The sequence below is a fragment of the Zoogloea sp. genome (assembly GCF_030157465.1).
Taxonomy (GTDB): domain Bacteria; phylum Pseudomonadota; class Gammaproteobacteria; order Burkholderiales; family Rhodocyclaceae; genus Zoogloea.
Window position 1 is genome coordinate 1 of record NZ_JAOAUU010000022.1, and the last position, 55899, is coordinate 55899.

54 protein-coding genes and 2 tRNA genes (1 of these 56 only partly in view) are annotated in these 55899 nt (G+C 62.0%); 44 read left to right on the plus strand and 12 right to left on the minus strand.

The annotated features are described in order from the left end of the window. Positions 1–99 precede the first annotated feature (99 nt). Both Q1W26_RS03020 and hda read right to left on the minus strand, forming a co-directional pair. The gene (locus Q1W26_RS03020) at positions 100–762 is read right to left on the minus strand and encodes an HAD family hydrolase (protein WP_300435696.1); all 663 of its coding nucleotides are present in this window, start codon (positions 760–762) and stop codon (positions 100–102) included. 16 nt (positions 763–778) lie between these two features. Next, complete coding sequence (hda, locus tag Q1W26_RS03025) at positions 779–1459, minus strand: DnaA regulatory inactivator Hda (protein WP_300435699.1); 681 nt, start codon at positions 1457–1459, stop codon at positions 779–781. A gap of 194 nt (positions 1460–1653) precedes the next feature. Between hda and purM the strand changes: the two genes are divergently transcribed. Beyond that, entirely contained in the window at positions 1654–2688 is a 1035-nt protein-coding gene (gene purM, locus Q1W26_RS03030) for a phosphoribosylformylglycinamidine cyclo-ligase (RefSeq protein WP_300435701.1), read from the plus strand. A gap of 152 nt (positions 2689–2840) precedes the next feature. On the opposite strand, the gene Q1W26_RS03035 is transcribed toward purM, so the two are convergent. Together Q1W26_RS03035 and xseA are read right to left on the minus strand one after the other, a co-directional pair. Continuing rightward, the gene (locus Q1W26_RS03035; protein ID WP_300435704.1) at positions 2841–3428 is read right to left on the minus strand and encodes a Fe-Mn family superoxide dismutase; all 588 of its coding nucleotides are present in this window, start codon (positions 3426–3428) and stop codon (positions 2841–2843) included. 111 nt (positions 3429–3539) lie between these two features. After that, positions 3540–4919 (minus strand): exodeoxyribonuclease VII large subunit, encoded by a 1380-nt coding sequence (gene xseA, locus Q1W26_RS03040; RefSeq protein WP_300435706.1) that lies wholly within the window; start codon positions 4917–4919, stop codon positions 3540–3542. A gap of 298 nt (positions 4920–5217) precedes the next feature. Here xseA and Q1W26_RS03045 point away from each other — a divergent pair, with 298 nt between their 5' ends. The 7 genes from Q1W26_RS03045 (at position 5218) to Q1W26_RS03075 (ending at position 10265) form a co-directional block, all read left to right on the plus strand. Then, on the plus strand, positions 5218–5823 hold the full coding sequence (locus tag Q1W26_RS03045; RefSeq protein WP_300435709.1) for a MotA/TolQ/ExbB proton channel family protein: 606 nt from the start codon (positions 5218–5220) through the stop codon (positions 5821–5823). A 9-nt stretch (positions 5824–5832) separates the two neighbouring features. Beyond that, positions 5833–6255 carry a biopolymer transporter ExbD gene (locus tag Q1W26_RS03050; RefSeq protein ID WP_300435712.1) on the plus strand — a complete coding sequence of 141 codons (423 nt, stop codon included), beginning with the start codon at positions 5833–5835 and terminating at the stop codon, positions 6253–6255. A gap of 22 nt (positions 6256–6277) precedes the next feature. Next, positions 6278–7288, plus strand: a complete 1011-nt coding sequence (lpxK, locus tag Q1W26_RS03055) for a tetraacyldisaccharide 4'-kinase (protein ID WP_300435714.1) — start codon at positions 6278–6280, stop codon at positions 7286–7288. Then, positions 7269–7457, plus strand: coding sequence for a Trm112 family protein (locus Q1W26_RS03060; protein WP_300435716.1), 189 nt, complete (start codon positions 7269–7271; stop codon positions 7455–7457). Before lpxK ends, Q1W26_RS03060 begins: the two co-directional genes overlap by 20 nt. Before the next feature lie 2 nt (positions 7458–7459). After that, a complete protein-coding gene (gene kdsB / locus Q1W26_RS03065; protein WP_300435718.1) occupies positions 7460–8221 on the plus strand; it encodes a 3-deoxy-manno-octulosonate cytidylyltransferase in 762 nt (253 codons plus the stop codon). Positions 8222–8279: 58 nt separating this feature from the next. Continuing rightward, on the plus strand, positions 8280–8933 hold the full coding sequence (gene adk / locus Q1W26_RS03070; protein ID WP_300435721.1) for an adenylate kinase: 654 nt from the start codon (positions 8280–8282) through the stop codon (positions 8931–8933). An 81-nt stretch (positions 8934–9014) separates the two neighbouring features. Continuing rightward, on the plus strand, positions 9015–10265 hold the full coding sequence (locus Q1W26_RS03075; protein WP_300435723.1) for a 6-phosphofructokinase: 1251 nt from the start codon (positions 9015–9017) through the stop codon (positions 10263–10265). Between the two features lie 97 nt (positions 10266–10362). On the opposite strand, the gene Q1W26_RS03080 is transcribed toward Q1W26_RS03075, so the two are convergent. After that, positions 10363–10992: a YbhB/YbcL family Raf kinase inhibitor-like protein gene (locus Q1W26_RS03080; RefSeq protein WP_300435726.1), complete on the minus strand. Its 630-nt coding sequence runs from the start codon at positions 10990–10992 to the stop codon at positions 10363–10365. Positions 10993–11043: 51 nt separating this feature from the next. Next, the gene (gene murJ, locus Q1W26_RS03085; RefSeq protein WP_300435729.1) at positions 11044–12582 is read right to left on the minus strand and encodes a murein biosynthesis integral membrane protein MurJ; all 1539 of its coding nucleotides are present in this window, start codon (positions 12580–12582) and stop codon (positions 11044–11046) included. A 172-nt stretch (positions 12583–12754) separates the two neighbouring features. Here murJ and Q1W26_RS03090 point away from each other — a divergent pair, with 172 nt between their 5' ends. Both Q1W26_RS03090 and tilS read left to right on the plus strand, forming a co-directional pair. Then, the gene (locus tag Q1W26_RS03090) at positions 12755–13723 is read left to right on the plus strand and encodes an acetyl-CoA carboxylase carboxyltransferase subunit alpha (RefSeq protein WP_300435732.1); all 969 of its coding nucleotides are present in this window, start codon (positions 12755–12757) and stop codon (positions 13721–13723) included. 55 nt (positions 13724–13778) lie between these two features. Further along, positions 13779–15035: a tRNA lysidine(34) synthetase TilS gene (gene tilS / locus Q1W26_RS03095; RefSeq protein WP_300435855.1), complete on the plus strand. Its 1257-nt coding sequence runs from the start codon at positions 13779–13781 to the stop codon at positions 15033–15035. Between the two features lie 5 nt (positions 15036–15040). Here tilS and Q1W26_RS03100 read toward each other — a convergent pair whose 3' ends face one another. Both Q1W26_RS03100 and Q1W26_RS03105 read right to left on the minus strand, forming a co-directional pair. Then, a complete protein-coding gene (locus tag Q1W26_RS03100) occupies positions 15041–15658 on the minus strand; it encodes a response regulator (RefSeq protein ID WP_300435735.1) in 618 nt (205 codons plus the stop codon). After that, on the minus strand, positions 15655–17685 hold the full coding sequence (locus Q1W26_RS03105) for a PAS domain S-box protein (protein WP_300435737.1): 2031 nt from the start codon (positions 17683–17685) through the stop codon (positions 15655–15657). The genes Q1W26_RS03100 and Q1W26_RS03105 overlap by 4 nt, the downstream gene beginning before the upstream one ends. Before the next feature lie 126 nt (positions 17686–17811). On the opposite strand from Q1W26_RS03105, the gene Q1W26_RS03110 reads away from it, so the two are divergent. The 5 genes from Q1W26_RS03110 to ccoS all read left to right on the plus strand — a co-directional run bounded on the left by Q1W26_RS03110 (position 17812) and on the right by ccoS (position 23690). Beyond that, a complete protein-coding gene (locus Q1W26_RS03110; protein WP_300435740.1) occupies positions 17812–18816 on the plus strand; it encodes a TRAP transporter substrate-binding protein in 1005 nt (334 codons plus the stop codon). 85 nt (positions 18817–18901) lie between these two features. Continuing rightward, entirely contained in the window at positions 18902–19591 is a 690-nt protein-coding gene (locus tag Q1W26_RS03115; RefSeq protein ID WP_300435857.1) for a TRAP transporter small permease, read from the plus strand. Then, positions 19588–20871 carry a TRAP transporter large permease subunit gene (locus Q1W26_RS03120; protein WP_300435743.1) on the plus strand — a complete coding sequence of 428 codons (1284 nt, stop codon included), beginning with the start codon at positions 19588–19590 and terminating at the stop codon, positions 20869–20871. Before Q1W26_RS03115 ends, Q1W26_RS03120 begins: the two co-directional genes overlap by 4 nt. A gap of 149 nt (positions 20872–21020) precedes the next feature. Then, positions 21021–23492: a heavy metal translocating P-type ATPase gene (locus Q1W26_RS03125; protein ID WP_300435746.1), complete on the plus strand. Its 2472-nt coding sequence runs from the start codon at positions 21021–21023 to the stop codon at positions 23490–23492. 9 nt (positions 23493–23501) lie between these two features. Then, on the plus strand, positions 23502–23690 hold the full coding sequence (gene ccoS, locus Q1W26_RS03130; protein WP_300435749.1) for a cbb3-type cytochrome oxidase assembly protein CcoS: 189 nt from the start codon (positions 23502–23504) through the stop codon (positions 23688–23690). 9 nt (positions 23691–23699) lie between these two features. Here the strand turns inward: ccoS and Q1W26_RS03135 are convergent, their stop codons facing one another. Next, positions 23700–23981: a hypothetical protein gene (locus tag Q1W26_RS03135; protein WP_300435751.1), complete on the minus strand. Its 282-nt coding sequence runs from the start codon at positions 23979–23981 to the stop codon at positions 23700–23702. 118 nt (positions 23982–24099) lie between these two features. Here Q1W26_RS03135 and ndk point away from each other — a divergent pair, with 118 nt between their 5' ends. From ndk to Q1W26_RS03215, 16 genes are all read left to right on the plus strand, one after another. Beyond that, a complete protein-coding gene (ndk, locus tag Q1W26_RS03140) occupies positions 24100–24525 on the plus strand; it encodes a nucleoside-diphosphate kinase (protein WP_300435754.1) in 426 nt (141 codons plus the stop codon). A gap of 45 nt (positions 24526–24570) precedes the next feature. Further along, on the plus strand, positions 24571–25665 hold the full coding sequence (gene rlmN, locus Q1W26_RS03145) for a 23S rRNA (adenine(2503)-C(2))-methyltransferase RlmN (protein WP_300435757.1): 1095 nt from the start codon (positions 24571–24573) through the stop codon (positions 25663–25665). Between the two features lie 2 nt (positions 25666–25667). Then, a complete protein-coding gene (pilW, locus tag Q1W26_RS03150) occupies positions 25668–26459 on the plus strand; it encodes a type IV pilus biogenesis/stability protein PilW (RefSeq protein ID WP_300435759.1) in 792 nt (263 codons plus the stop codon). After that, positions 26456–27340 carry a RodZ domain-containing protein gene (locus tag Q1W26_RS03155; protein ID WP_300435761.1) on the plus strand — a complete coding sequence of 295 codons (885 nt, stop codon included), beginning with the start codon at positions 26456–26458 and terminating at the stop codon, positions 27338–27340. Before pilW ends, Q1W26_RS03155 begins: the two co-directional genes overlap by 4 nt. An 11-nt stretch (positions 27341–27351) precedes the next feature. After that, positions 27352–28602: a flavodoxin-dependent (E)-4-hydroxy-3-methylbut-2-enyl-diphosphate synthase gene (gene ispG, locus Q1W26_RS03160; RefSeq protein WP_300435764.1), complete on the plus strand. Its 1251-nt coding sequence runs from the start codon at positions 27352–27354 to the stop codon at positions 28600–28602. A 33-nt stretch (positions 28603–28635) separates the two neighbouring features. After that, positions 28636–29931: a histidine--tRNA ligase gene (hisS, locus tag Q1W26_RS03165; RefSeq protein WP_300435767.1), complete on the plus strand. Its 1296-nt coding sequence runs from the start codon at positions 28636–28638 to the stop codon at positions 29929–29931. Beyond that, entirely contained in the window at positions 29918–30571 is a 654-nt protein-coding gene (locus Q1W26_RS03170) for a tetratricopeptide repeat protein (protein WP_300435770.1), read from the plus strand. The genes hisS and Q1W26_RS03170 overlap by 14 nt, the downstream gene beginning before the upstream one ends. Then, on the plus strand, positions 30568–31704 hold the full coding sequence (gene bamB / locus Q1W26_RS03175) for an outer membrane protein assembly factor BamB (protein WP_300435772.1): 1137 nt from the start codon (positions 30568–30570) through the stop codon (positions 31702–31704). The genes Q1W26_RS03170 and bamB overlap by 4 nt, the downstream gene beginning before the upstream one ends. 15 nt (positions 31705–31719) lie before the next feature. Continuing rightward, positions 31720–33048, plus strand: a complete 1329-nt coding sequence (gene der, locus Q1W26_RS03180) for a ribosome biogenesis GTPase Der (protein WP_300435775.1) — start codon at positions 31720–31722, stop codon at positions 33046–33048. 100 nt (positions 33049–33148) lie between these two features. Continuing rightward, positions 33149–33391, plus strand: a complete 243-nt coding sequence (gene hfq, locus Q1W26_RS03185; protein WP_079434940.1) for an RNA chaperone Hfq — start codon at positions 33149–33151, stop codon at positions 33389–33391. A 51-nt stretch (positions 33392–33442) separates the two neighbouring features. Then, positions 33443–34576, plus strand: a complete 1134-nt coding sequence (gene hflX, locus Q1W26_RS03190) for a GTPase HflX (RefSeq protein ID WP_300435860.1) — start codon at positions 33443–33445, stop codon at positions 34574–34576. Positions 34577–34634: 58 nt separating this feature from the next. Then, positions 34635–35894, plus strand: a complete 1260-nt coding sequence (gene hflK / locus Q1W26_RS03195; RefSeq protein ID WP_300435778.1) for an FtsH protease activity modulator HflK — start codon at positions 34635–34637, stop codon at positions 35892–35894. Then, a complete protein-coding gene (gene hflC, locus Q1W26_RS03200) occupies positions 35894–36811 on the plus strand; it encodes a protease modulator HflC (protein WP_300435781.1) in 918 nt (305 codons plus the stop codon). The genes hflK and hflC overlap by 1 nt, the downstream gene beginning before the upstream one ends. Beyond that, entirely contained in the window at positions 36811–36996 is a 186-nt protein-coding gene (locus tag Q1W26_RS03205) for a DUF2065 domain-containing protein (protein ID WP_300435783.1), read from the plus strand. Before hflC ends, Q1W26_RS03205 begins: the two co-directional genes overlap by 1 nt. A 12-nt stretch (positions 36997–37008) precedes the next feature. Beyond that, complete coding sequence (locus Q1W26_RS03210; RefSeq protein WP_366143629.1) at positions 37009–38166, plus strand: ATP phosphoribosyltransferase regulatory subunit; 1158 nt, start codon at positions 37009–37011, stop codon at positions 38164–38166. A 4-nt stretch (positions 38167–38170) separates the two neighbouring features. Beyond that, positions 38171–39481, plus strand: a complete 1311-nt coding sequence (locus tag Q1W26_RS03215) for an adenylosuccinate synthase (protein WP_300435866.1) — start codon at positions 38171–38173, stop codon at positions 39479–39481. Positions 39482–39634: 153 nt separating this feature from the next. Here Q1W26_RS03215 and Q1W26_RS03220 read toward each other — a convergent pair. After that, a tRNA-Leu gene (locus Q1W26_RS03220) sits at positions 39635–39719 on the minus strand. 182 nt (positions 39720–39901) lie between these two features. Next, positions 39902–39986, minus strand: a tRNA-Leu gene (locus Q1W26_RS03225). Positions 39987–40018: 32 nt separating this feature from the next. Between Q1W26_RS03225 and rnr the strand changes: the two genes are divergently transcribed. The 3 genes from rnr to Q1W26_RS03240 are packed head-to-tail and all read left to right on the plus strand — an operon-like array spanning position 40019 to position 43961. Then, the gene (gene rnr / locus Q1W26_RS03230) at positions 40019–42535 is read left to right on the plus strand and encodes a ribonuclease R (RefSeq protein ID WP_300435785.1); all 2517 of its coding nucleotides are present in this window, start codon (positions 40019–40021) and stop codon (positions 42533–42535) included. Then, a complete protein-coding gene (gene rlmB, locus Q1W26_RS03235; protein WP_300435787.1) occupies positions 42528–43274 on the plus strand; it encodes a 23S rRNA (guanosine(2251)-2'-O)-methyltransferase RlmB in 747 nt (248 codons plus the stop codon). Before rnr ends, rlmB begins: the two co-directional genes overlap by 8 nt. A 6-nt stretch (positions 43275–43280) precedes the next feature. Further along, positions 43281–43961, plus strand: a complete 681-nt coding sequence (locus Q1W26_RS03240) for a pyridoxamine 5'-phosphate oxidase family protein (protein WP_300435788.1) — start codon at positions 43281–43283, stop codon at positions 43959–43961. Between the two features lie 2 nt (positions 43962–43963). Here Q1W26_RS03240 and Q1W26_RS03245 read toward each other — a convergent pair whose 3' ends face one another. Then, positions 43964–44770: an outer membrane lipoprotein-sorting protein gene (locus Q1W26_RS03245; RefSeq protein ID WP_300435791.1), complete on the minus strand. Its 807-nt coding sequence runs from the start codon at positions 44768–44770 to the stop codon at positions 43964–43966. A gap of 21 nt (positions 44771–44791) precedes the next feature. Between Q1W26_RS03245 and Q1W26_RS03250 the strand changes: the two genes are divergently transcribed. The 10 genes from Q1W26_RS03250 to Q1W26_RS03295 all read left to right on the plus strand — a co-directional run. Further along, positions 44792–45592 (plus strand): ABC transporter ATP-binding protein, encoded by an 801-nt coding sequence (locus Q1W26_RS03250; RefSeq protein WP_300435794.1) that lies wholly within the window; start codon positions 44792–44794, stop codon positions 45590–45592. 42 nt (positions 45593–45634) lie between these two features. Next, positions 45635–46939: a DUF1302 family protein gene (locus Q1W26_RS03255; protein WP_300435798.1), complete on the plus strand. Its 1305-nt coding sequence runs from the start codon at positions 45635–45637 to the stop codon at positions 46937–46939. Positions 46940–47133: 194 nt separating this feature from the next. After that, positions 47134–47739, plus strand: a complete 606-nt coding sequence (locus Q1W26_RS03260; protein WP_300435801.1) for an XrtA/PEP-CTERM system exopolysaccharide export protein — start codon at positions 47134–47136, stop codon at positions 47737–47739. Positions 47740–47792: 53 nt separating this feature from the next. Next, the gene (locus tag Q1W26_RS03265) at positions 47793–49373 is read left to right on the plus strand and encodes an XrtA system polysaccharide chain length determinant (RefSeq protein ID WP_300435804.1); all 1581 of its coding nucleotides are present in this window, start codon (positions 47793–47795) and stop codon (positions 49371–49373) included. A 9-nt stretch (positions 49374–49382) separates the two neighbouring features. Beyond that, positions 49383–50390, plus strand: a complete 1008-nt coding sequence (locus tag Q1W26_RS03270; protein WP_300435806.1) for an XrtA-associated tyrosine autokinase — start codon at positions 49383–49385, stop codon at positions 50388–50390. Beyond that, positions 50387–51925, plus strand: a complete 1539-nt coding sequence (locus tag Q1W26_RS03275) for a TIGR03016 family PEP-CTERM system-associated outer membrane protein (protein WP_300435808.1) — start codon at positions 50387–50389, stop codon at positions 51923–51925. The genes Q1W26_RS03270 and Q1W26_RS03275 overlap by 4 nt, the downstream gene beginning before the upstream one ends. Positions 51926–51932: 7 nt before the next feature. Then, positions 51933–53012, plus strand: a complete 1080-nt coding sequence (locus tag Q1W26_RS03280; protein WP_300435810.1) for an XrtA/PEP-CTERM system-associated ATPase — start codon at positions 51933–51935, stop codon at positions 53010–53012. Next, the gene (locus Q1W26_RS03285; RefSeq protein ID WP_300435814.1) at positions 53009–53878 is read left to right on the plus strand and encodes an XrtA system polysaccharide deacetylase; all 870 of its coding nucleotides are present in this window, start codon (positions 53009–53011) and stop codon (positions 53876–53878) included. The genes Q1W26_RS03280 and Q1W26_RS03285 overlap by 4 nt, the downstream gene beginning before the upstream one ends. 10 nt (positions 53879–53888) lie before the next feature. Continuing rightward, complete coding sequence (locus tag Q1W26_RS03290) at positions 53889–54926, plus strand: FemAB family XrtA/PEP-CTERM system-associated protein (protein WP_300435816.1); 1038 nt, start codon at positions 53889–53891, stop codon at positions 54924–54926. A 6-nt stretch (positions 54927–54932) separates the two neighbouring features. Beyond that, on the plus strand, positions 54933–55899 hold the 5' portion of the coding sequence (locus Q1W26_RS03295; protein ID WP_300435818.1) for a TIGR03087 family PEP-CTERM/XrtA system glycosyltransferase. The gene runs 269 nt beyond the window's last position; 967 of the gene's 1236 nt are visible here — the first part of the coding sequence; the start codon lies at positions 54933–54935; its stop codon lies beyond the right edge, outside the window.

Here is a 55899-nt window from a genome sequence, read left to right on the forward strand (position 1 = left end):
GGCAGCCTCAAACCGCACGGATTCTCCGGGGGCTGCAACGCCGCCAGCCGGGAGTCTGGCTGCCGTGAAAAAGGCCCCGCGGGGCCTTTTTTCGAACTTTCAGCGCAATGAAATTACCGGCCAGCCGTGAGCGCTGGCGTGGGCGCGAAGGGTGTCGTCGGGGTCGACGGCAACCGGGTTTGCCACCTTGTTCATCAGCGGAAGATCGTTGTGGGAGTCGCTGTAAAAGCTGCTCTTCCCGAAGCTCTCCCAGCACAGGCCGAGGCTTTCTAGCCAGGCCTCGACGCGTTCGATCTTGCCGGCCTTGAAGGCCGGGGTGCCGCGGGGCTTGCCGGTGAAAGCGCCGTTTTCCTGGGCCGGAATGGTGGCGACCAGATGCGGAATGCCGAAGGCACGGGCAATCGGGCCGGTGACGAAGCTGTTGGTGGCGGTGACCACGGCGACCACTGCGCCGGATTCCAGCTGCGCCCTGACCAGAGCCTGCGACTTTGCGGTCATCATCGGGTGGATGCGGGTTTCCATGAACTCCCGGTGCCAGGCGTCGAGTTGGGCGCGACTATGGCGGGCCAGCGGCTTGAGCTGAAAATCGAGGAACTCGAAGATGTCGAGGGTGCCGGCCTTGTACTGATCGTAAAAGATCTGGTTGCGGGCTTCATGGACTTCCTTGTCGAGCACGCCCTTGGAAATCAGGAATTGGGCCCACTCGAAGTCCGAGTCGCCGGCGAGCAAGGTGTTGTCCAGGTCGAAGAGTACGAGATCCATCGTTCGTGTTTGCGGCTTATAGGGTGGGGTCGCGCTGCAGGACTTCCCGCAGCAGGGGCAGGGTGATCGGACGCTTGCGCTCGAGGGAAGCCGCATCCAGGGCGTCGAGCGTGCGCAGCAGGCTGGCGAGGTCGCGGCGGCCGTGGCGCAGCAGGTACTGGATGATTTCCGGTTCGAGGCGCAGGCCGCGGGTGCCCGCCTGGGCCTGCAGGATCGCCTCGCAGTCGTCGTCGGTGAGCGATTTGACCTCGAAGATCAGGCTTTGCCCGATGCGCGTGCGCAAATCCTCGCGCAGGGCCAGATGCAGCGGGGCTGCGCCGCCGCTGGTAATCAGCGTCATGCGCTGGCTGCGGGCCGCGTTGAAGGCACGAAAGAGCGCGATCTGGGCGTCGGGGCCGAGGGCTTCCACGTCATCGACTGCAAGCAGCAGGCCGGGCGCTTCGGGGAGGCGGTCGCCCACGTCGGCGGCCTGCAGGTAGCAGGCAGGCCGGCCGGCCTGGGCGGCGGCGGTGACGACGCTTCTCAGCAGGTGGCTGCGGCCGCTGCCCGCGTCACCCCACAGAAAAAGATGCTGCGGCACATCCGCCAGCGGCACCGCCTCGTAGAGGGCTGCGAGGAGGTCGGCGTTGGCGGCTGCGACGAAATTTTCCAGCTTTGGCGGCGCGTCAGCGCGCAGATCGAGGGTGAGTTGCTTCACGCGGTGGTCTGGATGGCACACCCGGCAGGGCGGGCCGTCGACATTTCGGCTAAAATTCGGGTTTGTTTGCACGCAGCTGGCTATAAGCCCCTGCTGCTGCAAGGCCCGTTAATGTAGCCGGTCCCGGCGGGGCGCTCAACCCGATGAGTGCATTCCGGTGGCGGTCGGACGCTTCAAAAGAGATCACAGAACCCATGAGCTCCCTTACTTATCGCGATGCCGGTGTTGATATTGATGCCGGCGATGCACTGGTCGACCGTATCAAGCCCTTTGCCAAGCGCACCATGCGCCCGGAGGTGATGGGCGGCATCGGCGGCTTTGGCGCGCTGTTCGAGATCTCGAAAAAATTCAAGGAGCCGGTGCTTGTATCGGGCACCGACGGCGTGGGCACCAAGCTCAAGCTGGCTTTCCAGCTCAACAAGCACGACACCGTCGGCCAGGATCTGGTGGCGATGAGCGTCAATGACATCCTGGTGCAGGGTGCCGAGCCGCTGTTCTTCCTCGATTACTTCGCCTGCGGCAAGCTCCACGTGGATACCGCCGCCACCGTGGTCGAGGGCATCGCCCGCGGCTGCGAGCTGTCCGGCTGTGCGCTGATCGGCGGCGAAACTGCTGAAATGCCTAGCATGTACCCGGATGGCGAATACGATCTGGCCGGTTTCGCGGTGGGTGCAGTTGAAAAATCGCAGATCATCGACGGCTCCACCATCCGTCCGGGCGACGTGGTGCTCGGCCTGGCTTCCAGCGGCGCGCACTCCAACGGCTACTCGCTGATCCGCAAGGTCATCGAAATCGCCAAGCCCAACCTTGAAGGCGACTTCCACGGCCGCACGCTCAAGGACGTGATCATGGAGCCGACCCGCATCTACGTGAAGTCACTGCTCGCGCTGATGGAAAAGCGCGCCGGCCTGGTCAAGGGCATGGCCCACATCACCGGCGGCGGCCTGCTCGAGAACGTGCCCCGCGTGCTGGCCGACAACCTGACCGCCGTGCTCAAGAAGGACGCGTGGGAAATGCCTTACCTGTTCCAGTGGCTGCAGCACGCCGGCAACGTGGAAGCCCAGGAAATGTACCGCGTCTTCAACTGCGGCATCGGCATGGTGGTGATCGTCGCGAAGGAAGATGCCGAGCTGGCGGCCGAACAACTGCGTGGCACCGGCGAAACCGTGTTCCACCTGGGCACCATCGAGGCCCGTGCCGAAGGTCAGGCGCAGACTGTCGTGGTGTGATGGCCGCCGGGCTCTGCGGCCCCGGCCGTTGATGCAGGTTTGATCAAGGCGGGCCCGTGTGGCCCGCTTTGAATTTTTGCGTCATGAATGAAAAACCCCAGCCAACAGCGAGAACGCCGCTGGCTGGGGTTTTTTAATGCAGGCTCAGGCGATCAGGCGAAATTCGCGGAAGCGAAATCCCAGTTGGCCAGGCTGCTCAGGAAGGTCTCGACGAACTTCGGACGGGCATTGCGGTAGTCGATGTAGTAGGCATGTTCCCACACGTCGATGGTCAGCAGGGGCTTGCCTTCGCCGCTCTTCAGCGGGTTGCCGGCAGCGCCGGTGTTGGCGATGTCGACGGAACCATCGGCCTTCTTCACCAGCCAGGTCCAGCCGGAACCGAAGTTGCCGACAGCGGAGGCCTGGAAGGCCTTCTTGAACTCTTCGAAGGAACCCCACTTGGCGTTGATGGCGTCAGCCAGGGCGCCAGTCGGAGCGCCGCCGCCGTTCGGCTTGAGGCAGCTCCAGAAGAAGGTGTGGTTCCAGACTTGGGCGGCATTGTTGTATACGCCGCCGGCCGGGGCCTTCAGGAAGGTTTCTTCCACGGACAGGTTTTCGTACTCGGTGCCCGGGATGAGGTTGTTCAGGTTGGTGACGTAGGCCTGGTGGTGCTTGCCGTAGTGGTATTCGAAGGTTTCTTCGGAAATGTGCGGAACGAGTGCGTTCTTGGCGTAGGGCAGTTCGGGCAGGGTGTGAGCCATATGTTCTCTCCGTGGGGTTAGGGATTGAAAATTGCCCGACGATTCTAGTCGGGAATAGGTTTTCTATACAACCGGGCGCAGCGCTTTATCCCGCTGCTGCGGCACAGTTTTCTATTCTGCACCGCGTTTAGCCGTTTTGCTCGGCTTGTCTACGGTGGCCTCGATGTGGCCGTTCTGGAATTCGACCTGGATGCGCGCGCCGGCGTCGAGGCTTGCCGCGTCGCGCACGATGCTGCCGCCGGCATTGCGGGTGATGCTGTAGCCGCGCGCCAGCACGCCGCGGGGGTCGAGGTGCGCAAGGTGTTGCCCGATGGCGTCGAGCCGGCTTTGCTGGCGCTGGACAATGCCGTGGGCGGCACGTTCGAGGCGTCCGGCGAGGGTTTCGAGCTGGCCGCGGCGGGCGGAGATGTCCGGACGCCGGGCGGCCAGCCGCAGGCCGAGGGTGAGGGTGCGCGCCTGGCCGGCGGCGAGCTGCTGGTGCGCCCGCGACTGGAGGCGCTGGGCAAGGTTGGTCAGTCGCAGGTAGGCCTGCTCGATGCGTTGCCTGGGGTGGATCAGTCGGGTGGCTGAGCGGTCGAGGCGCTGGGCGGCTGTTTCGAGGCGCCGGTGCATGCCCCGGGCGAGGCGGGCCGAAAGCGCTTGAAGCCGGTCATGCAGGTCGGCGAAGCCGGCGCTGGCGAGTTCGGCCGCTGCGGTGGGTGTGGCGGCCCGCAGGTCGGCGGCGAAATCGGCAATGCTCACGTCGGTTTCGTGGCCGACGCCGACCACCACCGGCAGCAGGCAGGCACGGATGGCGCGGGCGACGGCTTCGTCGTTGAAGGCTGCGAGGTCTTCCAGGCTGCCTCCACCCCGAATCAGGAGCAGCACGTCGTTGCCGTCGGCGAGGGCACGCCGGCTCGCGGTGGCGATGGCGGCCGCGATGCGGGCTGGTGCGCCGTCACCTTGTACCGGGGTTGGATAGAGCGTGATCGGGAGGTGCGGCGCACGTCGGGCGAAGGCTGCGGTGACATCGCGCCAAGCTGCCGCTTGCGGGGACGTGACGACGGCGACGCCGCGCGGGAAGCGGGGCAGGGGGCGTTTGACGGCCGGGTCGAACAGGCCTTCGGCTTCGAGCCGTGACTTGAGGCGTAGGAAGGCTTCGTAGAGGTTGCCGATGCCGGCCTGGCGCACGGCCTCGACACTGAGCTGGTAGTCGCCACGGGGCTCGAAAAGGGTGACGAGGGCACGTACCTCCACCCGCATGCCATGCTCGAGCCGAAAGGGCAGCAGTTGGGCGCGATTACGCCACATGGTGCACCGCACCTGGGCGTCTTCATCCTTGAGCGTGAAGTAAACATGGCCCGAGGCGGCGCGGGTGAGGGTCGAGACCTCGCCGCCGATCCACATGAGCGGAAAGCTGCCCTCCAGCGCCTCGCGGGCTGCGCGGTTGAGCCAGGACACGGAAACGACTTCGCCGGGCTTGACTTCGGCGTTAAAACGGGGGGCATTCATGGGGCTGGATTGTACCGGAATCCACATCCGGGCCTGATCCGCCTCAAAAAATCCCGCGACCGGGCTTGACTTGGGTGAAAAGTTGTAAGTAATTGATTTTAAATGAAAGTAACCTTAGCTTAATTTTTGACCCGAGTAGAAAAAAGCCTTACAGGCTCTGGGTTTAGCGCCCCTGTTTGGCTTTAATCCACAAAGTTATCCACAGATTTTGTGGATTGTCTGGGCTCGCACTTGTGTTGCTCTGAGCCCTGCTCCGGGTTACATTCTTGGGCTTCGTTCGATTCGCAGGAGTTCTCGCGTGTTCGCCATTCTTCAGGCTGCCGGCTGGCCAATCTGGCCTTTGTTGTTTGCTTCAATCGTTGCAGTGGCGCTGATCATCGAGCGACTCATTACACTGCGCCGCAGCAAGATCCTGCCCGAGGGTCTTCTCGAAAAAGTCGTCGGCGAACTTCGCCAGACCGGCGCCACTCCGGAGATGATCAACCGGGTCGCCCTCAGCTCGCCGCTGGGCCGGATCTTCGCTGCCGGCCTGCGCAATGTGCGCAGCCCCCGCGAGGTGATGAAGGAGTCCATCGAGGAAACCGGCCGTGCGGTCAGCCACGACCTGGAGCGTTTTCTGACCACGCTCGGCACCATCGCCTCGATCAGCCCCCTGATGGGCCTGTTCGGCACCGTGGTCGGCATGATCGAAATCTTCGGTTCCCAGACGCCCGGTGGCTCCAACCCGCAGCAGCTCGCTCACGGTATTTCCATTGCGCTCTACAACACCGGTTTTGGTCTTGTGATCGCCATTCCGAGCATGATCTTCTGGCGCCACTTCCGCTCGACCGTGGATGGCCTGATCGTCGAGATGGAGCAGCAGGCGATCCGTCTGGTCGAAGTGGTCCACGGCGACCGTCGCTGAGGCACAACCATGAATTTCGGCCGTGGCCGCTCCCGCGAGGAGCCGGAGATCAACCTGATCCCGATGATCGACGTGTTGCTGGTGATCATCATCTTCCTGATGCTCACCACGACGTATTCCCGCTTTGCCGGGCTTGAAATCAATCTGCCGACGGCGGATGCCACGGCGAGCAACGACAAGCTTGTCGAAGTGAATGTGGCGGTTACGGCAACCGGTGAAGTCGTGATCAACAAGCGCCCGGTTAACGGGGCCGGCATTCCGGCCATTGCCGCAGCCATGCAGGCGGTGGTTCCGGCGGGCGCCAAGGATCCCGTGGTGATCATCAACGCCGACGCCAAGGCCGCCCATCAGCGCGTCATCGACGTGATGCAGGCGGCCCAGCAGGCCGGGCTGGTGCACATTTCCTTCGCCACCCAGGCGGCCCAGCGCTAGTCCTTCTCCCTTTCGAGACGCCATGCCACGTAGCGCCCCCGGGTTCTGGCAGCACCGCGGGGTGGTGGCCTGGAGCCTTTTCCCGCTTTCTCTTGTTTTTGCGTTTCTTGCCGGCCTGCGTCGCCGGCTTTTTGCGCTTGGCTGGCTGAAGTCCGAGCGCCTGCCCGTGCCGGTCATCGTGGTGGGCAACATTGCCGTGGGCGGCAGCGGAAAGACGCCGGTCGCGCTGTGGCTGGCGGCCGAACTGCGCACCTCCGGTCGTCGGCCGGGCATCGTAAGCCGGGGTTACGGCGGATCGATCGAAGGCGTGGCGGGTGTGCCGGCCGGCGGCGATCCGGCCCGCTTTGGTGACGAGCCGGTGTTGATGGCGTCGGTTTCGGGCTGCCCGGTGTTTGTCGGGCGGGATCGTCCTGCGGCCGGTCGGGCCTTGCTGGCCGCCCATCCCGACGTGGACGTTCTGATCGCCGACGACGGCCTGCAGCATTACCGTCTGGCGCGTGACGTGGAACTGGTGGTGGTGGACGAAGCCACGCTGGGCAACCGCCTGCGTCTGCCCGCCGGGCCGCTCAGGGAGGGCGTCGGGCGGCTCGCCGATGCGACGCTGATTTTCGCTCACGGTGAATTTTCCCCGGCGCTGCTGGGTGCGGTCCGGCCGGTGCCGGTGTTCAGTTTCAAGCTTGCAGGCGCTGCCTTCGAGCGCGTCGCAAACCGCTCCGAGCGCTGTGTTGCCGCCGATCTGCGCGGGCGACGCATCCACGCGATGGCCGGTATCGGGCGTCCGGAGCGATTTTTTGCCCAGCTCGAAAGCATGGGGCTTGTCATCGAGCGCCGGCCTTTTGCCGATCATCACGCCTTTACGCCGGCCGATGTGGCGGTGCCGGATGGCGATGTACTTCTGATGACCGAGAAGGATGCGGTAAAATGCGCGCCTTTCGCCCCGGCCGACAGCTGGGTGTGGCCGGTTCGGGCGCAGCTTGCGCCGGGGGCGGCAGAACTGATTGTGGAGAAGATCGATGGACCCCCGACTGCTTGAAATCCTGGTGTGCCCGATTACCAAGGGGCCGCTCGACTTCCACAAAGACAAGCAGGAGCTGTGGAGCGTGAGCGCCCGCCTGGCGTATCCCATTCGTGACGGCATTCCCGTCATGCTCGAAGACGAAGCCCGCGCGCTGACCGACGAAGAAGTCGCCCAGGCGCGCTGAACATGCCTTTCAAGATCGTCATTCCGGCCCGTCATGCGTCGAGCCGACTGCCCGGCAAGCCGCTTCTCGACATCGCCGGCAAGCCGATGATCTTGCGCGTGCTGGAGCGTGCCCTTGATGCGGGTGCAGACGAGGTCTGGGTCGCCACCGATCACCCGGGAATCGCCGGAGTGGTCGAAAAGGCAGGCGGCAAGGTGATCGTTACCTCCGCTGAACATCCTTCCGGCACCGATCGCCTCGCCGAAGTGGCGACGCGTCTGGGCTGGTCCGATGACACCATCGTGGTGAATGTGCAGGGCGACGAGCCGCTGATTCCGCCGCAGCTGATCGACGATGTCGCCGCCAAGCTTGCCGCGGATACCGAGGCGGCGATTGCCACGGCCTGTCATCCGCTCGAATCCGCGGAAGAATTTTTCAATCCGAACGTCGTCAAGCTGGTGATGGACGCCCGCGGCCGGGCGCTGTATTTCTCCCGCGCGGCCATTCCCTGGGCGCGGGACGCCTTCGCCACTGATCGCAGCGCGCTGCCGGCAAACCTGCCGGCTTATCGCCACATCGGCCTTTATGCGTACCGGGCGGGTTTTCTCAAGCGTTATTCCAGTTTGGCGCCCTCACCGCTGGAGCAGTGGGAAGCGCTCGAACAATTGCGGGCCATGGCCCACGGCTATCCGATCCAGGTCATGGTCCTCGACCACGCTCCGCCAGCCGGTGTGGATACGGCGGAGGATCTCGAACGGGTTCGCCGCGTGTTTGACCTGCTGTAAGTTTCACGTTAATTTCATCGTTCATCATTGCAGCCACAATAACCAGAGGAGGGGAAGCATGCGTCTGATTCTGTTGGGACCGCCGGGGGCCGGCAAGGGCACCCAAGCCAATTACATCAAGGAAAAATTTGGGATTCCGCAGATTTCCACCGGCGACATGCTGCGTGCTGCCGTCAAGGCCGGCACTCCGCTGGGGATCGAAGCCAAAAAGGTGATGGATGCCGGTGGCCTCGTTTCCGACGAGATCATCATCGGGCTGGTCAAGGATCGCCTGAAGGATGCCGACTGTCAGTCCGGCTACATGTTCGACGGCTTTCCGCGCACCATTCCGCAAGCCGAAGCCATGAAGGCGGCGGGCGTGCCCATCGATTTCGTGCTTGAAATCGATGTGCCCGACGAAGAAATCATCGGTCGCATGTCCGGTCGCCGTGTGCATGTGGCGTCCGGCCGTACCTACCATGTCAAGTTCAACCCGCCCAAGGTCGAGGGTAAGGACGACGAAACCGGCGAAGCGCTGATCCAGCGCGACGACGACAAGGAAGAGACCGTCAAGAAGCGTCTCGACGTCTACCATTCCCAGACCAAGCCGCTGGTGGCCTACTATTCCGACTGGGCCGCAAACGGCGAGGCGAACGCGCCGAAGTACCGCAAGATTGCGGGCCTTGGCAAGGTCGACGAGATCCGCGACCGGGCGTTCGGCGCGCTGAAGTAAGCGCAGTACGCAAGGCACCGAGGGCCGGCCGTCAAAGCCGGCCCTAATTTTTTGTCGAAGCGTTTTGGATGGGAGCCCGCGATGACAGGAAATCTTCTTTACGCCCAGTCGGGTGGTGTCACGGCCGTCATCAACGCTTCGGCGGCCGGTGTGATCAGCGAGGCGCGGCTGCAGCCCGAGCGCATCGAGCGCGTGCTCGCGGCACGCAACGGCATTCTCGGCGTACTGCGCGAAACCCTCGTCGATACGGCCGCCTTGTCTGGCGCCGATCTTGCACGCCTGCGCACGACCCCGGGCGGTGCCTTCGGTTCATGTCGATTCGATCTCGATCCGGCCGAGAATAATCCGCTCCAGTACGACCGACTCTTCGACGTGCTGGCCGCCCACGATATCCGCTTCTTTCTCTACAACGGCGGCAACGGCTCGATGGAAACCTGCCGCCAGATCCAGAGCGCAGCCGATGCGCGTGGCTATCCGCTTACCGTTGTCGGCGTACCCAAAACTGTGGACAACGACATCGTCGGCACCGATTGTTGTCCGGGTTTTGGCTCTGCGGCCAAGTACCTGGCCACGTCGGTCCGCGAAGTGGGGCTGGACCTTGCCGCCATGACCACCAATGCGGGGCGTGCCTTCGTGCTTGAGGTGATGGGGCGCAACGCCGGCTGGCTGGCGGCGGCCTGCGCGCTGGCCGCCGAGGACGCCGATGCGGCGCCGCACATCATCCTGATGCCCGAAGTGGTTTTCGATGAAACGCGCTTTCTGGCCCGTGTGCAGGCGGTGGTGGAGCGTGTGGGCGCCTGCGCCGTGGTCGTGGCCGAAGGCATTCGCGGGCCGGACGGGCATATCCTCGCCATGCAGGATCGTAACCAGAAAGGTTACGTCCAGCTGGGCGGCGCGGGCGAGGTGGTGGCCGAGCGGATTCACGCCTGCCTTGGCTACAAGGTTCATTACGCGCTGGCGGATTATCTCCAGCGCTCGGCCCGCCACATTGCCTCCAGAACCGACACGGCCCAGGCCTTCGCGGTCGGCAAGGCTGCCGTGCGCCGGGCTGTTGCCGGCCAGCGTGGCGTTGTGGGCATCGAGCGTCTGACAGACGAAGCTTACGTCTGGCGCACCAATCTTTTGCCCTTCGAGCAGGTTGCCAACCTGGAGCGCAGGTTGCCGGCGGAGTTCATCGCCGCCGATGGCTTTGGGGTGACGGAGGCTTTCCGGTGCTGGTGCCGGCCGCTGATTGCCGGCGAAGACTGGCCGCTCTTCAAGGATGGCCTGCCTGATTATCTGCGCCTGCAACTCCCGCTGCTGCCGCCCCGACTGCCGAGCCATTTCCCCTGAGTGGTTTTGCCTTCGCCGTTGCGTATCCCGCAAGGGGCGGTGGCGCAAACAAAAAACCGGGCACTTTACGTTCCCGGTTTTCGGTGGGCTTGCGTGCTCAGGCCGGGACGGAAGGATTCAGGCTGTAGGTGCCGGTGATGCTGGCCTGGGCCAGGATGTGTCCGGCAATGGCTTCGCGGACCTGCTGGCCCGTGAAGTGGCCTTCCACGGCAACGCTCGGCACATCCAGCGCAAAAACGGTGAACACGTAGCGGTGGCGGATCGAGTCGTTCCACGGGGGGCAGGGGCCGTCATAGCCGAAGTAGTCGCCCTTCATCTGCCCGTCGCCTGCGAACCAGCCGGTGTAGTCGTTGATGCCGTGGCGGCTGCCGTCTGCGCGCGCCGGGCCGGGTTTGCCGTTGGCGGTGACGGTTTCGGAGTGCGAGCCGGCGGCAATGTTGTTCGCGTCGGCCGGCAGGTCGACCAGAACCCAGTGGAAGAAGTCCACCCGTGGCAGATCGGCCGGCACGCTGCGGCCTTCCTGGTTGACGTCGTCGCCGCGACTGGGCACGTCAGGGTCATGGCAGATCAGGGCGAAGGACTGCGTGCCGGCGGGCGCGCCGGTCCAGGCGAGCTGGGGATTGCGATTGCTGCCGAGCGCCACGTGGCCCTCGGCCGCCGGGATGCAGAAGGCGAACTCGCCCGGAATCGGGCTGCCGTCGGAAAAGCTCTGGCTGGTCAGTTGCATGCTGGTGTCTCCGCTGGGATGTCCGGAGATTCTAGCTAAATTCGGGCGGGCTCAGCTGGCGCCGCGGCGGCGGAAGTCGGTGACCCGGAAACCGAGAACAAACAGCGTTGCGAAATAGATGGCCATGCCACCGACCACCAGCAGGCACAGGCGGATAACCCGTTCGGCGCCGGACGCGTGAAGCCACAGGCTGTCGGCGCCCGCCGAGAACCAGACGGCCACGCCAAGCACCGCCATCGCGACCAGCAGCTTGCCGGTGAACAGCGCCCAGCCCGGCTGGGGCTGGTAGATGCCGCGCTTGCGCAGGCCGAAGTAGAGCATGCCCGCATTGACGCAGGAGGCAAGGCCGATGGAAAGGGCCAGGCCGGCGTGCTGCAGCGGGCCGATGAAGACGAGGTTCATCAGCTGGGTGACCGTCAGGGTGATCAGCGCAAATTTGACCGGCGTGCGAATGTCCTGACGGGCGTAGAACGCCGGGGCCAGCACCTTGACCAGAATCAGCCCGGCAAGGCCGATGCTGTAGGCAATCAGCGCGGTGCGGGTCTGGTAAACATCGCTGACGCCGAAGGCGCCGTGGTGGAAGAGGGTGGTGACCAGCGGAACCGCCAGCAGGGCCAGGCCGAGGGCGGCCGGCAGGGTCAGCATCAGCGTGAGGCGCAGGCCCCAGTCGAGCAGGCTGGAGAATTCGACCGGGTTTTTGTCGGCGTGCATCTTGGAGAGGCTCGGCAGCAGGATCGTGCCAAGAGCTACGCCGAGCATGCCGGCCGGAAACTCCATGAGACGGTCGGCGTAGTACAGCCACGACACGCTGCCGCTGGGCAAAAACGATGCGAAGACAGTGTTGATCAGGAGCGAAATCTGGCCCACCGATACGCCCAGGATGGCCGGCGCCATGAGCTTGAGGATGCGCCGTACGCCGGGATCGGAAAAATCGAGGGAGAAGCGCGGCAGCATGCCGATATTCGCAAGCGGGCGCAGCTGCAACGCGAGCTGGGCCAGCCCGCCGATGAACACCGCCCAGCCGAGGGCCAGCACTGGCGGATCGAAATACGGGGCGGCCAGTAGCGCCATGCCGATGAACGAGAGGTTCAGCAGCACGGGCGTGAAGGCCGGAATCGCAAAGCGGCTCCAGGTATTGAGCACGCCGCCGGCCAGGGCTACCAGCGACATGAAGAAAATGTAGGGGAAGGTGATGCGGGTGAGCTGGACGGTAAGCTCGAACTTGCTGGCGTCGGCGGAAAAGCCCGGTGCGGTGGCGTAGATGATCAGCGGGGAGGCGATGGTGCCGAGAATGGAAACCAGCAGCACGGCCAGACCGAGGGCACTGGCCACGTGGTTGACCAGGCGGTGGGTTTCTTCCTCACCGCGTTTGTTCTTGTACTCGGCCAGAATGGGCACGAACGCCTGCGAAAATGCGCCTTCGGCAAACATCCGGCGCAGCAGGTTGGGCAGGCGGAAGGCGACGAAGAACGCGTCGGTTTCCACGCCGGCTCCGAAGGCGCGGGCAACCACGAAGTCGCGCACGAAACCGAGTATTCGCGACAGCAGGGTCATGCCGCTGACGGTGGCGAGGGCGCGCAGAAGATTCATCGAAGCCATAGGGAAGCCGGTAGGAAGAACGCAAAAAGGGTCCACTTTAGCGGCTTGTTGCGCGATGCAGCAATGCGATTTGCCTGCCGGATGTGCGCCATTGCCTGCCCGTCGGGCGAGTTTTGAAGCGATGGGGTAAAATGGCGCAAATTTTTTTGAGTCTTGACCCCCAATGAAAACGACGTTCCTGGATTTTGAGCAGCCCATCGCGGAGCTCGAGGCAAAGATCGAAGAACTGCGCTTTGTGCAGGATGACTCGGCGGTGGACATCTCCGAGGAGATTGCCCGTCTGGAACAGAAGAACTACGGGCTGACCAAGGACATCTACGCCAAGCTCTCGCCCTGGCAGTGCGCTCTGGTGGCGCGCCACCCGCAGCGGCCCTACACGCTCGATTACGTGGAGCACATCTTCACCGACTTCGAGGAGCTGCACGGAGACCGCAGCTTTGCCGACGACAAGGCCATCGTTGGCGGTCTGGCCCGCTTCAACGGCCAGCCGTGCATGGTCATCGGCCACCAGAAGGGGCGTGACACCAAGGAAAAGATCTTCCGCAACTTCGGCATGCCGCGCCCCGAGGGCTATCGCAAGGCGCTGCGCATGATGCGCCTGGCCGAGAAGTTCGGCCTGCCGGTGTTTACCTTTGTGGATACGCCGGGTGCCTATCCGGGCATCGATGCCGAAGAGCGCGGCCAGTCCGAGGCCATCGGCCACAACCTGTTCGAAATGACCGAACTGAAGGTGCCGCTGATCTGCACCATCATCGGTGAAGGCGGCTCGGGTGGTGCGCTGGCGATTGCCGTCGGCGACCAGTTGCTGATGCTCCAGTATTCCACTTACTCGGTGATTTCGCCGGAAGGTTGTGCGTCCATCCTCTGGAAGAGCGCCGACCGGGCTCCCGACGCGGCCGAGACGATGGGCATCACGGCCGGCCGTCTGAAGTCGCTGGGCCTTGTGGACAAAGTGATCAGCGAACCCGTGGGTGGCGCCCACCGGGATCATCGCGCAATGGCCCAGAGCCTCAAGCGCGCACTGCAGGACGCCCTTCGCCAGGTCAGCGACCTGTCGACTTCCGAGCTGCTTGAACGGCGTTTCGAGCGCCTCATGAGCTACGGAAAATTCAAGGAAATTGCGGTCGACTGACCTGCTTTTGCACGTAGCGCGGAGCTGGCGGCAACTGCCGTCGCCCGCCCGGCGTGTGCGGGCCGGCCTTTCCGGCGGGCTCGATTCCACGGTTCTACTCCATGTGCTGGCCTGTTTGCGACCCCTGTTGGGGTTTGAACTGGCGGCATGTCATGTGCGCCACGGCCTCGTTTCCGGTTCGGAAGCCTGGGCCGACGTCTGCCGCGCGCTGTGCGATCAACTCGAAGTGCCACTTGCCGTCTGCGATGTGCAGGTCGACCGCCGCCATTCCGGTGGCCTGGAGGCCGCAGCGCGGGAAGCGCGACGTGCGGCGCTGCTGGGTTTTGGCGACGACTGGCTAGCGCTGGCCCATCATCGGGACGACCAGGCCGAAACCGTGTTGTTCCGGGCGATTCGCGGCACCGGCGTGCGCGGTGCCGGCGGCATGCGCGCGGCAGTGCCGGGACGGGGTGCCGCCGGCGTGTGGCGCCCCTTGCTGGACGTGTCGCGGCACGAACTCCTGGCCTATGCGAAGGCCCGCGGGCTGGCGTGGATAGAAGATCCGAGCAACGCTGACAGTCGTTTTTCCCGCAATTTCCTGCGTAAGGACATCATGCCTGCCATCGAGGAGCGCTTTCCCGGTGCCTCCGCGGGGCTGGCGCGGCTTGGTCGCTTGTGCGATGAGGCCTCCGTGCTGCTCGACGATCTGGCAGCCGGCGATCTGGCCGCGCTGGCCCTGCCCGGATCGGCCCGCTTCCGGCGGACTGCCGCCCTGCAGCTTTCGTCTCCCCGCCTGCGCAATGCGATGCGCCACCTGCTGGCCGGCTCCGGCGAGCCGATGCCCGATGAGGACCGCCTGCGCGAGACCGAACGACAGTTTCGCCTTGATGACGCGGGCGCCGGTTTGCGCCTGCCATTTGGCAGGGTGGCCCTGTGCGTTTATCGGGATGCCTGGTGGCTGGAGCCGCTGAGCGCCGAGGGCGCACCGGATTGTGTCGCGTGGAGCGGCGAGTCGTCGGTAGGCTGGGCCGGCGGGACGGTCGCGTTCGGGGAGGCGACGGGAGAAGGGCTTGCGGCAAGGCTGATCGCCGGCCAGCCTTGCGAACTGCGCTGCCGCAGAGGGGGCGAGCGCCTGCGTCTCCATGCGCGCGGCACCTCACGGACGCTCAAGAACCTTCTTCAGGAAGCCGGCGTGCCGCCCTGGTTGCGCAGCCACCTGCCGCTGCTGTGGATTGGCGGGCGGCTGGCGTGGGTTGGCGGTGTGGGGGTGGCAGACGAGTTCCGTTGCCCGCCGGGCGAGGCGGGCGTGATGCCGGTCTGGTCCTGTTTTTAGGCGCGTCAGTCGCGACCCGGCGCGAGTAGCTGCGCCAGTTCGACCGCCGAGCGCACGCCCATTTTCTCGAACACCCGCGAACGGTGCACTTCCACGGTGCGCATCGAGATGTTCAGTTCGTCGGCGATGACCTTGTTGAACTTGCCGACCAGCACCAGTTGCATCACTTCCTGCTCGCGGGGGGTGAGCTGGGCGAGGAGGCCGGCGACGTTGGCCTGGGTTTCCTGGTTGGCCTGGCGGCGTGCGTTGGATTCCAGCGCCCGGATCACCACATCGACCAGCGCGTTGTCGTCGAAGGGTTTTTCGAGGAAGTCGAACGCACCTTTCTTGAGCGCACCGACGGCCATCGGCACGTCACCGTGGCCGGTCAGGAAGATGACCGGCAGGGTGTTGCCCCGTTCGAGCAGGGCGTCGAAGCATTCAAGGCCGCTCATCTCGCGCATGCGGATGTCCAGCACGATGCAGCCGCGCCAGTCGGGCTGCCATGCAGCGAGAAAATCCTCGGCCGACGGCCAGGCCCGGGATTCGACCTTGCGGGTGCGGAACAGCCAGCTGAGGGCGTCGCGGATGGCTTCGTCGTCATCGACAATGTGGGCAAATGGCGTGGCGAGGGACGGGCTCATGATTGGGTGACGGGCAGCGAGAAGTTGAAAATCGTACCACCGCCCGGCCGGGCTTCGAAGGCGAGGCGGCCGCGGTGGAGTTCGGCGATGGAGCGGCAGATGTTGAGGCCCATGCCCATGCCTTCTTCCTTGGTGGTGAAGAAGGGCGCAAAGAGCTTTTCGGCCACTTCGGGCGGGATGCCCTGGCCTCGGTCGGCAACCGTGAAGATCAGCATGCCTTCGTGCTCGCGGGTGGTCAGCTGCAGCCGGCGCTCGCTGCGGGGCGTGCTGGACATGGCGTCCATGCCGTTCCTGATCAGGTTGACGGCCACCTGCTCGATCATCACCGGATCGGCGAGGATGGGCGGCAGGGCTTCGGCGAGATCGAGATCGATGGCCACGCCGCGGCGCTCGGCGTCGGGCTCCACCAGCCCGACCGATTCGCGGATGATGGCGTCGAGATCCACCGTTTCGAACTTGGGTTCGCTGCGCCGCACAAAGGCGTGCACCCGGCGGATGATCTGGCCGGTGCGCTGGGCCTGCTTGCCGATCTTGTGGAGCACGCCGGTGAGCTCGGTTTGCGACAGGTCGCCGTGCTCGATCATGTTGAGGCAGCCGGTGTTGTAGCTGGAAATTGCGGCCAGCGGCTGGTTGAGTTCGTGGGCGAGGGTCGAGGCCATTTCGCCCATCGTGACCAGGCGCGCGGTGGCCTGCAGGCGCTCTTGCTGCTGGCGGGCGAGTTCCTGGGTGCGCTTCTGTTCGGAGACATCCACCATCGAGCCCATCCATCCGATCTGGCGGCCGTTGGCGTCGATCAGCGGCGCCTCGATCAGCAGCGCGTCGAAGCGCTCGCCGTCACGGCGCATCAGGCGGATTTCCACGCCCTGCGACGGGGCGTTGCCGCCGAGGATCATCGAGTGCACTTCGTAGGTACGGTCGAGCGCTTCGGGCGCCCAGTAGGGCATGGGCGGCATCAGGCCGACGAGTTCCTCGGCGCTCCAGCCGACCATGCGGCAGAAGGCCGGGTTGACGTAGGTGATGCGGCCCTGCATGTCGCGGGCGCGCATGCCGGTGTTGAGCGAATCCTCCATCGCCTTTCGAAAGGCGTGTTCGCTGCCCAGCGCCTGTTCGGCAGCCTGCCGGCGCTGCATGTGCCGGCGCAGTTGCCACAGGCTCCAGACAATCGCAGCGGCAAGCACGCCGAGGGAGCTCATCAGCAGCAGCGAAATCCAGCGCACTTCGCTTTTGTAGGCGGTGATGACCAGGTTGAGCCCGTGGCCGGGCGGCTCGAAGGGGATTTCGTAAGCCAGCGTCGATACCGGCGAAACCTTCGACCTGGCGGCGATCTCGGTGCCCAGGTTGTTGGTGACCGATACCCGGTAGCGCTCCGAAAACCACCACGGAACCTGCCTCGCCAGCATCTCGTTGACGGAATACACGCCGACTACCGAGCCCACGTAACGCCCGCCTTCGAAGATCGGCACGTGCACCTCGAACTGGGTCTGGTTGTCGATGACCGCGTAGGCATCGCTATAAACCGGCCGGCCAAGAGACCGGGACAGGCGGTAGGCGGCGCTGGACGGAAAGACGCCGGTGGCTTCGCCGACCAGGTGGCTGTCGGTGTAGGGCGGTTCGGCCCCCTTGACCTTGCCGCCCGCGTCGAGCCACAGGATGCGGATCAGCCCGCTTTCCGGGTCGAGGGCGCGCTTGAGGCGGGCCTGGGTGGTGCCCTCGTTGGGGGCGTGGGCGCCGTTGCCAGCCAGCAGGTTCGGGCCCAGCTGGCTGAGCTGCGCGTCGTTGCGCTCGAACTGGAAGGAGAGGTTCTGCTCCATCCACAGCACGTCGTTGATCAGCGTGGCGCGCTGCTCTTCGGCGTCTTGGCGGTGGGTGAGCCACAGCAGGGCCGCCATCGTGGCGATGAACAGCGTCACGGCAGCGTAGGGCAGGCTCCAGTACCAGCGTGGTGGTGCTGCGGTCGGGGTAGGCAAAGGGTTGAGGATCACGGGTTGGGGGACTTCCTTATCGCTGCTCTGGAGCGGTGCGACCATCCGCTCTTTCCACACTGCGGATAACCACAATTGAAGACCATCTTGCGACTTTCGATACTGCAAGCGCAATCTGTTAAGTGATCGCCCGATAAAAAAATTCAATGAGTTCCTGTTGAGGAGACAAAAATGAAAATTCGCACCGCATTGTTCAGCCTTGCCGCCCTGGGTTTGTGCAGCACCGCATTGGCCCAGGCGCCGATCGTCATCAAGTTCAGCCACGTGGTGGCGGCCGACACGCCCAAGGGCAAGGCCTCGGAGTTTTTCAAGAAACGCGCCGAAGAGCTGACCAAGGGGAAGGTCAAGGTCGAGGTCTACGCCAACAGCGCACTCTACAAGGACAAGGAAGAACTGGAGGCCCTGCAGTTGGGCGCCGTGCAGATGCTGGCCCCGTCGCTGGCCAAGTTCGGCCCGCTGGGGGTGAAGGAGTTCGAGGTTTTCGATCTGCCCTACATTTTTGACGATTACACCGAACTGCACCGCATCACCCAGGGGCCGGTCGGCGCCAGCATTCTGAAGAAGCTGGAGCCCAAGGGCATTGTCGGGCTTTCGTACTGGGACAACGGCTTCAAGTCATTCTCGGCCAACACCCCGATCCGCACCCCTGCCGATCTGAAAGCCAAGAAGCTGCGCATCCAGTCCTCCAAGGTACTGGAAGAGGAAATCCGTGGCCTCGGCGGCATGCCGCAGGTGATGGCCTTCTCGGAGGTTTACCAGGCGCTGCAGACGGGCGTTGTGGATGGCACCGAAAACCCGCACTCCAACATGTACACCCAGAAAATGCATGAGGTGCAGAAGCATCTGACGGTGACCGATCACGGCTACCTGGGTTACGCGGTCATCGCCAACAAGAAGTTCTGGGACGGCCTGCCCGGCGAGGTGCGCGGTCAGCTCGAACAGGCGATGAAGGAGTCCACGGTTTTCGCCAACAAGATTGCCCAGGAAGAAAACGACAAGTCCCTCGAGGCCATCAAGAAGAGTGGCAAGACCCAGGTCTATGTGCCGACAAAGGATGAAAAGCTGGCCTTCAAGAAGGCGATGCTGCCGGTTCATCAGAAGATGGAAGGCCGTATCGGCAAGGATCTGATCCAGTCCATCTACAAGGAAACCGGCTTCGATCCCGCGAAGCTGTAAATCCCGCCCGGTTTTCTCTGCCCATCGTGTCCGCCGTTGCGCCATGCGCTGCGGTGCGACCGGTCGCAACCTTTTGCGAGGCTGAATCATGAAAATACTCGATCACCTGGAGGAGTGGATCATCACCCTCCTGATGGGCGGCGCCACGGCCATCATCTTTTTGTCCGTGATGCACCGCTACCTGGCCGGCGTCAGCATTCCCGGCCTTCAGGACTGGCTGCTGTCCCTCAATTTCAGCTGGGCCCAGGAGCTCTGCATCATCATGTTCGTATGGATGGCCAAGTTCGGCGCTGCCTATGGCGTGCGTACCGGTATCCACGTGGGCGTCGATGTGCTCATCAACCGCCTCTCCGACCGTAGCCGGGCGAAGTTCATCATTTTCGGCCTGCTGGCCGGCGCGTTGTTTACTGGCGTTGTCGCCACCCTTGGCGCCCATTTTGTCTGGGAGAACGGTGCCCACTACGCCTTTCTGCAGATGACCGGTGCCGAGATCGGAGAGGTGCCCGAAGGCCCGACCACGCCGGACCTCGAATGGCCGACCTGGATGGTTTACAGCGCCATTCCGCTGGGCTCCAGCCTGATGTGCTTCCGCTTCCTGCAGGTGGCGCTGAATTTCGTCCGCACCGGCGAACTTCCGCACCATGATCACGGACACGTGGATGGCCTTGACGAAGTGCTGCCGGTGGATGCGGACGTTTACGGCATGGACGACAACCTGCACATGCACGACCTCAAGCACACCCCGCTGGGTGGCAAGAAGGGAGGCCGCAAATGAACGCCGCAATCATCTTCGGCATCCTCCTGTTGCTGATGCTGACAGGCATGCCGATATCCATCTCGCTCGGCCTCACCGTGCTGAGCTTCCTGTTCACCATGACCGAGGTGCCCCTCGAATCGGTAGCGCTCAAGCTGTTCACCGGCATCGAGAAGTTCGAAATCATGGCGATTCCGTTCTTCATCCTGGCCGGCAATTTCCTCACCCACGGCGGGGTGGCCAAGCGGATGATCAACTTTGCCACCAGCATGGTCGGACACTGGTACGGCGGCCTGGGCCTTGCGGGTGTGATGGCCTGTGCGCTGTTCGCCGCGGTGTCCGGCTCGTCGCCGGCAACGGTGGTGGCGATCGGTTCGATCCTGCTGCCGGCGATGGTGCGGGCGGGTTTTCCGAACAAATTCGGCGCCGGCATCATCACCACGGCAGGTGCGCTGGGCATCCTGATCCCGCCCTCCATCGTCATGGTGATGTATTCGGTGGCCACCAATACATCGGTGGGCGCGCTGTTCATGGCCGGCGTGGTGCCCGGTCTGGCGCTGGCGGCAACGCTGGGTGGCGTGACCTGGTATCGCGCCCGCAAGTTCGACTACCCGCGCCAGCCGAAGGCAAGCACCGCCGAGCGGCTCAAGGCCTTCCGGGAGTCGGTGTGGGGTTTGCTGCTGATCGTCGTGGTGATGGGCGGGATTTACACCGGCATGTTCACCCCGACCGAAGCGGCCGCGATGAGTGCGATGTATGCCTTCTTCGTCGCGGTGTTCGTGTATCGCGACATGCCACTGCGTGACGTGCCGAAGGTGCTGCTCAACTCCGCCAACATGTCGGCGATGTTGCTCTACATCATCACCAATGCGGTGCTGTTCTCTTTCATCATGACCAACGAGAACATCCCGCAGGCGCTGGCCGAATGGATGCTGGGCAACGGCCTGGGGGTGATCGCCTTCCTGCTGGCGGTGAACGTGCTGCTGCTTCTGGCGGGCAACTTCATGGAGCCGTCCAGCATCGTGCTGATCTTCGCGCCGATCCTGTTCCCGGTGGCGATGAAGCTGGGCATCGACCCGGTGCACTTCGGCATCATCATGGTGGTGAATATGGAGGTCGGCATGTGCCATCCGCCGGTGGGCCTCAACCTTTACGTGGCCTCGGGCATCACCAAGATGGGCATTACCGAGCTTACCGTGGCGGTGTGGCCGTGGCTGCTGTCGATGCTGGTTTTCCTGGGCCTTGTCACCTATTGGCCGGGTCTGTCCTTGTGGTTCCCGCGCATGCTCGGGATGTTGTAAGGGTCTTTCAAGGTCCGATCCAGAAGCGCGCCCTGCGGGGCGCGTTTTTTTTCGGGGCTACGCCGGTTTGGACGGCCTGCGCAGTTGTGATAAAAGGGCGTGTTTCCCGCGGCCATCCCCGACCGCGCGCATTGTCTGCGAGGCTCTCGTTGTCCCAGTCGTTGCCCCAAAATTCCCCCGCACCCGAACACGATTGCTACCACTGCGGCTTGCCGATTCCCGCCGGCGTTGATCTTCCCGTCGACGTCGACGGCGCCCGGCATCAGATGTGCTGCACCGGCTGCCAGGCGGTGGCCGAGTCCATCGTCAGCAGCGGGCTCATCGATTATTACCGCCGCCGCGACGCCATGCCCGAGCAGGCCCGCGAAGCCATGCCCGACGAGCTGAAGGATCTCGGCCTTTTTGATCACCCGGATTTTCAGCAGGGCTTCGTCAAACCGGTGGGGGAGCACGAGCGCGAAGCGGCGCTGATCCTCGAAGGCATCACCTGCGCCGCCTGCATCTGGCTCAACGAGCAGCACGTCGCGCATCAGCCCGGCGTCACGGCCATTGACATCAACTACGCCACCCGTCGCGCCCGGGTGCGCTGGGACGAGCGGCGCATCAAGCTGTCCGACATCCTGGCCGCGATCCAGGCCATCGGCTACCGGGCCTATCCCTACGACGCGGCCCGTTCCGAACAGATTTCCCAGCGTGAGCGCCGGTCTGCCCTGTGGCGCCTGTTCGTGGCCGGCTTCGGCATGATGCAGGTGATGATGTATGCCTTCCCGGCCTACATCGCCGAGGACGGCGACATCACTGCCGACATCGAGAGCCTGATGCGCTGGGCCAGTCTGATTCTCACCGCACCGGTGGTGCTGTATTCGGCCGCGCCTTTCTTCAGCCACGCCTGGCGTGATGTACGCCTGCGCCGGCTGGGCATGGACGTGCCGGTGGCGCTCGGCATCGGCGCGGCATTTGTCGCCAGTTGCTGGGCAACCTTCATCGGCCACGGCGAGGTGTATTTCGACTCGGTGACGATGTTCGTGTTCTTTCTGTTGTGCGGCCGCTACGTCGAGATGCTGGCCCGCCAGAAGGCCGTGCGCGGCGTTGAGGAGCTGGGCAAGGCCCTGCCGGCCTTCGCCGAGCGCCTGGCCGCCTGGCCCGGGCCGGATGGCGAGAAAGTCCCGGTTTCCCAGCTTCTGGCCGGCGACGTGATCCGCGTCAAGCCCGGTGAAGCGCTGCCCGCTGACGGTGTCGTCGTCGACGGCGAGAGCGATGCCAACGAGGCCCTTCTGACGGGCGAAAGTCGCCCGGTGCCCAAGCGGCCGGGCTCGGCAGTCACTGGCGGCAGCGTGAATATCGGCAGCCCGCTGTGCGTCCGCGTGACGCGCACCGGCGAGCACACGCGCCTCGCGGCAATTCGTCAGCTGATGGAACGGGCCTCGGCCGAAAAGCCCCGCGTCGTCCAGCAGGCCGACAGGTTCGCTGCTTACTTCATCGTTGCGCTGCTGGTGCTGGCCGCGGTAACCGCCGCCTGGTGGTACTGGCACGACCCCGACCGGGCCCTGTGGGTCTTTGTCTCGGTGCTGGTCGTGAGCTGCCCCTGTGCGCTGTCGCTGGCAACGCCGGTGGCGCTGACGGTGGCCACCGATGCGCTGGCGCGTATGGGGGTGCTTGTCACCCGCGGCCACGCCATCGAGGCCCTGGCGCGGGCCGACCACTTCGTTTTCGACAAGACCGGCACGCTGACCTACGGCGAGATGCGGGTCGAGCAGGTGCGCCTGCTGGGTGCCATTGATGACGCCCGGGTGCGGCAGCTCGCGGCCGGCCTCGAACAGGGCTCGGAGCACGCCATTGCGGCTGCGCTGCGTCTCGGTGGCGGCGACGCTCCGCTGCCGGCCTTTGCCGGGTTGGCGGCAACGACGGGGCAGGGCGTGGCCGGCGTTCTTGACGGCACACCTTACCGGATCGGTCGCCCGGCCTTCGTCGCCGAACTCGTCGGCACCCCCGTGCCAGACGTGCTGCTGGACGATGAACGCTCTGGCCGCACGGTGATCGCGCTCGCATCCAGCGCTGGCTGGCTGGCCGGCTTTGCGCTCTCCGACGGTTTGCGCGAAGACTGCCCGGCGGCGTTCGAATCGCTGCGCGGCAAAGGCATCGAACTGTCGATCTTCAGCGGTGACACACCCTCCACCGTCGAGGCGCTCGCCGGCCGGCTGGGTGTGCAGCACGCCCTCGGTGGAATGACCCCCGAGGGCAAGCATGCGGCCCTCATTGCGCTGCAAAAGGGCGATGCAGTCATTGCGATGGTCGGCGACGGCGTCAATGACGCGCCGGTGCTGGCCCAGGCCCAGGTTTCGGTTGCCATGGGCGGCGGTACCGACCTGGCCCGCAACCAGGCCGACATCGTGCTTCTGTCCGGACGCCTCGGCTCGCTGGCGGAGGGCGTCACCCTGTCGCGGCGTGCGCTGGCCATCATCCGCCAGAACCTGTGGTGGTCCTTTGCCTACAATTTCACCGCTGTGCCGCTCGCCATGTCCGGGCTCGTCACGCCCTGGATGGCCGGTATCGGCATGTCGGCGAGCTCACTTCTCGTTGTTCTCAACGCCTTGCGCCTGCAGCGCAAGCGCCCTCGCTGAGTCGCCATCATGGAAAGTCTTTACCTTCTCATCCCGCTTTCGATTGTCCTGGTTTTCGTGATCGGGCTGATTTTCTGGTGGTCTGTACGCAGTGGCCAGTTCGACGATCTGGAGGGGCCGGGCTACCGAGTGGTGAGCGACGACGACGATCCGCCCACCGAGGGTGGCCCGGCACGGCGCCCGAAAGCCAAGCCCTGACACCGCAGTTCAGATCATTTCCCCTTCACTTGAAAGGGTTTTGATTAAGATCAAGTCGGCCCCCTGAACACTTCTGCATACTTCGCGCCAGGTTGAAGACGCAAACACGAGCAACAAAAAAGCCGTCTTCCTGGCACGCGGTGCCAAAAGCTGAAGTCTCTCTGTTGGGGTTGGGGGTGCGCGATGCGCACCCTTTTTTTTGCTTGTCGCCCACAGATATCCGCCCGTTTCTTCCGGTTTGTTCCCCGCATCCCTCTCGTGCTCGGCCCTGTCGGCCAGGGCGCGCAGCATCCTGTTTACGCGTCACCGTTTACCATCGAGCCGAAAAACGCCGATGCGACGCATCAACCTGTTAAAATTCCAAGCTTTCGGTTTTTCGACCATCCTTTGAATCACGGAGTCCAGTCTCATGGCTATTGAACGCACCCTTTCCATCATCAAGCCCGATGCCGTCGCCAAGAACGTAATCGGTCAGATCTACGCCCGTTTCGAAGGCGCCGGCCTCAAGGTCATCGCTTCCAAGATGGCTTACCTGTCCGAGCGTGAAGCCGGCGAGTTCTACGGCGTGCACAAAGAGCGTCCCTTCTTCAAGGATCTGGTCTCCTTCATGACTTCCGGCCCGGTGATGATCCAGTGTCTGGAAGGCGAAGGCGCGATCGCCAAGAACCGTGACCTGATGGGCGCCACCGACCCGAAGAAGGCCGCTCCCGGCACCATTCGCGCCGATTTCGCCGAATCCATCGACGCCAATGCCGTTCATGGCTCCGATGCTCCGGAAACCGCAGCCGTGGAAATCGCTTTCTTCTTCCCCGGCATGAACGTTTACAGCCGTTAATGATCTCTACCGGCGGGATGAAATTTCTTCTTCCCGCCGGTCTGGATGGATACATACGTGGTCAATCTCCTCGATTTCGACGCAGCAGCCCTCACCGACTGGTTTCTCCAGCAGGGTGAGAAACCCTTTCGTGCCAAGCAGGTGCTCCGCTGGGTGCATCGTTTCGGCGCGACCGATTTCGAACAGATGACCGACGTCGCCAAGTCGCTGCGGGCAAAGCTCGCGACGACGGCCAGCATCACGCCTCCCGTGCCGGTGCGTGACAGCATCTCCACGGATGGAACCCGCAAGTGGCTTCTCGACGTGGGCAACGCCAACGCGGTCGAAACGGTGTTCATTCCCGAAACCAACCGCGGCACCCTGTGCATTTCGTCGCAGGCCGGCTGCGCCCTCGACTGCGCCTTCTGCTCGACGGGCAAGCAGGGCTTCAACCGCAATCTCACCGCGGCCGAAATCATCGGCCAGCTGTGGCTGGCAAACCGCATGCTTGGCGCCAACGGCGACGGCGAGCGTGTCATCAGCAACGTGGTGATGATGGGCATGGGCGAACCCCTGGCCAACTTCGAGAATGTCGTCTCGGCGCTCAACCTGATGCTCGACGACAACGCCTACGGCCTGTCCCGGCGCCGCGTCACGGTGTCCACCTCCGGTATCGTCCCGGCCATGGACCGCTTGCGTGATGCGTGCCCGACAGCACTGGCCGTTTCGTTGCACGCCTCCAACGATGCGCTGCGCGACAAGCTGGTGCCGATCAACCAGAAGTATCCCCTGCGCGAACTGATGGCCGCCTGCCTGCGCTATCTTCAACGTGCCCCGCGGGATTTCATCACTTTCGAATACGTCATGCTCGACGGAATCAACGATTCCGACGCCCATGCCCGCGAACTCGTCGCACTCGTGCGCGACGTGCCGTGCAAGTTCAACCTGATTCCGTTCAATCCTTTCCCGAACTCCGGTTTCGATCGTTCGCCGGCACCGCGCATCAAGCGCTTCGCCGAAATCCTGATCGATGCCGGCATCGTCACCACCACCCGCAAGACCCGTGGCGACGACGTGGACGCCGCCTGTGGCCAGCTGGCCGGGCAGGTCACGGACAAAACCCGCCGCACCACCCGCATCATTCCGGTCGGCGGAGCGTGAGCATGAAACGCGCCCTGTCTGCCGTCGCGTTGCTGCTCGCCCTTGGCGGCTGTGCAGCTCCCCAGTTCGGCGGGCCGATGGCCAGCGTCGAGCGGCCCGTGTCCGAGCAGCCGGTGACCACTGAAGCGCGCCGCAAGGCCAAGGTGCACGTGGAACTCGGGCAGGCTTATTTTCAGGTTGGCCGTTTTGGTGTCGCCCTTGACGAAGCCAAGGCCGCTGCCACCTACGATCCCGGCTACGCGCCGGCTTTCCAGCTGATGGGGCTGGTGCACATGTTCCTCGAAGAAAATGCGGTGGCTGTCGCCAACTTCGAACATGCCCTGAAACTCGCCCCCGGCGACCCCGAAATCCAGAACAGCTACGGCTGGTTCCTGTGCTCCACAGGCAAGGAAACCGCAGGGCTCGAGCAGCTCTCGGCGGCGGCCCGTAACCCGTATTACCAGAGTTCGACGCGGGCCTTTGCCAACGCCGGGCTGTGCCAGCTGCGGCTCAAGAACGATACCGCGGCAGAAGTGCTTTTCCAGCGCGCAATCGACGCCGACAACGGTAACCTGCAGGCGCTATACCACCTGGCTGCAATCAAGTACCGGCGCGGCGCCTATGATCTGGCGAAGCGTTATCTTGCTGCGTTGCATCAGGGCGGCGATCCAACGGCCGAAAGCCTGTGGCTCGCCATCCGCGTCGAGCGCAAGCTCGGCGACCGCAGCGCCGAGGCTGCTTTCGTTCAGCAACTGCGACGCCGCTTCGCCGGCTCCCCCGAATACCAGGCTTTCTTGCAAGGGCAGTATCAGTGACAGATCCTCAAGCTTTGCCGCTTCCCCAGCAAACTTCATCCCAGGAGTTTTCCACCGGCGACACCTTGCGGCGCGCCCGTGAGGCCCAGGGGCTCAGCGTCGCCGAAGTGGCGAATTCCCTGAAGCTCAATCCGCGCCAGATCGAGGCGCTCGAATCCGGGCGTTTCGATCAGTTGCCGGGCTACGCCTTCACGCGGGGTTTCCTGCGCAACTATGCCCGTCTGCTCAAGGTCGACGCCGCTCCGCTGCTGGCCGGACTGCAGGCTCCGGGCAGCAACGATGCGATGGAGCTCTCGCCGGCCTCGAACGCCCAGGGGGACATGCCGCAGGTTGGAAGAGGGCGTTTCCGGCGCTCCGTGATTCCTGGCGTGCTTGCAGCGCTCGCGCTGTTCGGCATCGTCGTCGCCGGCTGGTACTACGACGCCCAGCGCAAAAAGCCTGCCGATGAATTGATCGCCAGCCTTCCGGCGCCGGCCGAGCTTCAGACTCCGCAGGCCGAGCCGGTGGCTGTGCAGCCGGCCGTTTCGGCCGAAGCCCCGGCTCAGCCCGCCGATTCGCAGCCGGTTGCGGTGCTGCCGTCGCCTGTCGTGGTGGCCCCTGAGGCTGCGCCGGCAAGGGTCGAGGCGCCCAAGCCCGAAGCCGGCAGCGATCGCCTGGTTTTCCAGTTCGAGCAGGACGCCTGGGTCGAAGTGAAGGACAAGAGCGGCAAGATCATCTTTTCCCAGCTGGGCAAGGCCGGCTCCCGCCAGGAAGTCCAGGCGGCCGCTCCCATGTCCCTCGTGGTCGGCAATGCCCGTTACGTGAAGCTCGAGCGCAACGGCAGTCCTGTCGATCTCGGAGCCTCCACCAAGGTGCCGGTTGCCCGCATCAAGCTTGATTGAATAGACGTACTATGGATCTCCTTATTTCCGGGCGTGCAGGCGCCCGCCGCTTGAGTCGCCAGGTGCGTGTCGGCCATGTACTGATCGGTTCCGACGCTCCGGTGGTCGTCCAGTCGATGACCAACACCGATACCGCCGACGATTTCGCCACGACGATGCAGATCGCCCAGCTGGCGCGGGCTGGCTCTGAACTTGTGCGGATCACCGTCAATAATGACGAAGCCGCCAAGGCCGTACCGAAGATCCGCGAAAAGCTGTTGTCGATGAATCTCGATGTGCCGCTGGTGGGTGATTTCCACTACAACGGTCACAAGCTGCTGATGGACAACCCGGCCTGTGCCGAGGCCCTCGACAAGCTGCGCATCAATCCCGGCAACGTCGGTCAGGGTGTCAAGCGTGATACCCAGTTTGCATCCATCGTCGAAATGGCCTGCCGCTACGACAAGCCAGTGCGCATCGGCGTCAACTGGGGCAGTCTCGACCAGTCCGTGCTGGCGCGGATCATGGACGAAAACGCTACCCGCGCGGTTCCCCGTGATGCCGGCGCCGTGATGCGCGAGGCGCTGGTCACCTCGGCGCTGGAATCGGCCCTCAAAGCCGAAGAATATGGTCTCGCCGGTAACAAGATCATCCTGTCGGCCAAGGTCAGCAGCGTGCAGGATCTGATCGCCGTGTATCGCGATCTGGCTGCCCGCTGCGATTACCCGCTGCACCTCGGGCTCACCGAGGCCGGCATGGGCTCGAAGGGCATCGTCGGCTCCACCGCGGCGCTGGCCGTGTTGCTGCAGGAAGGTATCGGCGACACCATTCGTGTTTCTCTCACGCCCGAGCCCAACGGCAGCCGTACCCAGGAAGTCATCGTTGCCCAGGAAATCCTGCAGACGATGGGCCTGCGCGCCTTTACGCCGATGGTTACGGCCTGCCCGGGTTGCGGCCGTACCACCAGTACGCTGTTCCAGGAAATGGCTTCCGACGTTCAGAGCTTCGTCCGCGACAACATGCCCTTGTGGCGCGACAAGTTCGACGGTGTCGAAAACATGACGCTGGCCGTGATGGGCTGCATCGTGAACGGCCCCGGCGAGAGCAAGCACGCCAACATCGGCATCTCGCTGCCCGGCACCGGTGAAACGCCGGCTGCCCCTGTGTTCGAGGATGGCGTCAAGACGCTGACGCTTCGCGGCGACAATATTACCAACGAGTTCAAGGCCATCATCGAACGCTATGTGGCCCGCACTTATCCCAAAAAGGGCGTGTCGGCCTGAGTGCCCGCGCCAACCAGAAAAACAAAGGGAATCATGAGCAAGACCCTCCAGGCCGTGCGCGGGATGAATGACATCCTGCCCGACGACGCTGAAGTCTGGGAGCAATTCGAGGACATCGTCCGCGACTGGCTGCACAGCTACGGCTACCGCCCGATCCGCATGCCGATCGTCGAACCGACGCCGCTTTTCAAGCGTGCCATCGGCGAGGTGACCGATATTGTCGAGAAGGAAATGTATTCTTTCGAGGACGCCCTCAACGGCGAACACCTCACGCTGCGTCCGGAAGGCACGGCTTCCTGCGTGCGGGCGGTCATCCAGCACAACCTGTTGTTCGGCAATCCCCGCCGGCTGTACTACCACGGCCCGATGTTCCGTCATGAGCGTCCCCAGAAGGGCCGCTACCGCCAGTTTCACCAGGTTGGTGTCGAGGCACTGGGTTTCGACGGACCGGATATCGATGCCGAGCACATCCTGATGTGCGCCCGCCTGTGGGATGACCTCGGTCTCGAAGACGTCAAGCTGGAGATCAATTCCCTCGGCAGCAGCGAGGAGCGGGCCGCCCACCGGGCCGCCCTGATCACTTACCTCGAAGCCCACCAGGACAGTCTCGACGAGGATGGAAAGCGGCGCTTGTACACCAACCCGCTGCGCATTCTCGACACCAAGAACCCGGACTTGCAGGCCATCGTCGAAGCCGCACCGAAGCTGGCAGATTTTCTTGGCGAGGAGTCGCTGAAGCACTTCGAAGGCGTGCAGACCATCCTCAAGGATGCCGGCCTGCCTTACCGCATCAACCATCGGCTGGTGCGCGGTCTCGACTACTACAACCGCACTGTCTTCGAGTGGGTTACCACCCGTCTTGGCGCCCAGGGCACCATCTGCGCCGGTGGACGCTTCGACGGACTTGTCGCCCAGCTCGGCGGCAAGCCGGCTCCGGCCTGTGGGTTTGCAATGGGCATCGAACGCCTGTTGTCCCTCTGGCAGGAGTGCGGCGGGCAGGCGGAACGCGTCGTACCCGATGTCTATGTCGTTCACTCCGGCGAAGCCGCGCTGCGGGCCGCTTTTCGTGTCTCCGAGGCGCTGCGAGGAACCGGTTTCGCGGTTACCCAGCATTGCGGCGGTGGCGGCTTCAAGTCGCAGATGAAACGTGCCGACGCTTCCGGCGCTCCCTTCGCCGTGGTTATCGGCGAGGACGAGGCTGCGGCTGGCGAAGTGAGCCTCAAACCCCTGCGCGACGGCGGCGAACAGATTCGCGTGCCGATGGATGCGCTCCCCGAAACCCTGGCAGATCGCCTACTTGAATCGGAAGAAGACGATGGCAGCATTTGACCTCGAAGAGCAGGAACAGATTTCCCAGATCAAGGGCTGGTGGGAGCAATACGGCAAGCTCGTGACCTCGGTCGCGGTGGCCGCTGCGCTGGCGTCCGTCGGCTGGCAGGGCTGGAACTGGTACAAAGGCAAGCAGACGCTGGAAGCGTCCGCCCTCTACGACCAGCTCCAGAAAGCTGCCGGCGAGCGCAATGCGCCGAAGGCCCGCGAGGCTGCCGGCGTCCTGATCGACAAATACAGCGGGACCGCCTACGCCGGTCTGGCTGCATTGTTGTCGGCCAAGGTTCAGCTCGAGGCTGGCGATGCCAAGAATGCCCGCGTGCCTCTCGCCTGGGCTGCCGAGAAGGCCGGTGATGCGGCTTTGCGCGATCTGGCCAGGCTGCGTCTGGCTACCGTGATGTTCGACGACAAGGCTTACGACGAGGCGCTCGCCCAACTCCAGGCGCCGTCGGATGAGGGTTTCGTTGCCCGTTTCGCCGATCTTAAAGGCGACGTTCTCCTGGCCCAGGGCAAGAAGGAAGAAGCCCGCACGGCCTACAAGGCCGCGGTGACCTCTCTTGAAAAGGCAACCAAGGCCGAAGCGGTGACGCTGCGTGAAATTGCCCAGGCCAAGCTGGATGCCGTCGGAGGTGCTCAATGAAGGCCCGACAGCTGGCTCTTGTCATGGCCGCTGCGCTGAGTCTCGGCGCGTGCAGTTCGCTCAACCCCTTTGCGTCCGGCGATTCAAAGAGCAAGGCGCTCAAGCCGCTGACCAATCCCGTCGCCATCACCGAAACCTGGAATGTGCGCCTGGGGAACGCAGGTGTTTTTGTCCTGCAGCCGGCACAGGTTAATGGCGCGGTTTTTGCCGCTGACAGCGAGGGCGACGTGGTGCGCGTCGAAAGTGGCCGCACGGTCTGGAAAACGCGTCTCAAGACGACGGTTTCGGGCGGTGTCGGTGCAAGCGCTGACCTGGTTGTGGTCGGTACGCCCAAGGGCGAGGTGATTGCCCTCGATGCTGCGTCGGGCGAGATCAAATGGCGGGTTGCGATCAGTGCCGAGGTGCTGGCGCCGCCGGCCGTGTCCGACGGCATCATCGTGGTGCGCGGTGCCGACAGCCGCCTGTTCGGGCTTGATCCGGCCGACGGCAAGCGCCGCTGGATGTATCAGCGGGCTACGCCATCTCTTTCGCTGCGCAGCGCTGCGGGCGTGGTGCTTGACCGCAATGCCATCCTCGCAGGCTTTCCGGGGGGCAAGCTGGCTGCGATCAGTCCGGCCAATGGCAGCCTGATGTGGGAAGGCACGGTTGCGGTTCCGCGCGGGGCGACCGAGCTTGAGCGCATGGCCGACATCACCAGCCTGCCGGTGGTCGGTTCCCGTGCAACCTGCGCCGTTGCCTATCAGGGCCGGGTTGCCTGCTTCGACATGTCGAATGGTTCAACCCTCTGGACGCGGGATTTGTCCAGCTCGAGGGGGCTTGATCTCGATGAAAAACATGTTTTCGTCACCGACGACAAGGGCGCCGTGCACGCACTCGACATTTCCAGTGGTGCAAGCGCCTGGAAACAGGACCTGCTTGCAGGCCGTGGCACCGGGCGTCCGCTGGCGTCGGGTGAGCACGTGGTGGTTGGCGATAGCGAAGGCTATGTCCACCTTCTCCGGAAGGACGATGGATCCCTCGTCGGGCGCCAGCGCGCTGCTTCCAGTCCGATTCTTGCCGACCTGCAGCGTGCAGCCGGCGACATCATCGTCCAGACGCGCGACGGCAATATCGCCGCCGTCAACGTCAAATAACGGAGTCGCCACCGCGTGAAACCCACCCTCGTCCTGGTTGGACGCCCCAATGTGGGCAAATCTACCTTGTTCAACCGTCTCACCAAGACCCGTGATGCCCTTGTGGCCGATTTTCCGGGCCTGACCCGTGACCGCCGCTATGGCCTCGGGCGTGTCGCCGAGCGCGAGTTCCTGGTGGTCGATACCGCCGGTTTCGACCCGGTTGCCAAGGAAGGCATCGTTCATGAAATGGCCAAGCAGGCGGAGCAGGCGATTGCCGAAGCTGACGCGCTGCTGTTCATGGTCGATGCACGTAGCGGCCTGACACCCCACGACGAGCAGATCGCCACCCGGCTGCGTCGCGCCGGCCGTCCGACCTTCCTGGTCGTGAACAAGGCCGAAGGCATGAACCGCTCGATGATCGCCGCCGAGTTCCATGAACTTGGCCTCGGTGATCCCCTGTGCATCTCGTCGGCCCACGGTGACAACGTCACCGCGCTGATGGAGCTGGTGCTTGAAACCTTCCCGGTCGATCCCGAAGACGAAGAGCCCGAAGGGCGCGGTCCGCGGGTCGCGATTGTCGGACGCCCCAACGTGGGTAAGTCGACACTCGTGAATACCCTGATCGGCGAAGAGCGCGTCATTGCCTTCGACATGCCGGGCACCACGCGGGATGCCATCGAGGTGCCCTTCGAGCGTAACGGCCAGCACTACACGCTGATCGACACCGCCGGCCTGCGCAAGCGTGGCAAGGTCTTCGAGGCCGTCGAGAAGTTTTCTGTCATCAAGACCCTGCAATCGGTCGAGCAGTCCAACGTGGTCGTGCTCGTGCTGGATGCCAGCCAGGAAATTTCCGACCAGGACGCCCACATCGCCGGCTTTGTCGTCGAGGCCGGCCGGGCGCTGGTTGTGGCGGTGAACAAATGGGATAGCGTCGATGATTACCGTCGTCAGCGCATCAAGGAAGACATCGAGCGCAAGCTGCCCTTCCTGGCATTTGCACGCTTCCTCTATGTTTCGGCGCTGAAGGGGCAGGGCATCGTGCCGATGCTCAAGGCCGTGGATGGCGCTTACGCTGCCGCCATGACCAAGCTGTCGACGCCAAAGCTGACCCGTCTGCTCCTCGATGCCGTTGCACGTCAGCAACCGCCGCGTCACAGCGGTTTCCGCCCCAAGATGCGTTATGCCCACCAGGGCGGCATGAACCCGCCGGTGATCGTCGTGCACGGCAGCGCCCTTGATCACGTTTCCGCGTCTTACACCCGCTACCTGGAACGAACCTTCCAGGAGGCGTTCAAATTGCAGGGCACGCCGCTGCGCATACAATTCAAATCCGGCCACAACCCCTTTGCCACCAAGGATTGAAGAATCGCTGTCCACACCAGCGATCGGCTTGCTGCGTCGATGTGGCAACGCAGCAAACCACACTATAATTATTTCAAACTAAAACCAAAGAGGTTCTACCATGAGCAACAAGGGGCAACTCCTTCAAGATCCCTTTCTTAACGCCCTGCGGCGCGAGCACGTGCCGGTTTCGATTTATCTTGTGAACGGGATCAAGCTGCAGGGCCAGGTCGAGTCTTTCGACCAGTACGTCGTCCTGCTGAAGAACACGGTAACCCAGATGGTCTATAAGCACGCCATCTCTACCGTCGTTCCGGCTCGCCCCGTGAATATCCAGCAGGAACAGAACGAGGCAGCAAGCTGACCTCCCTGATCAACTGGCCCGTCTGCGGCCATTGCAAATCCGGGGGTGGAGGTGTTTGACAGGCCGGCCTCTGGAACGCGTGCGGTGTTGGTCCAGGTCGATTTTGGCCAGGGCGGCATCGAGGAGCGCCTCGCCGAGGTTGCGCTATTGGCCGAAAGTGCCGGTGCGACGATCGTCGATGTTGTTCAGGGCCGGCGACAGGCACCCGACCCCGCGCATTTTGTCGGCAAGGGCAAGGCCGAGGAAATCGGGACGGTCGCCCAGGCCAACGAAGCCGATATCGTCATATTCAATCACGACATCACGGCTGCGCAGCAGCGCAACCTCGAGCGCAAGCTCAATTGCCGGGTTGTTGATCGCTCGGCTCTCATCCTCGATATTTTCGCGCTGCGGGCCAAGAGTCACGAAGGCAAGCTGCAGGTCGAACTCGCCCAGTTGCAGCATATGTCCACCCGCCTTGTGCGGGGCTGGACGCACCTGGAACGCCAGAAGGGCGGTATCGGCTTGCGCGGTCCGGGTGAAAAGCAGCTCGAGACCGACCGCCGCTTGCTGGGCGAGCGTGTCAAGCTGTTGAAGGATCGTCTCGCCAAACTCGAGCGCCAGCGTGCCGTGCGTCGCCGTGCCCGCGAGCGCAGTGACGTGCTGACGATCTCGCTGGTCGGCTACACCAATGCCGGCAAGTCGACGCTATTCAATGCGCTGACCAAAGCCGGCGCCTACGCGGCTGACCAGTTGTTCGCAACGCTGGACACCACGTCTCGACGGCTTTTTCTTGGAGATGCGGGGAACATCGTCATCTCCGACACTGTCGGATTCATTCGTGATCTGCCTCACTCGCTGGTGGCCGCCTTTCACGCCACGCTGGAGGAAACCGTTTCGGCCGATCTCCTGCTGCACGTGGTCGATTCCGCCAGCGAAGACAGGGAAGGGCAGATCGCAGCAGTCAACGGTGTTCTCGAGGAGATCGGAGCCGGTCATCTTCGACAAATCCAGATATGGAACAAGATTGACGCTACCCTGGCGAGTCCGGAGGTTCAGAGGGATGCGTATGGTAATATCTCGCGCGTTTTGCTCAGCGCCCTTACGGGCGAAGGGCTTGATCTGCTCAGGCAGATCCTCACCGACGTGGCTCTGACACACAAGGCGGCATTGGCCGCCGCTTCGCAAACACCGGATTCGGATTGACGAAGCACCGGTAGCATTTACCACGGAGCAAACTTTCACTGTGATCTCAGGCATCCTTATGTCTCTAAACGATCCCAAATGGGGTAATCGCGGCGGTGGCGACAACCGTGGTGGCGATGGCAATCAAGGGCCTCCCGACCTCGAGGAGTTGTGGCGTGATTTCAATCGTCGCCTCTCCGGCATGTTCGGTCGGGGTGGTGGCTCGGGTGGTGGTGACGGCGGGAATAAAATGCCTGACCTGAACTTCCGCCAGTTCGGCGGTGGTATCGGACTCATCGCCGCTTTTGCTGCCGTAATCTGGCTGGCGAGTGGCTTCTATATTGTTGACGCCAGCCAGCGGGGCATCGTCCTGCAGTTTGGCCGCTTCGTCGAATCGACCGAGCCGGGGCTGCGCTGGCGCCTGCCTTATCCGGTCCAGACGCATGAACTGGTGAACCTGACCGGCGTGCGTACCGTCGAGATCGGCTACCGTGGTTCCGAGCGCAACAAGGTGCTTAAAGAAGCCCTGATGCTGACGGACGACGAGAACATCGTGAACATCCAGTTCGCGGTCCAGTACGTTCTCAAGGATCCGCAGCAGTATCTCTTCAACAACCGCAACGCTGACGATTCCGTGATCCAGGCCGCTGAAACCGCGGTGCGCGAAATTGTTGGCAAGAGCAAGATGGACTTCGTTCTCTACGAAGGCCGTGAGCAGGTGGCGGCAAACGCCCAGAAGCTGACCCAGGAAATTCTCGATCGTTATTCGACGGGTATCCAGGTCAGCAAGGTGACGATGCAGAACGCCCAGCCGCCTGAGCAGGTTCAGTCGGCCTTTGATGATGCAGTGAAAGCAGGTCAGGACAGGGAGCGTCAGAAGAACGAAGGTCAGGCCTACGCCAATGACGTGATTCCGCGTGCCCGTGGTGCAGCATCACGTCTGTTCGAGGAGGCCGAAGCCTACAAGGGGCGTGTGGTGGCTCAGGCAGAAGGCGATGCGTCGCGCTTCAAGCAGGTCTACACCGAGTACGCCAAGGCTCCTGAAGTGACCCGTCAGCGACTCTACCTCGATACGATGCAGCAGGTTTTCTCGAACACTTCAAAGGTAATGGTCGATTCGCGCAGCAACAGCAACTTGCTTTACCTGCCTCTGGACAAGCTGATTCAGGCTACCGCTGCACCGGCGACGGCTCCGGTGGTCGAACAGGCTCAGGGTAGTCGTCCCGCATCCGTGCCGGGGGTTGCCGAAAGCAATATCTCACCGCCGAGAGTCGATGCGCTCTCAGGGGAAGCGCGAACCCGTGAATCGACGCGCAGCCGTGAGCGGGGAGAGCGCTGATGCGTGAACGTTTGCCGTTATTTGCAGGGATTTGCCTCTTTGTTTTTGCGATCCTGTCGATGAGCCTATTTACCGTGGATCAGCGTCAGCACGCGCTGGTTTTCCAGCTCGGCGAGGTCAAGGGGCAGATCAGTGAGCCCGGTCTGTATGGCAAGATTCCGCTCATCCAGAACGTCCGCTATTTTGACAAACGCATCCTGACCCTCGACACGACGGAGCCGGAACGTTTCATCACTTCGGAAAAGAAAAACGTCCTCGTTGATCTTTTCGTCAAGTGGCGCATCGTCGATCCCAAGCTTTATTACATTTCCGTTGGTGGTGACGAAGCACGCGCAAAGACCCGCCTTGAGCAGACCGTGAACGCGGGCTTGCGTGAGGAGTTCGGCAAGCGCACCGTGCACGAAGTCGTCTCCGGCGAGCGTGACAAGATCATGGACGATATGCGGGACAAGGCCGACCAGGATGCCCGCAAGATCGGTGTTCAGATTGTCGATGTTCGACTGAAACGGGTCGATCTTCCTGCCGAAGTGTCCGAGTCGGTCTATCGACGCATGGAGGCCGAGCGCAAGCGCGTGGCCAACGAGCTGCGCTCTCAGGGCGGCGCCGAAGCCGAAAAGATCAAGGCCGATGCCGACAAGCAGCGTGAAGTGATCGTTGCCGAAGCGTACCGGGATGCCCAGAAGGTCAAGGGCGACGGGGATGCCAAGGCTTCCGCGATCTATGCCCAGGCTTTCGGCCAGAGCCCGGAGTTCTATGCTTTTTATCGTAGTCTCGAAGCCTACCGGAGCAGTTTCAAGAGCAAGTCCGACGTTCTGGTAGTCGAGCCGAATTCCGAATTCTTCAAGTATCTGAAAGGGCCCGGTGGGCGCTCGGCGCCTGCGCCGGAATCCGCCAAGAGCAGCAAGAACGGGAAATAATGGGGCGTACCCTGATCCTGGCGTTCGCACTGATGCTGGTGCTCGAAGGGCTTATACCCTTTGTTGCACCGGCCACGTGGCGCGAGACCTTTGCCCGTCTGATCCGCATGGCGGATGGGCAAATCCGCTTCGTGGGGCTCGGATCGATGGTTCTCGGCCTCGTCATTCTGATTGTTTTTTCCTGAGGCGCTTTACCCATGTTGCGTTGGGTTCTACCCGAATATATCCAGGACGCGCTGCCCGCCGAGGCAGCCAAGCTGGAAGATCTGCGCCGTCGATTGCTCGATGCATTCAGGCTGAACGGTTATCAACTCGTTTCGCCGCCACTTCTTGAATACCTCGAGTCGCTGCTGACCGGGGCTGGCCAGGACCTCCATCTGAAAACGCTGAAGCTCGTTGATCAGCTTTCCGGCCGGACGATGGGTGTGCGCGCAGACATCACACCCCAAGTGGCACGTATCGACGCCCACCTGCTCAACCGCAAAGGCGTTGCACGGCTGTGCTACTGCGGCAGTGTCGCCCATGCTGTGCCGTCTTCGCTTACGGCTACGCGTGAGCCCCTGCAACTCGGCGCCGAAATTTATGGTCACGCCGGCATCGAGGCGGACGCGGAGGTCATTCGCCTGCTCGCGGAAGCTTTGCAGATCGCCGGTGTCGGCACCTCGCGCATTGATCTTGGCCACGTGGGACTTTTCAAGGCCCTGGCCCAGAAAGCCGGCTTGCTGCCCGATCGTGAGGAAGCCCTGTTCGACTGCCTGCAAGCCAAGGATCTTCCGGGCCTGCGCGAACTGCTCGTTGACGTGGCTGATGATGTGCGTTTTGCGCTTTTAATGCTGCCTACGCTCTACGGCGGGCCGGAAGTGCTGGCCAGCGCCCGGGAAGTTCTGCCCCGGGACGTCGAGATCCAGGCTGCGCTCGACGATCTGGAGCAGCTCGCCGCCCGACTGGCCGGCTTGCCCATCAGCTTCGATCTTGCTGATTTGCGCGGCTACCACTATCACAGCGGTGTGGTTTTTGCTGCCTATGGCGGCAATTCGCCAGTGGCCCTTGCTCTTGGTGGTCGCTATGACAGCGTGGGCAGGGCTTTCGGGAGAGGACGTCCGGCGACGGGCTTCAGCCTCGATTTGCGTGAGTTGGCGACGCAGGTGCCGGATCCGCATCTGAACGGGGCGATCCTTGCCTCGGATTCGCGCGAGCCCGGATTTGCCGAGGCTGTTGCTGCATTGCGAGCCGCTGGCGACAGCGTAACGATTGAATTGCCCGGCCATGACGGCACGTGGCGCGAGGCCGGCTGTGACCGGCGTCTGGTTCTGCGGGGCGGTGCCTGGCAGGTTGAACCGCTTCAGGGAGAGTAAAAAAATGGCAAAGAACGTAGTGGTTGTCGGCACCCAGTGGGGCGACGAGGGCAAGGGGAAGATCGTCGATTGGCTAACCGATCAAGCTGTGGGCGTGGTTCGTTTTCAGGGCGGTCACAACGCGGGTCACACGCTGGTTGTCGGCACCACCGAATACAAGCTGAATCTCGTTCCGTCCGGAATCGTGCGCGAAGGTGTCGAGTGCTTCATCGGCAATGGCGTTGTCCTCGACATTCACCATCTGCTGTCCGAAGTGCGTGGCCTTGAGGCCGGCGGAATCAAGGTGCGTGAGCGCCTCAAGATCAGCCCGGGCTGTCCGCTGATTCTCGGTTATCACTCGGCTGTCGATCGTGCCCGCGAAGCCAAGAAGAGCGCCGGCACAAAGATCGGTACGACCGGCAAGGGCATCGGCCCGGCTTACGAGGACAAGGTTGCCCGTCGTGCGCTGCGCGTCTACGACCTGTTTGATCCAAAGCGTTTTGCCGAGAAGCTCGCCGAAAACCTCGAGTATCACAACTTCGTGCTGACCCAGCATCTGGGCGCCGAACCGGTTGAATTCCAGGCGGTATTCGACCAGGCCATGGCCGATGCCGAAGAAATCAAACCGATGGTCACTGACGTGTCGGCTGATCTTTATGCCATCAACAAGTCCGGTGGCAACCTTCTCTTCGAAGGCGCGCAAGGTACCTTGCTCGACATCGACCACGGTACCTACCCGTTTGTCACTTCCAGCAACTGTGTTGCCGGCCAGGCGGCTGCGGGTTCCGGTGTGGGTCCGGGCCGTTTGCATTATGTCCTGGGGATTACCAAGGCTTATTGCACGCGGGTTGGCGGCGGTCCTTTCCCGACGGAGCTGGATTTTGAAACCGAGGGTACCCCGGGCTACCAGATGTCGACCGTTGGTCGCGAGTTCGGTACTGTTACGGGTCGTAAGCGTCGCTGTGGCTGGCTGGATCTTGCGGCTCTCAAGCGCTCGATCATCATCAATGGTGTTTCAGGCCTCTGCATCACCAAGCTTGACGTGCTCGACGGCCTCGAGGAACTGAAGCTCTGCACAGGCTACATGCTGGATGGCAAGCGTATCGACCTGTTGCCGATGGGCTCTGAAGAGGTTGTGCGTTGCCAGCCAATTCTTGAAACCATGCCTGGCTGGAGCAGCACGACCTTCGGCGCTCAGACCTGGGATGCGCTGCCGCCGGAGGCTCGCGCCTACCTGCACCGCATCGAGGAAATCTGTGAGGTTTCGATTGACGTGATTTCGACCGGTCCCGAGCGCGACGAAACAATCCTCAAGCGCCATCCTTTCGGCGTCTGACCAGATAGACGGAAGACAGCCTGTCCGGTTTGCGAGGGTTAAGCCCGTCGCAAACCGGACAGCAAGCAGGGTGGGAGCTATATGTGCTGTATTTATTCAGGAAGTACAAATAGAAAAAGCCGGTCATGAAATGACCGGCTTTCCCGAAATGCTTGGTGCCCAGAAGAGGACTCGAACCTCCACGCCTCGCGGCACTAGTACCTGAAACTAGCGCGTCTACCAATTTCGCCATCTGGGCAACGAAGGCGCTATTATAGATCAATCAAACGAAGATGCAAATTTTTTGTGAGCGACTTGTTGTGAAGAATCTTGTCGAAACATGCACCAAAATTCTGGTCAAGAAAGCGTGAACGTTTTAGCCGGAAATGCATTTTCGACAGACGAAAAAAAACCGGTAAAAACCGGTTTTTTAAAAATGCTTGGTGCCCAGAAGAGGACTCGAACCTCCACGCCTCGCGGCACTAGTACCTGAAACTAGCGCGTCTACCAATTTCGCCATCTGGGCAGCGAGGCGCCATTCTAGACTAGAAAGAACACGTGTCAACACCTAAATCAAAAAACACCAAAAAACTAAGCAAGCTGCGTCGTAGCGACCCGTTTTTCGAGCGCGAAAGCCAAAAGTACGATTTTCCGTTGCCGAGCCGTGAGTTCGTCATCCAGACCCTCGGTGAGCATGGGGTGCCACTGGCGTTTTCCGATCTGGCCAGCGCGCTGGATATCCTGCCCGAAGAGCTCCAGTTTTTCGAGCGTCGCCTGTTTGCGATGCAGCGGGATGGGCAGGTCATGCGGAATCGTCGCGATGCCTACTTGTTGCCGGCCAAGGCGGACTTGATCCGTGGAACGGTGCAAGGGCATCCGGACGGCTATGGCTTCGTCACGACTGATGAAGAAGGGCCGGATATCTTCCTGGGTCCGAACGAAATGCGGGAGGTTCTGCACGGAGACCGGGTGATGGTCCGCGTCGCAGGCATGGACAGGCGGGGGCGGCCGGAAGGCAAGCTCGTCGAAGTGCTGGAGCGAGCCAATACGCGCATCGTCGGCCGGGTCCTGGTCGAGAACGGAGTGACGCTGGTGGTGCCGGAGAATCGGCGGATCTGTCAGGAAATCATGCTGGCGCCGGGCGGCAAGGCCAAAGTCAAGCCGGTCGCGGGCCAGGTGGTGGTGGTCGAGATCATCGAGCAGCCAACCCGCTACGCGCAACCAATCGGGCGCATCGTCGAGCTTCTTGGTAATTATGCCGATCCGGGAATGGAGATCGAGATTGCGCTGCGCAAGCATGAACTTCCCTTCGAGTTTTCGGCAGAGGCAAAGGAACAGGCGAGGCGTCTCCCCGACAAGGTTCGCAAGATGGACTGGAAGGGCAGGGAAGACATCACTGCGCTGCCCCTCGTTACGATCGACGGCGAGACTGCACGGGACTTTGACGATGCGGTTTTCTGCGAGCGGCAGGGGCGTGGTTTCCGCCTCGTGGTGGCGATTGCGGATGTCTCCCACTATGTGACCGTTGGGTCGGCACTGGATGGGGAGGGCTACGAGCGGGGCAATTCGGTTTATTTCCCGCGCCGGGTTATTCCAATGCTGCCGGAAAAGATCTCGAACGGATTGTGCTCCCTCAATCCCCAGGTCGAGCGCCTGTGCATGGTTTGCGACATGGCGATTTCCCAGACGGGTGTGATCAAGCAGTTCCGTTTTTATCCGGCGGTGATGTTCTCGAAGGCGCGCCTCACCTACAACCAGGTGGCAGCGGCCCTTTACGACAAGGATGCCGCGGCGCTCGAAGTCGTTGGCGAACTGCTCCCTCATCTGCAGAACCTCGACAAGCTTTTCCGCGTACTGCTCAAGGCACGAGCCAAGCGGGGAGCGATCGATTTCGAGACGCAGGAAACGCGCATGATCTTCGACGATAACGGCAAGATCGAGAAGATCATTCCTGAGAGTCGCAACGATGCCCACCGTGTTATCGAGGAGTGCATGCTGGCGGCCAACGTCTGTGCCTCCGAGTTTCTGCAGGCCAACGAGCATCCGGCGCTGTATCGGGTGCATGAGGGACCCACACCGGACAAGCTGGCAAAGCTGCGCGATTTCTTTGCCGAGTTTGGATTGCAACTTGGCGGCGGTGATGAACCGAGGGCGTCAGATTACGGCCGTCTGCTCGAGCAGATCCAGGGCCGGCCGGATCTCCAGCTGCTTCAGACGGTGATGCTGAGATCGCTCCGCCAGGCAGTGTATAGCCCGGAAAACGTCGGTCACTTTGGTCTGGCCTACGATGCCTACACCCATTTCACGTCGCCGATCCGGCGTTATCCCGATCTGCTCGTGCATCGGGCGATCAAGGCCGTGCTGAGCGGTCAGCGTTACCAGCCCGTGCAGGACAACGGAGACTGGGAAGCGATTGGCATGCATTGCTCGATGACCGAAAGGCGCGCCGACGAAGCCGACCGCGACGTGGAGAACTGGCTCAAGTGTTACTACATGCGCGACCGTATAGGCGAGGAATTCGACGGCAGTGTTTCGTCAGTGGTACCTTTCGGCCTTTTTGTCGCTCTGGACGACGTGTTCGTCGAAGGGCTGGTGCATATTTCCGATCTCGGCAACGATTATTTCCACTACGACGACGCGCACCACACGCTGGTCGGCGAGCGCGGCGGCGAACGTTACCGGCTGTCAGATCGCATTCGCGTGCAGCTTGTCCGCGTGAATATGGAAGCGAGCAAGATAGATTTTCGCCTTGTTGCCGGGCCGTCCCGGGTCACCGAGAGGGTTGGCAAGACGTCACGTGACAAGGCTGTCGAGCGGCCGGTAGTGAATGACGACAAGCCGGCCTCCAAGTCTTCGCGTCGCCGTGTTGCAAGCAACGTAGTCGAGGCTGAACGCCCGTTGCCGGATGAAACGCCAAAGACCCGGGCCATCAAATCCGCAAAACCGAAAGCTGTGGCGCCGAAAGCCAAAGTTGCCAAGGCCGCCCCGGCAAAAACCGCCAAGCCTGCCAAGGCCGCCAAGCCCCGCAAGAGTGCGGTCGGCGGTGTGAAGAAGAAAGCGAAAACCAGTGACTGAAACAAGCAACTCCCGGCTCATCTACGGCTTTCACGCCGTTCTCGCCAAGCTCCGCCACGATCCCGAGGGGATCTTCGAGATTTATACCGATTCAAAGCGCAACGATCCACGCGCCCGCGACCTCGTGCGCCATGCCGAGCAGCTGGGAACCCGTCTCATTCCCACCGATGGGGACAGGCTGGACCGCATGGTCGGCACGCGTCGTCATCAGGGGGTGGTGGCGAAAATCGATGGTCGCCGCAAGGAACTCAAGCTGGCCGACGTGCTCGACGGTTTGACCGAGCCCGCTTTGTTCCTCGTTCTTGATGGAATCCAGGATCCTCACAACCTGGGCGCCTGCTTGCGGGTAGCCGATGCAGCCGGTGCTCACGCGGTTATCGCTCCAAAGGACAAGGCTGTTGGCCTGAACGCCACCGCGGTCAAGGTTGCCAGTGGGGCAGCCGACACGGTGCCTTATGTAACTGTGACCAACCTGGCCCGCGCCCTGCGGGAAATGCAGGACGCTGGCGTGTGGATTCTTGGTGCCGCGGGCGAGGCGGAGAAGTCCCTCTACACCGTAGACCAGAAGGGATCGATTGCCTGGGTGCTCGGGGCGGAAGGCGACGGTTTGCGCCGTTTGACTCGTGAAACCTGCGATGAGCTGGTCCGCATTCCGATGTATGGCTCGGTGGAAAGCCTTAACGTGTCGGTTGCCAGCGGCCTGTGCCTTTTCGAGGCCCGGCGCCAGCGCAGTGTGTAACAAGGCATGAGAGTCGATTACGCCGAGGCGCGATCCCTGCTGCGACAGGGATGCCGCGGCGCGCTTGGCTCTCATTCGGTCAGTGCGCCAGGTTACCCGTTTGTCACTGCGCTGCCGTATGTGCCTGACGGGGAGAGTCGTCCGCTCTTTCTTTTAAGCGGGTTGGCCGAGCACACCCGGAATCTGATCGCTGATCCGCGCGCCAGCCTGCTGGTGACGGGAGGCGGGGGTGGTCTCCTCGACGAAGCCAGGCTCACGCTGCTCGGTATGGTTCGTCCGGTGGTGATGGATGAAGCGTCCCTCGCCCGGTTTCTGCGTTACAGCCCCGAATCCGCGGAATACCTGTCATTGGGGGATTTCCGTTTTTTCCGCATGGAGCCTGCCAGGGTACGTTTCATTGGCGGATTCGGGCGTATGGGCTGGGCTGAGGCGGTGTGCCCAAGCCTTGTCCTGGACCCGGCGGAGGAGGAGGCCCTGGTGGATCGCCTCGCTCATAGGGTGCCTGTCGGTACACGCTTGCTGGGTGTGGATTTCGAGGGAATCGATATGCGCATCAGCGGAGTCTTTCGCCGCTTCGCGCTGCGCCCGAAAGAATGCAGCGTCGATGCCATTCATGAAGCCGCGGCAGAAACGCTGTCCGGGACAGGGAATGATCTGCCCCGGAGCGACGGCTCAGCCTGGGCCTGAACTCAATCGACCCGGTTGAGCTTGTCCATGTATTGCTTGGTGAATACCCGGTCGGGGAGATCCTTGGGAGTCATCTGCGAGTAGCGCAGGGTTGAAACTTCGCCTTTCTTCAGCGCATCTTCCATGACGAGTTGAGTCGGGCGGATCCGACCGCCAATGTTCTGGTACTTCTCGTAGCGGCAAACCTTCAGAAGACGGTCCGACAGGGAGTAGAACTCGGCCTTGTGGGGCCAGTTGTTGGACTGGCGCACCCAGTAAAGCACCTTCGCGTACGTGACGCCCCGGTCGACGGCCGTAAGTTCCAGAACATACATTTTTTCGCCATCGATCGTGTCGGTGCGCAGGATCTTCGGCTCGTAGTCGCCGGCGAAGTTGGCGCGCGCAAGGTCGCCGTTTGCCACCTGCCCCGTCAGGCGCTGGGCCAGGGAAAGTCGAACAGGCTGCGAGATGTTCGGCATGAAGATCCACAGATCCCGGCCTCTCATCAGCATCGCCTGACCCCGGTCGGACGCCGGCTCAAGGGTCTGGACAATTGTGTTTTCATTGCCCTTGGAAAGAATCCGGAACTTTCGATCGTCGGCTGCTTCACCGGGCGTTGCAGAGCTGATGTCAATGATGACCTGGAAGCCATCGCGGGGGAAACGGACTTCGTCAGCCTTGGCGACGACGCTGCGTGCAAGCTCGGGATCCTCGGCGCGGACCAGGTTTCCTGAAACCAGGGCGAGAGCCGCCAAGGCAAGCCCGAAGCAGCGCGTACGATAGCCCGAGGGGGAAAAATTTAGGCTCATAGTGTTATCCTTTAAAAGCAAACAACATAGATCGGTGTGCCCATGCCAACTCCCCGCGATGACAACGCAGCAGAGCCAATTTCAGGCGAGCCGTTGAAAACGATCATCAAGATCGATAACGTCAGCAAGGTGTACCGCTTGGGCGAGCAGGACGTCACGGCACTGAAAAACGTCATTCTTGAAGTGAAAGAAGGCAATTTCATGGCGATCGCAGGATCGTCCGGGAGCGGGAAGTCCACGCTGCTCAATATCATGGGGTGCATCGACACACCAAGCAAGGGGCGCGTCATCATCGACGGAAAGGATGTTTCCGGTCAGACTCCCGACGAACTTGCCAATATCCGTGCAAGAACTGTCGGCTTCATTTTCCAGACATTCAACCTGCTGCCGGTCCTGTCGGCAGAGGAAAACGTCGAGTACCCGCTGTTGCAGATGCCCGAACTCGGCCGGGACGAGCGGCGAGACCGCGTCAACCACTATATGAAAATGGTGGGGCTGGGCAAATATGCCCGCCACCGTCCGAATCAGCTCTCCGGCGGACAGCGTCAGCGGGTGGCTATCGCCCGGGCCCTGGTGACCCATTCCCGCGTGGTGCTTGCCGACGAGCCGACGGCCAACCTGGATCGCCGCACCGGCGAGAGCATTCTCGAGTTGATGCAGCTGATCCACCAGGAGAACAGAACAACTTTCGTTTTTTCCACGCACGACAAGCGCGTCATGAGTCGCGCCAATCAGCTCGTGCGCATGGAGGACGGGCAGATCACCAAGCTGGGGCTCAAGCAGAACGGTGCCTGGATATTCGTCCAGGATCGTAGCGAGGGTGAAGATGGACCTGAAATCTGAGCGCCCCGATGGCGCACCAGTTACAAGAAGGGAAAGTTTGTAATGCACTGTGTAAATCAGGGGCTTCGCCATTTCGCCGTCGCGTTCTCGGTAATGGCCTGCTGTGGCGCCGCTGCCGCTGCCGACGATGAGCTGGATCTCGATCTGGGAGAGGGCTCGAGTTTCAGTCGGGGGGGATTCCTCCAGTTTGACATGGCCCGAACCTACGCCGGCAAGGATCACTGGTCGATGGCGCGGGCACGGGCCGAGTTGTCAGCAAAGGGTGGGAACGACAGCCTGAAGTGGAAGATCTCCGGCCGGGCAGATGCGGACGCCGTATTCGGCATCGACTCCGGCTTCTATCCCGATGCCGTGCGTCGCGATCAGCAATACCAGTTCGACTTCCGCGAAACCTACATCGACTTCTCGGCGGGCGACGTGGATTTCCGGATCGGTCGTCAGCACATCGTGTGGGGTGAGATGGTCGGACTGTTCTTCGCGGACGTGGTTTCGGCCCGCGACCTGCGCAGCTTCTACCTGCCGGACTTCGAGCAGCTCCGTATTCCTCAATGGGCGGCCCGGGCCGAATACTATTTCGGCGAAACCCACGCCGAGCTGGTGTGGATTCCGGTGCCGAGCTACGACCGGATCGGCAAGCCGGGTGCGGAGTTCTACCCACTTCCCAGAAATGCCAAGGTTCTCGGCGAGGTCAAGCCGGACAACTCTCCAGAAAACAGCAACTGGGGTGGTCGCGTGTCCCGGCTGGTGGGAGGGTGGGATCTGTCGGCCTTCTATTATCGAAGCCTCGATGTCGCCCAGACTTTCTACCTGACCGGGGGAACGCCCCTGCAGCCGGAGTTCCAGCCCCGTCATGAACGGATCACTCAGGTGGGCGGCACGCTCGCCAAGGATTTTGGTGATTTTGTTCTGAAGGGCGAAGCGGTGCATTCTCGCGGGAGAAAGTTCAGTGCCGCAAATCCTGTTGCACCGCCCGGTCTGGTTGATCAGGACACCATCGATTATGTGGCTGGCGTGGATATTCCGGCTTTCAACGATGGTCGGGTGAATCTGCAGTATTTCGCCCGGAGGATGCTTGATTACAACCCGGCAACAGGTTTCGAGCGGACCGAGGGCGGGGCGAGTGTTCTGGTTGGAACCCGGCTTGCCAAGGCCTGGGAAGCCGAGGCGCTTTACGTCTCGATGCTTAACCGCAACGACTACATGTTCCGTCCCAAACTGATCTGGGCTGCGAACAAAAGCACGAGGGTCGTTTTCGGCGTCGATGCCTTTGGTGGCAGTTCAACGGGCCTGTTTGGCCGCTATGCCGATCGGGATCGTGTCTATACCGAAGCCCGCTGGAGCTTCTAGGCGTGGCGTCCGGATTCGGCGTTATGTCGTCCGGGTTGAATTGAGCAAGAATATCCTGTTGTCCTGATGGCGGAGTCATGTACCCTTTTTGGGGCGTCGTGACGTTTTTCTCCGGGCGTGTGCACAGGCTGCCGTAATATCCGCCCACTATCATTCAAAGGCTGAATTTCGGCCGTATCCAGGGGAAGTACCTTATGAAACGTTTTTTGACAGAGGGTCTGCTGGTTTGCGCCGCTATCGGCCTGGCGGGTTGTGCCACGACCTATCCGCCCGCTCCGGTGAATGCCGATAGCCCGGATTACAACTACCTGATCGGGCCGGGCGACAGCTTGAATATCGTTGTGTGGCGCAACCCCGAGTTGTCCACGTCGGTAACGGTCAGGCCCGATGGCAAGGTCACCACGTCGCTTGTCGAGGATATCCCCGTAACGGGTCGGGATAGCACCACGCTGGCGCGCGAACTCGAGCAGGCGCTTGGCAAGTACATCCGGGATCCGGTTGTCACGGTCATCGTTTCCGGTTTTGTGGGCCCTTACTCGCAGCAGATTCGTGTGTTGGGCGAGGCTGCCCGGCCCCAGAGTCTCTCGTATCGCCAGAAGATGTCTGTACTGGACGTCATGATCGCAGTCGGGGGTATCACCGATTTTGCAGATGGAAACCGCGCAACCCTGCTGCGGACTTCCGAAGGCAACAAGCAGTACACGGTTCGTTTGAAGGATCTGGTGAAGCGCGGTGACGTTTCGGCCAACGTCGAAATGAAACCGGGTGATGTTCTCATCATTCCCCAGAGCTGGTTCTGACCAATCCTTGATCTTGCCCCCCGGCGCAGCCCGGGGGTTTTCGGAATCTCCCAATGGAAGAAATACTAAGACAGCTGTCGGTCATCCTCCGAGGCATGTGGCTTTATCGCTGGTGGGGCTTGGCGGCTGCATGGATCGTGGGGCCGATCTTCTCTGCGGTCGTCTACCTGCAGCCTGATCGCTACGAGTCGTCGGCACGTGTCTATGTGGATACCCAGTCGATCCTCAAGCCGCTGATGTCGGGCCTGGCAGTTCAGCCCAACGTGGATCAGCAGATCAATATTCTCAGCCGTACGTTGATCAGCCGCCCTAACGTGGAAAAGCTGATCCGGATGGCCGATCTGGATATCTCGGCCAAGACCAAGGAGGAGCGGGAGGTTCTGATATCGAGCGTTACCAAGTCTTTGCAAATTCGCGAAGCTGGACGCGATAACCTCTACACGCTGGCTTACACCGATACCGACCCCGAGCGCGCCAAGCGCGTCGTGCAGTCGATGGTTTCGATCTTCGTCGAATCAGGCCTGGGCGACAAGCGCAAGGATTCCGATTCCGCACGGCGGTTTATCGAGGAGCAGATCAAGGCTTACGAACAAAAGCTCGTCGATGCCGAAAACCGCCTGAAGGAATACAAGCTGCGCAACATGAACACGATTGGCGCAGGCGGTCAGGATTATTTCCGGAAGATGGCCGAAGTCAACGAGCAACTCAATCAGGCAAGGCTTGCCTTGCGTGAGGCTGAAAATTCGCGGGATGTCCTGAAAAGGCAGCTCTCCGGTGAAGACTCGATAGTCTTGCCAGAGAAAATGTCCGGTGCTTCGCTGGCGGCTGTACCCCTGCCTGAACTCGACGGCCGTATCGAATCGGTGAAGAAGTCCCTTGATGGATTGCTCCAGAAATATACCGACCGGCACCCGGACGTCGTTGGCGCACGCAAACTCATCGAAGAGCTGGAAGCCCAGAAATCCCAGGAGTTGCAGGCCCGCCGCAAGGCCTCGGCTGCAGCGGGTGCTGCCGGTGGCGTAAGCACGAGTGGAGGCTCCAGCGTCAACCCGGTTTTCCAGCAGATGCGGCTGTCACTCTCCGAGGCCGAAGCCAACGTGGCTTCGCTGCGTGTGCGGGTTGCGGAATATGAAGGCCGGCTCCAGCAGCTCAACGCAGCGTCCAGAACACTGCCGCAGCTTGAAACCGAGTTCACCCAGCTCAACCGTGACTACGACGTAAACAAGAAGAACTACGATGCGCTTGTCTCCCGGCGCGAGTCCGCCACCATGGCGGTCGAGATGGGGGCAACGTCGGGTGTTGCCGATTTCCGCCTCATCGACCCGCCGACCGTGCCGAACAAGCCTTCCGCACCGAATCGCCTCCTGCTGATGCCTGCAGCGGGTCTCGGGGCCTTGCTCGCCGGTTTTGTCGTTTCGTTCCTGATCAGCCAGATCCGGCCTGTCTTCACGGATATCCAGGTGCTTCGCGAAGTGACAGGGCTGGCGGTTCTCGGCTCGGTCAGCATGATTGCCGACCCGGATCGGATGCGCAGTCAGCGTCGAGGAAAGATTGTTTTCCTGGGGGGCGTGGGCGCATTGGTGGGGTTGTTTGGCGCAATGACGGTCTGGCTGCTGCTGGCCAGAATGGGGTAAGGGGCGAACATGAGCATTATTGAAAAAGCTGTCGAACGGCTCGAGCAACTTCAGAAAGCCAGTGCTGCGCCGCAGGTTCAAAGCGACACCGTGGCAGATCAAACCGCGGGCTCGCCCGCGCCTGCAGCGGCCGTGACGCCTCCTGCCTCTGCCTTTGCTGCCAAGTCTGTTGTTGCAGAGCCTGAAGCCGTGGCTCCTTCCAGGCCGGCTGCAGCCATTACCCCCAGGCCGGACGGGGCCCCGGTTCCCGTTGCCCGGCACGTGGAAATCGATCTCGAGCGTCTTCAGTCAATCGGCATCGTGACGCCCAACGCGCCACGCTCGCTGATTGGCGATGAGTTCCGGATCATCAAGCGCCCGCTGCTTCGCAACATCCAGGGGAAGGGCGCCTCTGCGATCAACAATGCCAACCTGATCATGATCACGAGCTCCTTGCCCGGTGAGGGCAAGAGCTTCAGTTCGATCAATCTGGCGATCAGCATGGCGATGGAGCTCGATCACACCGTATTGCTGATCGATGCTGACGTATCTCGCCCGTCCGTGCTGAACCTTCTCGGCTTGCCGCCCAAGAAGGGTCTGATGGATGTGCTGACCACGCCCGGCACCCAGATCGGCGATGTGCTGCTGAAGACCAACATCGAAAAGCTGAGCCTTCTTCCGGCAGGTACGCCACATCCGCGGGCCACCGAGCTCCTCGCCAGCGATGCGATGAACAACCTTCTCGAAGAGCTCGCCGAGCGCTATTCGGACCGGATCATCGTGTTCGATTCCCCGCCGCTGCTGGTCACAACCGAATCCCGCGTACTGGCAACGCACATGGGCCAGATCGTGATGGTCGTCGAGTCGAACAAGACGGCCCAGGCCGCCTTGAAGCAGGCGATAGCAACAATCGAAAGCTGCCCTGTCAAGCTCATGCTGCTGAACAAGGCCCACCATTCCGGAGCCGGGTCTTATGGCTACGGTTATGGCTACGGATACGGCTATGGATACGGACATGCCCCGAAGGAGAATGCGTGAAGATTCGTGCGTCGTGCGTTTCCCGGCGGTTTCGCCCGCGCCATCTGGCCGTCCTGTGCGCCTCTCTCGGTCTGGTTGCCGGCCCGGCCTTTGCCCAACAACAGACGGTCAAGCTGGAATCCTCGCTGAGAGTCAGCGAAACGGTTACAGATAACGCTGGTCTGGGGCAAAGCGGGACGGGAAAAACGGACTGGATCACGCAGATCAGCCCCTCCGTCCGGCTGATTGCCAACGGTAGCCGGGTGAACGGGAATCTCAGTGTTGGCGTTAATTCGGCTTTCTATGCCAATGATTCTGCTCCGCAATCCAATCATTTGATGCTTGGCGGATCGGGAAAAGTGAATCTTGTCGATAATTACGCCTACGTGGACGTGTTCGGCTCGATTTCCCGCCAGTCAGCATCCGCATTTGGCCCGCGTGGCGCGGATACGGTTACCGGTACGAGCAATCAGGCCGAAGTTCGGACTTTCAGCGTCAGTCCTTACCTGCGTGGCCGCCTCGGATCGACCGGATCGGTTGAACTTCGTTACGCGTTGATGCAGACGGAGTCCGACAGTTCGGTGCTTTCAAAGACACAATCAGACACCTGGACACTGAACGCCTCGGATTCTCGTGCTTCAGCGCTTCTGGGATGGGGCTTGAATATCCGGGATAGTCGCTCTGACGTTACGGATCGGGGAACCGTTAGTCAGCGGTCGGGCCGCCTGACCGGATTTGTGAATCTTGATCCCCAATTCACCCTGAGATTGATCGGCGGGGCTGAGTCGAACAATTTTGGCGGTTCGAACAAGCGCAGCACAACGATTTACGGTGTCGGTGCCGACTGGCGGCCGACGCCCAGAACCACCGTGTCCGGAACGGTCGAGGACCGTTTTTTTGGTACGGGCTACATGCTGAATGCCACGCACCAGACCGGCCGTGCGGCTTTTACCGGCAGTTTTACGAAGAACGTCAGTTCCACAAGCCAGACGATGCTGGGCGCCGTGAGCCTTTACGATCTGCTGATGTTGCAGTATTCCGTAAAATACCCCGATATCAATGAGCGTTCTGCCGTTGTCCGGCAACTGATAGATACCAATGCTGCGGGCCAGGGTGGTGTCATTGTCGGAGCCCAGTCCGTTCTGGCGAACGGATTTTTTCTCGATCGTCGTTTCCAGCTGGGGGTGACGTTCAGCGGGGTTCGCAATACGGTTTCATTGATCGCTTTCACTTCCGAGCACGAGACGCTGACCGAAAGGCTTGCTGTGACCGGTAATGCGGCTGCCGGCCAGAATGCAACCACGACTGGCGGTACCTTGATGGTCAGCCATGCCTTGTCGCCGCTGACATCTGCCAATGCTGCGTATTCAAGCATCCTGAGCCAGTCCACCGACCGTTCGCTTGCAGCAAGCCGGTCCAATATCATCACCGCGGGTCTTTCGACGCGCTTTTCATCAAAGATGAGCGGCTCGCTCAATATTCGCAGCAACAAGGGCTCGGGCTCCTCCAGCTACTCCGAGAACGCCTTGATTGGCGCTGTCGCAATCCAATTCTGAGCACTTAATGTACGAAGCCTATTTCGGTCTCCGGGGCAAGCCTTTTCAGCTGAATCCGGACCCCTCTTTTTTCTACGGTAGTCGCGGGCATCGCCGCGCGATGGCTTATCTCGAATACGGTCTGCATCAGAACGAGGGCTTTATTGTCATTACCGGCGAGATAGGCGCAGGCAAGACATTGCTCGTGCGCAGTCTGCTTGAAAAGCTGGACTCGCAGAAGATCGTTGCAGCCAATCTTGTCAGCACCCAGATCGACGCCGATGACATTCTTCGTCTGGTGGCTGCCGCCTTCGGTATTCCAAGCAAGCACCTCGCCAAGAGTGATCTTTTGCTGGCCATCGAGGCTTTTCTGGTTGCCACGACGGCGGCCGGAAAGCGTGCGTTGCTGATCGTCGACGAGGCGCAGAACCTCACGCAGAAGGCGGTTGAAGAGCTTCGCATGCTCTCCAATTTCCAGCTGGAAGACCACGCCCTGCTGCAAAGTTTCCTGGTCGGCCAGCCTGAATTCCGGTCGATCATGCAGAGTCCGGAAATGGTGCAGTTGCGCCAGCGTGTCATTGCGTCCTATCACCTCGGTCCGCTGGATGCACAGGAAACGCATGCCTATATCGAGCATCGTCTGGCCTGTGTGGGCTGGAAAGGCAACCCGAGCTTCGATCCGGAGGCCATGCGCGAAATTTTTACCGTCAGCCAGGGCATCCCGCGGCGAATCAATGCTGTGTGCGACCGGATCATGCTCGCCGCCTTTCTGGGTGAGCTGCGTCGCGTCAATGCGGATCTCGTTGGTCAGATCGTTTCCGAAATGCGCGAGGAGCAGGTTACGCCGACACCGGTTGCCGCACAGGCCGTGAGTGCAGGCGCAGGTGTGGCATCACCGGTTGTTGATCTGCAGCGCCTGCTGGGTGATACAGAGGCGGTGCGGGCGCTGGCTGCCGCGGGGCCGGCCTTCGATATGGCGCGTTTCGATGAGCGCCTGGCGCTTGTCGAGCGAACCCTTTCCTCGACGCTCAATGCCCTCGGCCAGTTGCTCAATGCGGCGCAGGCAGAGCGTGACGCGCCGAAAGAGGGTGGAGCACCCACAAAATGACGTCCAATAAAGGTAAATCCGGCATTATCGTCAATGCGTTGACCATCGACGTTGAAGACTATTTTCAGGTGTCGGCACTGGCGCCGCATTTTCCCAAAGAGTGCTGGAACGACACGCCGTGCCGGGTCGAGCGCAACGTCAATCGCATTCTCGAATTGATGCACCTTCACGGAGCCAAGGGTACGTTTTTTACGCTGGGCTGGATTGCAGAGCGCTTTCCCAAGCTGATTCGCCTGATTGCAGTGGAAGGTCACGAAATTGCCAGCCACGGATACGGGCATCAGCGGGCGAGCGACCAGAGTCCGGAGGCGTTTCTCGCCGACATCCAGTTGGCAAAGGCGGTTCTCGAAGATATTACCGACTGCGAAGTAAGGGGCTACAGGGCGCCGAGTTTTTCGGTCGGCCTCTCCAATCCGTGGGCTCACGGCTGCATTGAAGCTGCCGGCTACGCCTACAGTTCGAGTGTCTACCCGGTCAAGCACGACCACTATGGGGTGCCCGATGCTCCACGCTTTCCGTACCCGGTCGGCAAGGGGTTGGTGGAGATTCCGATCACCACCGTGCGCCGCTTCGGCAGGAATTGGCCGGTCGGTGGCGGCGGCTATTTCCGGCTTCTTCCCTACCCGGTATCGGCGTGGGGAATTCGCAAGGTTAATGAAGAAGATCGGCGTCCGGCCATTTTCTATTTTCATCCCTGGGAAATTGACCCCGATCAGCCGGTGGTGAAAGAAGCGAGTGCCAAGACCCGTTTCCGTCATTACGTCAATTTGAAGCGCACCGAGGCCCGGATCGGTCGCCTTTTGCAGGATTTTTCCTGGGGGCGAATGGACGAAGTCTATCTCCCCGCACTAAACACGTCAGTCTAGGGATTCCAGAATGGTGTCTGTTGTGAATGTACGTCCGTGCGTGGCGGGGGATTCTGCGCGCTGGAACGAATTTGTCTTTGCCTGTCCAGACGCAACTTTCTTTCACAGAATTGAATGGAAGGACATCATGGAGTCGGTGTTTCGTCACCGTACTCATTACCTGCTCGCCGAGCGGGACGGGCAGATCGTTGCCGTGCTGCCTTTGGCCGAGGTCAAGAGCCGCCTGTTCGGGCATGCGATGACTTCGCTGCCCTTTGCCGTGTATGGCGGCGTGGCCGGTTGCGACAGCGAGGCGGTTGCCGCGCTCGAGGCGGCTGCAGAGGCTGTGGCCCGCAAGGCCGGCGTTCAGCATCTTGAATACCGTAACCTCAAGCAGCGGCATGCCGACTGGCCGAGCCAGGAGCTCTACGTCACCTTCCGCAAGGAAATCCTCCCGGACGAAGACGCCAACATGGCGGCGATTCCCCGCAAGCAGCGGGCGATGGTGCGCAAGGGAATCAAGAATGGACTCGTCAGCCAGGTCGACCCGAATGTCGATCGTTTCTTTGCGCTGTACTCCGATAACGTCCTGCGCCATGGCACGCCGGCGCTGCCGAAACGTTTCTTTGAAACCTTGAAGGCGGTTTTCGGGCAGGATTGCGAGGTGATGACCGTTTCGACGCCCGAGGGCAAGCCCCTTTCCACCGTGCTGACCTTTTATTTCCGGGATGAGGTGCTGCCTTATTACGCCGGTGATGATCTGGCCGCGAGGGATCTGGCGGCCAACGATTTCAAATACTGGGAATTGATGCGCCAGGCCTGTGCCCGTGGCTACAAGATTTTTGATTATGGCCGCAGCAAGATTGGCACCGGGCCCTACAACTTCAAGAAAAACTGGGGTTTCGAGCCGGTTCCGCTTTCGTATGAATACCGGCTCTACAAGCGTGACGCCGTGCCCCAGAACAATCCGATGAACCCGAAGTATCGTGCCTTCATTGCCATGTGGCGGCGTTTGCCCCTCGCTGTTGCCAACACGATCGGGCCGCATATCGTGCGCAACCTCGGGTAAGTGCCGGTGGCTGACGATCGCACTCCGCTCCTTTACCTGGTTCATCGCATTCCCTATCCGCCAAACAAGGGCGACAAGGTGCGCTCCTTCAATATCCTGCGCCAGTTGGCCCGGCGGCACCGGATTTTCCTCGGCACCTTCGTCGACCATCCGGACGACGTCCAGTACATCGACACACTGGCCGAGTGGTGCGAAGAAACCAAGGTGATCCGGCTCGATCCGCGTACTTCGCGCATCGCCAGCCTGCGCGGGCTGCTTACCGGCGAGGCGTTGAGCGTGCCGTATTATCGGAGCGCCGCGCTGGCCGAATGGGTCGGGCAGGTGGTGGCGCGCGAGGGCATCACCCAGGCCGTCGCCTTTTCTGGCCCGATGGCCCAGTACGTGGACGCGCCTGGCCTCAGGCGGCGCATCGTTGATTTCTGCGATCTTGATTCTGCCAAATGGACTCAATACGCCGGGGATCACCGCTGGCCGATGTCCTGGCTTTATCGCCGTGAAGGTCGCACCTTGCTGGCTTTCGAACGGGCCGCGGCCGCCAGAAGCGATGCCAGCCTGTTCGTCACCGATGCCGAGGCGGGGCTCTTCAAGGCCGCTGCGCCAGAAGTGATGGCGCGGGTCGGCACCATGCAGAACGGCGTGGATTCCGATTTTTTTTCCCCCGAGCACGATTTCGCCAATCCCTACCCGGACGGCGGCCCGGTGCTGCTGTTTACCGGGGCGATGGACTACTGGCCGAACATCGATGCGGTGGTCTGGTTTGCCAGCGAATTGTTGCCCAAGGTCCGGGCAAAATATCCTGACGCGCGCTTCTGGATTGTAGGCATGAATCCGGCGCCGGCCGTCCAGGCGCTGGCAGGGGAGGGTGTCACGGTGACCGGTACGGTGCCGGATGTGCGCCCCTATCTGGCCCACGCCGACGTGATTGTTGCGCCGCTCCGCATCGCCCGCGGCATCCAGAATAAGGTGCTGGAAG

Excerpts from the sequence above, each read along its gene's own strand:
- Q1W26_RS03265 (WP_300435804.1), top strand. The coding sequence starts at position 47,793 with ATGGAAGAAATACTAAGACAGCTGTCGGTCATCCTCCGAGGCATGTGG.
- ccoS (WP_300435749.1), top strand. The coding sequence starts at position 23,502 with ATGGAAAGTCTTTACCTTCTCATCCCGCTTTCGATTGTCCTGGTTTTC.
- lpxK (WP_300435714.1), top strand. The coding sequence starts at position 6,278 with ATGCCACGTAGCGCCCCCGGGTTCTGGCAGCACCGCGGGGTGGTGGCC.
- rlmN (WP_300435757.1), top strand. The coding sequence starts at position 24,571 with ATGGATACATACGTGGTCAATCTCCTCGATTTCGACGCAGCAGCCCTC.
- hfq (WP_079434940.1), top strand. The coding sequence starts at position 33,149 with ATGAGCAACAAGGGGCAACTCCTTCAAGATCCCTTTCTTAACGCCCTG.
- Q1W26_RS03215 (WP_300435866.1), top strand. The coding sequence starts at position 38,171 with ATGGCAAAGAACGTAGTGGTTGTCGGCACCCAGTGGGGCGACGAGGGC.
- Q1W26_RS03135 (WP_300435751.1), bottom strand. The coding sequence starts at position 23,981 with ATGCTGCGCGCCCTGGCCGACAGGGCCGAGCACGAGAGGGATGCGGGG.
- Q1W26_RS03240 (WP_300435788.1), top strand. The coding sequence starts at position 43,281 with ATGAGAGTCGATTACGCCGAGGCGCGATCCCTGCTGCGACAGGGATGC.
- Q1W26_RS03170 (WP_300435770.1), top strand. The coding sequence starts at position 29,918 with ATGGCAGCATTTGACCTCGAAGAGCAGGAACAGATTTCCCAGATCAAG.
- hisS (WP_300435767.1), top strand. The coding sequence starts at position 28,636 with ATGAGCAAGACCCTCCAGGCCGTGCGCGGGATGAATGACATCCTGCCC.
- hflC (WP_300435781.1), top strand. The coding sequence starts at position 35,894 with ATGCGTGAACGTTTGCCGTTATTTGCAGGGATTTGCCTCTTTGTTTTT.
- kdsB (WP_300435718.1), top strand. The coding sequence starts at position 7,460 with ATGCCTTTCAAGATCGTCATTCCGGCCCGTCATGCGTCGAGCCGACTG.
- bamB (WP_300435772.1), top strand. The coding sequence starts at position 30,568 with ATGAAGGCCCGACAGCTGGCTCTTGTCATGGCCGCTGCGCTGAGTCTC.
- purM (WP_300435701.1), top strand. The coding sequence starts at position 1,654 with ATGAGCTCCCTTACTTATCGCGATGCCGGTGTTGATATTGATGCCGGC.
- adk (WP_300435721.1), top strand. The coding sequence starts at position 8,280 with ATGCGTCTGATTCTGTTGGGACCGCCGGGGGCCGGCAAGGGCACCCAA.
- Q1W26_RS03020 (WP_300435696.1), bottom strand. The coding sequence starts at position 762 with ATGGATCTCGTACTCTTCGACCTGGACAACACCTTGCTCGCCGGCGAC.
- Q1W26_RS03060 (WP_300435716.1), top strand. The coding sequence starts at position 7,269 with ATGGACCCCCGACTGCTTGAAATCCTGGTGTGCCCGATTACCAAGGGG.
- Q1W26_RS03280 (WP_300435810.1), top strand. The coding sequence starts at position 51,933 with ATGTACGAAGCCTATTTCGGTCTCCGGGGCAAGCCTTTTCAGCTGAAT.
- Q1W26_RS03110 (WP_300435740.1), top strand. The coding sequence starts at position 17,812 with ATGAAAATTCGCACCGCATTGTTCAGCCTTGCCGCCCTGGGTTTGTGC.
- Q1W26_RS03290 (WP_300435816.1), top strand. The coding sequence starts at position 53,889 with ATGGTGTCTGTTGTGAATGTACGTCCGTGCGTGGCGGGGGATTCTGCG.
- hflK (WP_300435778.1), top strand. The coding sequence starts at position 34,635 with ATGTCTCTAAACGATCCCAAATGGGGTAATCGCGGCGGTGGCGACAAC.
- Q1W26_RS03255 (WP_300435798.1), top strand. The coding sequence starts at position 45,635 with ATGCACTGTGTAAATCAGGGGCTTCGCCATTTCGCCGTCGCGTTCTCG.
- ispG (WP_300435764.1), top strand. The coding sequence starts at position 27,352 with ATGGATCTCCTTATTTCCGGGCGTGCAGGCGCCCGCCGCTTGAGTCGC.
- Q1W26_RS03050 (WP_300435712.1), top strand. The coding sequence starts at position 5,833 with ATGAATTTCGGCCGTGGCCGCTCCCGCGAGGAGCCGGAGATCAACCTG.
- Q1W26_RS03100 (WP_300435735.1), bottom strand. The coding sequence starts at position 15,658 with ATGAGCCCGTCCCTCGCCACGCCATTTGCCCACATTGTCGATGACGAC.
- murJ (WP_300435729.1), bottom strand. The coding sequence starts at position 12,582 with ATGAATCTTCTGCGCGCCCTCGCCACCGTCAGCGGCATGACCCTGCTG.
- Q1W26_RS03035 (WP_300435704.1), bottom strand. The coding sequence starts at position 3,428 with ATGGCTCACACCCTGCCCGAACTGCCCTACGCCAAGAACGCACTCGTT.
- xseA (WP_300435706.1), bottom strand. The coding sequence starts at position 4,919 with ATGAATGCCCCCCGTTTTAACGCCGAAGTCAAGCCCGGCGAAGTCGTT.
- Q1W26_RS03210 (WP_366143629.1), top strand. The coding sequence starts at position 37,009 with ATGTTGCGTTGGGTTCTACCCGAATATATCCAGGACGCGCTGCCCGCC.
- ndk (WP_300435754.1), top strand. The coding sequence starts at position 24,100 with ATGGCTATTGAACGCACCCTTTCCATCATCAAGCCCGATGCCGTCGCC.
- Q1W26_RS03090 (WP_300435732.1), top strand. The coding sequence starts at position 12,755 with ATGAAAACGACGTTCCTGGATTTTGAGCAGCCCATCGCGGAGCTCGAG.
- Q1W26_RS03080 (WP_300435726.1), bottom strand. The coding sequence starts at position 10,992 with ATGCAACTGACCAGCCAGAGCTTTTCCGACGGCAGCCCGATTCCGGGC.
- Q1W26_RS03120 (WP_300435743.1), top strand. The coding sequence starts at position 19,588 with ATGAACGCCGCAATCATCTTCGGCATCCTCCTGTTGCTGATGCTGACA.
- Q1W26_RS03260 (WP_300435801.1), top strand. The coding sequence starts at position 47,134 with ATGAAACGTTTTTTGACAGAGGGTCTGCTGGTTTGCGCCGCTATCGGC.
- Q1W26_RS03250 (WP_300435794.1), top strand. The coding sequence starts at position 44,792 with ATGCCAACTCCCCGCGATGACAACGCAGCAGAGCCAATTTCAGGCGAG.
- Q1W26_RS03075 (WP_300435723.1), top strand. The coding sequence starts at position 9,015 with ATGACAGGAAATCTTCTTTACGCCCAGTCGGGTGGTGTCACGGCCGTC.
- Q1W26_RS03285 (WP_300435814.1), top strand. The coding sequence starts at position 53,009 with ATGACGTCCAATAAAGGTAAATCCGGCATTATCGTCAATGCGTTGACC.
- pilW (WP_300435759.1), top strand. The coding sequence starts at position 25,668 with ATGAAACGCGCCCTGTCTGCCGTCGCGTTGCTGCTCGCCCTTGGCGGC.
- Q1W26_RS03105 (WP_300435737.1), bottom strand. The coding sequence starts at position 17,685 with ATGGTCGCACCGCTCCAGAGCAGCGATAAGGAAGTCCCCCAACCCGTG.
- Q1W26_RS03205 (WP_300435783.1), top strand. The coding sequence starts at position 36,811 with ATGGGGCGTACCCTGATCCTGGCGTTCGCACTGATGCTGGTGCTCGAA.
- Q1W26_RS03270 (WP_300435806.1), top strand. The coding sequence starts at position 49,383 with ATGAGCATTATTGAAAAAGCTGTCGAACGGCTCGAGCAACTTCAGAAA.